The organism is Erwinia rhapontici (assembly GCF_012271765.1).
GTDB lineage: Bacteria > Pseudomonadota > Gammaproteobacteria > Enterobacterales > Enterobacteriaceae > Erwinia > Erwinia rhapontici.
The window spans coordinates 1-57,671 of the sequence record NZ_VRKO01000002.1 but is presented as its reverse complement, the minus strand read 5'-3'; the positions used below and the strand labels follow the sequence as shown (position 1 = coordinate 57,671).

Below are 57,671 nucleotides of genomic sequence, written 5' to 3'. Positions count from 1 at the left end.
GTTGCCGCCGATCAGCTGTTCACCACCCTGATGGGCGATGCGGTAGAGCCACGCCGTGCCTTTATCGAAGAGAATGCGCTGCGCGCCGCGAACATTGATATCTGATGTTGCAGGGGGCGACCTGTTGTTCCGGTCGCCCCGTATCAATAAGCAGACCCCCATGGGTCTGTTTTTTTTCGCCTGTCATCCTCATGTCGAAAAAGTGAGTAAATTTCGACACGTCTTGTTTTCATGTTAGGCGCATCGACCTGTCTGCCTTCGTTTTTACCTCACCCTCTTTTGGTTTCACTTCCGTTTGCTTCCGTTTTTCACCGAGCGCTATGACCGCTATCACTTTTAAACTTTACGTGCTCCCTTAGGCTACTGAATAGCAAGAGGTGACTATGTATCTGGAACAACGGCGTAACAGCATTCTCGATTATCTCGACCAGCATGAAAGCCTGAGTGTCGCCTGGCTTGCTGCCGCCTTTGCCGTCTCCAAAGAGACCATTCGCAGCGATCTGGCAGCACTGGCAGGCCTTGGAATGATCCAGCGCTGTCATGGTGGCGCGATGGTGATCCGCCGCAACTTACAGGCCAAGCTGATTTCGGAAACCGGCGGCAACTTTGAGGTGCTGTTACAGCGGCTGGAGAGCCAGCGTCAGCGTTCAGCACCGCGCGACAGCACCCAGACACAGGGCCGGGTGTGCATACTCGGCTCGTTTAACGTCGATATCGTGGCAAAAGTAGCGCGCTTTCCGAAAGGCGGGGAATCCCTGCTGGCGCTGGGCAGTACGCTGGGGCCGGGCGGCAAAGGGGCGAATCAGGCGATGGCGGCCAGCCGTGCCGGAGCACGTGTTCACTTCGTCTCCAAAGTCGGTACCGATCAGTTCAGCCAGTTCGCTTTCGACCATCTGTCGGCGTCAGATATTCACTCTTTCAGGCTGTATCAGAGTGACGTAGAGCCAACGGGTAACGCGATTATCTATGTATCGCAGCAGGATGGCGAAAATATGATCGCCATTTATTCCGGGGCCAACAAGACGTTGACCGACGCCGAAGTGGCAGAAATGACGCATGAACTCGCGGGGTCTGATGTGCTGTTGGTGCAGCTGGAAAACAATTTTTCCGCCACGCTGAACGCCATGAAGCTGGCCACCACCCTGGGCGTGCGCGTCATTATGAATCCGGCACCTTTCTCAGCAGATGCGCTGGCGTGCCTGCACTATGTGGATGTATTGACGCCGAATGAAACCGAGGCTTCTTTGCTATCCGGCGTGGAGGTGAATGACCTCGACAGCGCGAAAGAAGCGGCCCTGGCGATTGTGCGTCAGGGAGCGAAGCGGGTGATTATCACCATGAGTTCGCGTGGGGCGCTGATCCTTGAAAACGGTCAGTTTCAGCATATTGCCGCATTTCCGGCACTCAGCGTCGACACCACCGGTGCCGGTGATGCGTTTAACGGTGCGTTCGCCGCGGCGCTGGCAAAAGGACAGACTATTGCGCAGGCGGCCACTTATGCCGCGGCGTTTGCTTCACTGGCGGTAGAGCGCGAAGGGGCATCGAATATGCCCGATCACCCTCAGGTGGTTGCGCGTCTGGCGCAGCATTAAATCCGACTGACTTTCATGCAGCACTGCTGCTTCAGGAGAACCAAATGAAGAAGATTGAAGGTATTGTTCCCGTCATGCTGACGCCGTTTACCGCTGATAACCAGATTGACTACCCTGGCCTTGAGCGGCTGATTAACTGGTATCTGACACAGGGCGTGGATGCGCTGTTTGCTGTCTGCCAGTCCAGCGAAATGCAGTTCCTCAGCCTGGACGAGCGCGTAGCGCTGGCAAAATTTGTGGTGGAAAAAGTCCAGGGTCGCGTACCGGTCATTGCCTCCGGTCATATCAGCGATGCGCTGGATGCGCAGATTACCGAACTGAGCGCGATGGCCAACACCGGCATTGATGCGCTGGTGCTGGTCACCAACCATCTGGACCCGAAAAATGAAGGCAGTGAGGTGTTCTTCTCCACGCTGAACGCCCTGCTGGAAGCCCTGCCAGTGACCATGCCTCTGGGTCTGTATGAGTGCCCGGCGCCGTATCGCCGCCTGCTGACCGATGAAGAGTTCAGCTTCTGCGCCAACAGCGGCCGTTTTGTGGTGCTGAAGGATGTGAGCTGCGACCTGCCTACCGTACAGCGCCGCGTGAAACTGGCTGAAGGCACACCGTTCAATATCATCAATGCCAATGCCGCCATTGCCTGGCCCGCCATCCAGTCCGGCTCCAAAGGGTTCAGCGGTGTGTTCACTAACTTCCATCCTGAGCTGTATCACTGGCTCTACCACCATGGCGCAGAGCAGCCGGAGAAAGCGCAGGAACTGTCGTTATTCCTGTCACTGTCTGCGGTAACCGAAACCCTCGGCTACCCGAAAAACGCCAAAATTTATCACCAGCAGCTCGGCACGTTCGACAGTGAGTTCTGCCGGGTGAATAAAGATAACGTGCTGGAAAAATTCTGGGGCCTCGGCGTATTGCTGGATCAAATCCAGCAGGGCACTGCGCTGTGGCAAAAGAAAATCGCGGGCTAACCTTCGCGCCGGGCGGCCCTGTCAGGGGCCGCCCGCTGTACCCCACAACCCGCTAAACAAATAACAAAAACTCGTTCGATGCGAGTGAAAACGGGACTAAAACCATGATTTTTTGCGATCGCAACGACTGGGCGAGGGAACGTCATACCCTGCATCCGGTCATTAACCAGGCTCTGGAATGGATTGCAGCAACGGATTTTTCCGCGCTGGAACCCGGTAAGTTCGACATCCTTCCTGAGAACAAAATGTTTTGTCTGTACCAGACGATGGACACCGTCCCGGCCAGCGAGATGCGTGCCGAGTCGCATTTCAAATACGTCGATATTCAGTATCTGCTCTCCGGTGAAGAGACGATCGGCGTGGCGCGTGCGCACCCCTCTCACGAGGTGGTCGAAGACCGCGCAGAGCAGCACGATATTGTGTTTTATCACCAGACCCATAATGAATCGATGATTGCGCTGGAAGCCGACACCTTTGTGGTGTTGTTTCCCCATGATGTTCATCGCCCCTGTTGCCAGACCCACGGTGTTTCCCGCCTCCGCAAAGCGGTGATCAAAATCCACCTGAGCCTGTTTACTGACGAGAGAACCTCATGAAAAATGCCTCTGTTACTGCCTCTGGCACGCAGCCATTGACCACCAACCCGCCGCAGATATCCCGTCTGCGCTGGGGCATCATTCTGATCCTGCTGCTGGCCGCCGTGGTGAACTACCTTGACCGCGCCAACCTCAGCATTGCCAATACCACGATCGCTGCCGAGTTCGGCTTCTCGCAGACGGAAATGGGGCTGTTACTGTCCGCCTTCCTCTGGCCTTACGCGCTGGCTAACCTGCCTGCGGGATGGCTGGTGGATAAGTTTGGCCCGAAACGCATGTTCTCCTGGGCGCTGGGTCTGTGGTCTGGCTTTACCTTCCTCGCCGCTTTTGTGAACAGTTATTCGGTGTTTTATGGCCTGCGTATGCTGCTGGGTATTTCTGAATCGCCGTTCTTTACCTCCGGTATTAAAATCACCCATCGCTGGTTTGGCGATAAAGAACGTGGCCTGCCGACCTCGATCATCAACACCGGTTCGCAGATTGCCAACGCCATTGCTCCGCCGATCCTCACCGTCCTGTTATTGAGCTTCGGCTGGCGCGGCATGTTTATGGCGATTGGTTTGATGGGTATTCCGTTGATGCTGGCGTGGTGGAAATTCTACCGTGACCCGGATGCACGTGAAGATGCACTGATTCATGCCGGCCACCGTAGCGTGACTGCCGAGGGCGAGAAGCAGGTAAAAACCAGCTGGGGCGCACTGTTTAAGCACCGTACTACCTGGTTTATGGTGATCGGTAACTTCTCGATTATGTTCACCATCTGGGTCTACCTGACCTGGCTGCCAAGCTATCTGGAGAAATCCCTGGGTTTCAGCCTGAAACAGACTGGCTGGATTGCCTCGATACCTTTCTTTGCCGGGATTCTGGGTGTGCTGGTGGGGGGAATGCTCTCTGATAAACTGGTGCGCAGCGGAATGAAAGCGATCCATGCACGTAAGATCCCGATTGTGGCGGGTGCGGCGCTGGCAGCCTGCTTTGTTGCGCCGATCCCGTTTGTGGAGAGCACACCGCTGGCGATTACCTTGCTGTCGCTGGGCTATTTCTGCTCTCAGATGCCCCAGGGCGCCATCTGGACACTGGCCACGGATATTGCACCGAAAGATCAGGTCGCGTCGTTGGGGGCTATTCAGAACTTCGGCGGTTTCCTGGGAGCGGCAATGGCACCGATTGTTACCGGGGTGATTCTGGATATGACGGGTAAATTCACCAATGTGTTCCTGCTGGGCGCCGGGTTGCTGATGATGGGTGCGATCAGCTATGGCTTCTTTGTGAATAAACCGCTGGCCACGCGCCACTGATGGCGACGTGCCGTTCATTCCGTGATCAGACTGGTCATCGTGAGCTGAATCGCGCTAGCATGGTGACAAATTGTTAGCTAACGAGGATGGTATGGCGATTAAACTGATTGCGATTGATATGGACGGCACGCTGCTGAACCCGCAGCACGAAGTGACGCCGCGAGTGAAGCAGGCGATTCAGGCGGCACGCGATAAAGGCGTGGCGGTGGTACTGGCAACGGGTCGCCCGTTTATCGGTATCCAGCGCTACCTGGCGGAGCTGGGTCTGCAACAGGAAGGGCAGTACTGCATCAGCAATAATGGCGCACTGGTGCAGAAGGCCGATACCGGTGAATGCGTTGCAGAAGTGGCGGTCAGCTTTGACGATTATCTTTATTACGAACAGCTGGCACGCGAACTGGGTGTACATTTCCAGGCGCTGACGCAGACCCATCTGTACACCGCGAACAAAGATATCAGCCGTTTCACCATTCATGAAGCCAGCCTGACTGGCATTCCGCTGCGTTATCGCCCGGTGGAGGAGATGGATACCTCCATGACCTTCCCAAAAGTGATGATGATTGATGAGCCGGAACTGCTGGATGCGGCGATTGCCCGCCTGCCTGCCGAAGCCAGAGCGCGTAATACCATCCTGAAAAGCTCACCTTACTTCCTGGAGATTCTGAATAAACAGGTTAATAAAGGTGCCGGGGTGAAAGCGCTGGCCGACCGTCTTGGTTTACAGCGTGAAGAAGTGATGGCGCTGGGCGATCAGGAAAATGACCTGGCGATGCTGGAGTTTGCCGGAACAGGCGTTGCGATGGGTAACGGGATCGACGCCGTCAAAGCCATTGCGCAGTTTGTCACCACATCTAACCTTGAAGATGGCGTTGCCGTCGCCATTGAGAAGTTTGTGCTGTAATTCATTGCCTGCTGAAAGACGGCGGATACCCTAAGTCCGCCGAATGCATTACCCTTAACAAAACCGTGTTAAGGGCTTCCTTCCATGAAAGAAACACAGCTTACCTTTTCCCCGCGTCATCATCAGTTGACCAATATTAACGTCTGGACGGCAGACAGCCAGTGGCTGGTATATGACGTACGCCCCTCTGGCGCTTCATTTACCGGGCTGACCATTGAACGGGTCAACGTTGTCAGCGGTGAAACGGAAGTGCTCTATCAGGTCGGTGATGGTGCACATGTGGGTGTGGTCACGGCCAGCCCTGATCTGCCTGCGCGCTATGTGTGCATTCATGGACCGGAACACCCGGACAGCCAGTGGCACTATGATTTCCACCATCGTCGCGGTGTGATTATTCAGCAGGGCGTGGCGGAAAACCTTGATGCCTGCGATATCACCCCGCCTTTTACCGCCGGTGCACTGCGTGGTGGTTCTCATGTGCATGTGTTCAGCCCGGACGGTTCACGCCTGAGCTTTACCTATAACGACCATGTGATGCACGAGTGGGATGTGGCGCAGGATCTGCGTAACGTGGGGGTGGCGGTGCCGCTGCATGCGGTGTGTCCACCGATCGATCACCCGCGTGAATATGATGGCAGCCACTACTGCGTGCTGGTCAGCCGGACCACGGTGACACCTCAGCCGGGCAGCGATGAGATCACCCGCGCCTATGAAGAGGGCTGGATTGGCCATCAGGGCTATCTGCGCGGCGACGGCGTTCGTCAGCGCTGGGCGCTGGCATTTATTGGTGACACCGTTGCGGAGACAGGTGAAAAAGTGCCGGAAGTCTTTATCGTCGATCTGCCGGAAAGCAATGCCGCGTTCGCGATAGCGGGCGATGAGCCGCTGGAAGGGACGTCCACCCAACTGCCTGCCCCGCCGAAGGGGGTACAGCAGCGTCGTCTGACATTTACCCACGGTCGCCGCTTCCCGGGTCTTGCTACTGCGCCGCGTCACTGGCTACGCAGTTCACCAGATGGCAGTGCCATTGCGTTTCTGATGAAAGATGATGCCGGGATAGTACAACTCTGGACGGTCTCACCGCTGGGCGGCGAACCGCGTCAGGTGACACACAGTGAGCATGATATTCAGTCAGCATTTAGCTGGCACCCGGACGGGCAACAGCTGGTCTTTGTCTGCGATAACAGCATCACCCTTTGTGAGGTGGCCAGCGGAACACTGCGGCGCATTACCCGACGCAGTGATATTGCGCCTGTGGCGGATGCCGTGGTGTTCTCCCCCGATGGGCGATCTGTGGCATATCTGCGTGACGGCAGTGATTACCGTCAGATCTTTACGGTACAGACGTGTTAGCGGCGTAAGGCGCCATCGTCTGCGACATGACTTCGTTGGTATGATTTGCCTCCTCGCTGCGGCGTACGCGTTCACGCGGCGAGTCGCTATTACCGGAGCGGTAATAGTCCAGCGGCAGGAGTAACGTATCCAGCACGGCAGAGAAAGGCAGATCGAGCGCCGCCAGTGGCTTCATCACCCAACCACTGTCTTTGTCGGTCAGTACGTCTGCACTGGCCCGCGTCCCAGGGTAGTAGCCATCACTGGGACCACTGTGCATCATCACGCTTGAGCAACCGCTGGTACTGACCAGCGACATACAGGCGACAAATCCGGCAATATGACTCTTCTTCAATGTTTTCATCTTGATTATCCCTTCAGTCTTTGCAACCTGGCTGAGACTCATTACCGGCGCGTGGGTTGACCCTGACCACTCTGCGGTGGCTGACACGATGGCCCGGCGAACTCATCCCTGAGTGTATGTCATTCGCTGCTTTCAGGTAAAAAAATCGTAATTTCTCCCCTTGAAAGCATCGATTTCATCACCATTTTATTTTTACGGTCAGTAAAACCTGTGCCGACAGGGCAGTGTTTTCTGAACCGACGACCCGTCCATTATGGAGGGCCGACACCCCTTACTCGCTGAATATCAGGAGCTGTAACATGCGTAATTTTGACCTTGCCCCACTTTATCGCTCATCCATTGGTTTTGACCGTTTGATCAACCTGCTGGAAACCAGCCAAAACCAGGGCACCAACAATGGTGGCTACCCGCCATACAACGTCGAGCTGGTGGGCGAAAACAACTACCGTATTACGATTGCCGTCGCCGGCTTTGCTGAGAGTGAACTGGAGATTACCTCCCACGATAATCTTCTCAGCGTACGCGGATCGCACCCGGACGAGCAGCAGGAGCGCACCTACCTGTATCAGGGTATTGCCGAACGCAACTTTGAGCGCAAATTCCAGCTGGCCGAACACGTACATGTGCGCAATGCCAAACTGGAAAACGGCCTGCTGTATATCGACCTGGAGCGCGTGGTACCCGAAGCCCATAAACCGCGCCGCATCGAAATTCTGAAATAATACGCTGTTGTTAACGGGCCACTCGCGTCAGCGGGTGGCCTTTATTTTATCCTTCGCGATGTGCCCGCTCGACTTCCTCGGCCAGAATCGTAATGCCTTGCTCAATTTTATCGCTATCCGGCACATAGTTCATGCGCATGCACTGATGCGTATGTGGCCACTCCTGCTCCAGCCCCGGGAAGAAGAGATGCCCCGGCACCATCAACACACCGCGCCTTTTCAACCGCTCATACAGCACTTCCGTGGTGATCGGCAGATCTTTAAACCACAGCCAGAGGAAAATTGCCCCTTCGGGTTTATGGATCAGGCAGCGTTCAGGTGACAAATAGCGGCGAATAACGGCAATAGTCTGGATCACACGTTCCTGGTAGAACGGCTTGATCACCTCTTCCGACAGTCGCAGCAGATCGCCGCGCTGGATCATCTCATTGGCGATCGCCGGTCCGACGCTGCCGGGTGCCAGGCTGATAATGCCATTCATATTACTGACCGCCGAGATCACTTTTTCATCGGCAATAATAATGCCGCAACGTGCGCCAGGCAGGCCAAGTTTGGACAGGCTCATGCACAGAATAATATTGGGGTTCCACAGCGGGCGGGCTTCGCTGAAGATAATGCCGGGGAACGGCACGCCATAGGCGTTATCAATCAGCAGCGGAATGTCATGCTGCTGTGCCAGCGCATCCAGCTTAAGTAATTCGTCATCGGTGATCACGTTTCCGGTCGGATTCGTCGGACGCGATACGCAGATCAGCCCGGTATCTTCACCGATATGCAGATGTTCAAAGTCCACATGGTATTTGAACTGGCCTTCCGGCAGCATTTCAATATTCGGCCGCGTTGAGACAAACAGATCTTCATCCAGCCCGGCATCGGCATAGCCGAGGTATTCAGGAGCCAGCGGGAACAGCACGCGTTTTTTTCTGCCGTCAGCGCGGCGGCCAGCGTACAGGTTAAACAGATAGAAGAAAGCGCTCTGGCTGCCGTTGGTCAGGGCGATATTTTCCGGGGCAATATCCCAGCCGAGCTGTTCGCGTAGCAGGGTTGAGAGCGAATCCAGTAACGTGGTTTTACCGCGTGGCCCGTCATAATTACACAGGGCTTCTGCCAGCTTGCCTTCATCATGCATCTGTTGCAGTAACTGCTGGAAGTAGTCGTTCATCGCCGGGATTTGCGCAGGATTTCCGCCACCCAGCATCACCGTGCCGGGGGTCCGCAAACCTTCACCCATATCTTCCATCAGGCGCGTAATACCTGAATGGCGCGTAAATTTTTCACCAAATGCCGAAAAGCTCATACCCTGTTAATCACTTGTTATCTACAACGGGTGACCACCTTAACGCCAGCATCTGTGGGATGCAATATTGCGGGGACAGGCGATCGCACTTGTTCACTGCGGGCAGGCCTTTAATGGGATGAGCGACAGGCAGAGGCTGTTTTAGCTGAATCGTTTAAATTTCCTGGTACGCATGAAGGATGTTCATCACAGTTACTCATGTATATCGATCAGTTGGCGCACTTTTTAGTGACCTGGTGCACGTTTGGACGAGTTAAAACACCCAATAAATCAGTCGGTGATACCTGTCACGTTTTTATCCTACGCTGATTTGTAGTCTGTGGTTCCATAAAGCTTAATCAATTCAGCTAAAGGACAATAACCATGAAAAAAACACTTCTGGCAGGGGTAGTGATGGCGGTGATCAGCGGTCAGGCAGCAGCGCAAAGCTGGTTGCTGACAGATGCTGAAAGCAGTACGGAGAAGGGAAACTGGCAGATTAACAGTCAGCAGCTGAAGCTGGCGGGTGAAAGCTTCAGCATTGAGCAAAAAGTTCTGCATGGCGGCAAGCAGGAAGGCTCCAAAGTGCTGACCATCACCAGTAAAAACGGCCTGACCATCAGCCTCAGCCCGACGCGCGGCATGGATCTGTTAAAAGTCACGGGCCACGGCGTTCGTCTGGGCTGGGATTCCCCGGTGAAGGAAGTGGTTAACCCGGCTAACATCAACCTGGAAAGCCGGAACGGGCTGGGCTGGCTGGAAGGTTTTAACGAAATGATGGTGCGCTGCGGCTTTGAATGGACCGGCCACCCGGTGACCAAAGACGGCGTGATCTACACCCTTCACGGTAAAGCAGGCAATACACCAGCCTCTAAGGTTGAAGTGATCGTTGATGATAAAGCACCGCATGAAATCCGCATTCGTGGTCTGCTGAAAGAGACGACCTTCAAAAAAGCGAATCTCGAAACCTGGACGGAGCTGCGTTATATACCGGGGTCAGATGCCTTTACCGTGCATGATGTGCTGACGAATCAGGCCGATTATCCGCACGACTACCAGATTATCTATCACAGCAACTTCGGCACGCCGATCCTTGAAAAAGATGCGCGGTTTATTGCACCACTGAAATCCGTGTCGCCGTTTAATGACTACGCCAAAAAAGGGCTGGATGGCTGGAATGTTTACGGTGCACCGACCAAAGACTTTGATGAGATGGTATTCAACCTGACGCCGAAAGCCGACAGCAACGGGAAAACCGTGGCGGCGGTGATCAACAGTAAAGGCGATAAAGGTGCCTCGATTGAGTTTGATACCCATCAGCTTCCGCTGCTGACCATGTGGAAGAATACCGATACCCTGAAACAGGGCTATGTCACCGGGATTGAGCCGGGCACCAACTATGCTTATCCGGTCACCATTGAGAAAGAGCAGGGACGGGTGAAACAGCTACAGCCGGGGCAGAGCACCGCGTTCACCCTGACCTACACGCTGCTGAAAGATGCCAGCGCAGTGCAGAAGGTGGAACAGCGCGTGAAGCAGATCCAGGGGGATGAAACTGTCGCCATCAGCGAAACGCCTATCGCGAAAGAATAATTCCAACGCTAACCGCAGGGGCGGGCATGCCTGCCCCGTACAAATGTGTGCAGGGGAACGCTAACCGCAGGGTCAGGCATGCCTGCCTGCCCCGTACAAATGTGGGCAGGGGAACGGTAACCGCAGGGGCGGGCATGCCTGCCCCGTACAAATGTGGGCAGGGGAACGGTAACCGTAGGGGCGGGGCATGCCCCGCCCGCTGTCATGCCGATCAAAAAAATGCTCGGGTCCTACGCAACCCGAGATTAACGCGGGTTCACGCAGTTCTTCTCGACCTTACCGCTTAACGCGGCAATCAGATTATCCACGGCGTCTTTTGCCATACCGTAACGCGTTTCATGCGTGGCAGAGCCAATGTGCGGCAGCGCCACCACGTTGCGCAGTTGCAGCAGCTCAGAGCTAACCGGTAACGGTTCCTGCTCAAATACATCCAGCCCTGCGCCATGAATCGTCCCGTCTTTCAGGGCCGCAATCAGCGCCTGCTCATCAACCACCGGGCCACGTCCGGCGTTAATCAGCACGGCACTTTTCTTCATCTTCGCCAGTTGCTCACGGCCAATCAGATGGTGGGTCTGCGCTGTCAGCGGCAGACTGATGCAGAGGAAATCAGACTCCGCCAGCAGCGTATCGAGGTCACAATAGTGCGCATCAAAACGCTGTTCAGCTTCAGGATGCTGTTTGCGTGCGTTATAGAGGATGGGCATACCGAAGCCAAGATGTGCACGCTGCGCCAGCGCCAGGCCGATGCGGCCCATGCCGAGGATGCCCAGCTTCTTATGATGCACATCTACACCGTACCAGTCAGGGGCGATGCTTTTTTGCCATTCACCCGCTTTGACGCGCTCAGCCATTTCCACCACGCGACGTGCTGAACTGAGGACCAGCGCCATCATGGTATCGGCAACGGTTTCGGTGAGCACGGTTGGCGTGTGCATCAGCAGGACGCCGTTATCATTCAGCGCCGCCACGTCAAAGTTGTCATAACCCACGGACACCGTTGAGGCTACACGCAGCTTCGGCATGTGCTGTAAAAAATCGGCATCCACTTTACCGCCCGATCCCAGAATACCCTCTGCTTCACTGAACGCGGAGGCATGAGCAGCGAGGGTTTCCGGGCTTAAGTCGTTCACTTCAGTCACACAGCAATGTTCATCCAGCCGTGCGCGCAGATCGTCCGGTAACGACTTATAAAGCACTACATTCGGTTTCATTCGATTCTCTCTGTTCAGGTAGTCGATAGATTAAGCCTGTTTTGCACCATGAGGCAGCGGCATCTGTTTATTCTGTGCGGGTTTCACGATCAACGTCAGCCAGACGGAAACCAGTAAGGCGCTGCCCATAAAAATATACGAGGCCGACGGACTGCCGGTGGCACCATTGAGGTAGCCCACCACCCAGGAACCAAGGAAGGAGCCCAGGGCACCCATCGCATTGATCAACGCCATTGCCCCGCCGGACACGTTGCGCGGCAGCATTTCAGGAATAATGGCAAAGAACGGCCCGTAAGGGGCATACATCGCGGCCCCGGCGATCACCAGCAGAGCATAGGATAGCCAGAAATGACCGGGTCCCACCAAATATGAGCCTAAAAAGGCCATTGCACCAATCAGCAGTAACGGCCAGACAAACAATTTGCGGTTTTGTAACTTATCCGAAGCCCAGGAGACGACAATCATGGCGATGGTCGCGGCCAGGTAAGGCACTGAGGACAGCCAGCCGGCTTCCACCATGCCCATCTGCGTGCCGTTACGCAGAATGGAAGGCAGCCACAGAACAAAACCATAAACGCCAATACTCCAGCAAAAATACTGTGCGCACAGGATAATGACGTTTCGTGACTTAAAGGCTTCAGCGTAGTTACGAACCGCTTTCAGGCCCTCCTGCTCTTTCTGCAACTGCGCCTGCAACGCGGCTTTCTCTGCATCACTCAGCCATTTGGCCTGTGCCGGTTTATCCTGCACCAGGAACCACCATGCCACCGCCCAGATTACCGCCGGGAAGCCTTCGATAATAAACATCTCACGCCAGCCGAAGGCGTTAATCAGATAACCCGAAACCACGGACATCCACAGCACCGTGACCGGATTACCGAGGATCAGGAAGGTATTCGCGCGTGAACGCTCTGATTTGGTAAACCAGTTACTAATGTAGATCAGCATCGCAGGCATCACCGCCGCTTCCACCACGCCCAGCGTAAAGCGGATCGCAGCCAGCATCGGAATGTTGCTGACCATCCCGGTCAGCGTGGCGCAGATGCCCCATAAAATCAGGCACCAGAACACCAGTTTTTTTACGCTGCGTCGTTCGGCATAGATCGCCCCGGGGATCTGGAAGAAGAAATAGCCCAGAAAGAACAGCGCGCCCAGCAGCGAGGAGACGCCTTTGGTGATGCCGAGGTCTTCATTAATTCCTGCGGCGGAGGCAAAGCTAAAGTTTGCACGATCCAGGTACGCCAGGCTGTAGGTGATAAACACGATGGGCATGATGTACCACCAGCGTTTCGGCGCGATTGTCTGATTTTTCATAAGTCTTCCTCGGTGGCCGCATTCTGTTGTAGGGGACGATGCGGTTTGTTTTTCCGGGTTGTGACGGTGTTAGAAATCACCCAGCGCGGCGCGCGTCGGTAATCCTTCACTGTCACCGATGGCCTGAATGGCCAGCGAACCAATTTTGTTACCGCGCCGTATCGCTGCGGGTAACGATTTTCCTTCCAGTAAGGCGCTGATCACGCCAACGGCGAACCCATCGCCGGCACCGACGGTATCGACAACGTTATCCGTTCTGATCGCCGCTATCTGGCCGCTCTCGCCATCGGCGGTTTTGTACCAGGCCCCGTCGCTGCCGGTTTTAATCACGACCGCTTTCACGCCCATCGCCAGGTAGAAGTCGGCAATGGCTTCCGGCTGCGTGTGGCCGGTCAGGATCTGGCCCTCTTTAATACCCGGAAGCACCCAGTCGGCAAACTGCGCCAGACCATTGAGCTGTTTCACCATCTCCTGTTCACTGGACCACAGCACCGGACGCAGGTTGGGGTCGAAAGAAATTGTTTTACCGGATGCTTTCATCTCACGGGCCACCTGCTGTAACAGCGCCAGCGAGCTGTCAGAGAGGGCTGCTGCTACGCCGCTGAGATGTAGATGACGGGCAGAGGTGAAGTAGCCAGGGTTGAGGGTAAAGTCAGCCACGGAGAGGTGGCTGGCGGCAGAGCCTTTGCGGAAGTACTCCACCAGTGGGTCTGAACCGTCGTCGACTTTCGATTTCAACTGAAAACCAGTGGGATAACGCGCATCGGTGGTCACCAGACGGCGATCGACACCTTCGTGGTCCAGCTGCTGGCAGGTAAAGCGGCCAAAGGCATCGTCGCCGATGCGGCTGACCCAGCCCACGTTCAGGCCAAGACGGGCGAGGCCGATCGCGACATTGAGTTCCGCCCCGGCAATACGTTTGCTGAAATGGCTGGCGCTGGCGAGATCGCCGCACTCATCGGCCACAAACATCGCCATGGCTTCGCCAAGGGTGACCACATCCAGCGGATGGTTCGCATCAATACTCATGATTTATTCCTCACGCAGCAGGTCAACATAGTGGCGAGTGACCGCCACCAGGTCCGGCCCTTCCAGCGGAAACTCAATGGCGCGCGGCACGTCTGATGGCAACAGTGCCAGTGTTTTGCGCCACAGATCATCAGCGTCATCCAGTGCAACGGCGCGCCAGCTTTCGCCCTCAGGCACAGCGGCTTTGACATGAATGTAGCTGACGTAGCGGTTTAAGCGATTGGCGGCCTCCAGGGGCTTATCACCCACCCACAGCCAGTTGCCCATATCAAAGGTCATGCCGTTACAGGTACGGCTTTCGCCGCAGGCGTGGAAGAAGCGGTCAAGGGCGGCCAGTTTTCCGCAGTCGGTCTGATCGTTTTCTACCACCAGATGCACTTTTTTTCCGGCGAGTTTGCTGCGCAGCTCATGACATTCGAAATCGGGCTGATAGTTGCCCAGCGCATATTTTAGTAGCTGGGCATTAAGCTGCTCTGCTTCAGAAAAGTGCTGGTCGAGCCGTGGATTCAGTGAACCATCGGCCATAAACAATGCTTCCGGCACGGAATAGAACGTGACCAGCCTGGCGGCGCGGATGGCCTCTGCCAGTGCGGGAAGCACCGTCAGCTCCTGCGTCGTCAACAGTTCGCGGCGGATCTCTACGCCGTCGGCGCCTGCGGCGGCAATAATCGGCAGCAGCGCCTGCTGACCACCCAGCGCGGCGACCTGCTTTTGTCCATAGGCGGCGGTGACAACGATGACTTCTCTTTTCATGGGGTTCTCCGGGAAATATCCACCTGTTCTGCTAAAAACGTTAGATGGAACCGGTTCCAAAAGAAAGGATCAGTGCAGTAATTTATGATCGCGCTCACGATGTGAGCGTTTGAGAGTAGGGAAAAATCTTAAAAAAGGGCGTCAGAGGGGGGCGCAGACAAAGGGCGAGGTGGGGTCGATGAGGGATCCTGCCGGGTGGCCAAGGCGGCAGGATCATCGTTGTTTTAGCGCGTCAGCCTTTGCGTTGATCCACGTACAATCAGTTCGCCGCTGAACACCTGTTCATGGCGGGGAGCATCGTCACCGCCAACGCGTTTCAGCACCTGTTCCAGGGCTGCATACCCTATCTGCCAGGTGGGCTGTTTCAGGGTCGTGATGCCGACACCGGCCAGTTCGGCCCACTCCAGTTCGTCAAAGCCCAGCAGGCCGATCTGCTCGCCCCAGTTGAGCTCCAGATGGCGCAGTGCGCGGGCAACCTGAAGTGTCAGCGCCCCATTGACGACCATAACCGCACAGGGGGCCGCATGATGGCGCTGATAAAACGCATGGAGTACCGTTTCCAGACGCTCACCGTCGCCGAGGGCAACTTCAGCCTGTTCAGCCACGAGATCAGGATGCTGTGCCATACGCTCGCGGAAGCTGTGCACACGCTCCAGTCGGGTGTTCACCAGGCCCAGTGGTTCGCTGATAAACAGCACGGCCTGGTATCCCTTATCCAGCAGATGTTCCGTGGCCATCAGGGCCGCCGTGCGGTTATCCAGGCCGACGACATCGCAGTCAAAATCCGGGATTTTACGGTCGATCAACACCATCGGCAGCAGCGATTGCTGGAGCTGATTTAGCGCCTCTTCGTGCATGCCGACCGCATTCACCACAATCCCTTCCACCTGATAGCTGTTAAGCAGGTTGAGGTAGTGTCTTTCGAGATCCACTTCGTTATTGGTGTTACACATCAGCAGGGTAAAGCCGTTGGCGCGGCATGCTGCTTCAATGCCGCTCAACACATTCACCGAATAGGGATTGGTAATATCCGCGATAATCAGGCCAATAAGCCGGGTCCGTCCGCGTTTAAGGCCACGAGCCATCTGGCTGGGGCGATAATTGAGCGTGGCGATGGCCTGTTCAATACGTGTTTTGAGGTCGATGGAGAGTGCGCTGAGTTCACCGTTAAGATAGCGCGAAACACTGGTTTTCCCGGTGTTCGCGGCTTTAGCGACATCGCTGATGGTGGCTTTCGCGGCCTTACGATTCATGATGTTCCCTGATGGTGATGATTGCGCGAGCCTACCACAACTGCCGCCCGACGGCAGCATCAGGGCAGTTTCAGCGCCGGTTGCCACAACACTTGTAACGTGTTGACGTCTTCTCCCTCAATCAGCTTCAGTACCATCTCTGCCACCTGTTGACCGACATCGGGGCGCGTGGCCTGAACAATACTGGTGACCGGATCGGCGATCACTGAATCCGCGGGCAGACCATCGTAGACCACCAGCTCAACGCGCTGCGGGCCCGTGAGGAAACCTGCTTCCCGCAGGGCAATGGCTGCGCCGTCACCCAGCATATTGCAGTCGGTGATGATCACCTGAGGGCGCTGCGGCTGTGCCAGCAACTGACGGGTCAGGCGATAGCCTTCCCGGCGGGTCGGCTCGATCCGCCAGCAGGCATCCTGAGCCAGGCCGCGTAGCGCCAGCGCATCAAGAAATCCCTGGCGGCGCTGGTCAACAAAGGTTTGATCGTGATGACTGCCCAGCAAAGCGAAGCGTTGCAGTCCGGCATCGGCATAATGCGCAACGGCCAGGGCTGGCCCAGCGTAGTTATCGAAATCAAACCAGGCATAAGGGGAGGCCAGCTCGCTGCGGCCCAGCGCCAGGAACGGGAAGCCCAGCTGTTGCAGTTTAATCAGGCGACTGTCGTGTCGCGCAGTGTGTGCAACAATCAGCGCATCCACGCAGTGTGTGCGCAGCATTCGTTGCATACCGCGATGGTCGTCATGGGTATCGTCGGCAATGATCAGCAGATCAACATCGGACTGCGCAAGCGATTGCGCGATGGCGCCCATCATTTCGACGAAGCTAATATCGTTAAACGGCAGGGGAGTGACGGGAAAAAGCAGACCTACGGCATTGGTGCGTCCGGTTTTCAGGCGGCGTGCGACAGCATTCGGGCGATATCCGCGCCGTCTGGCTTCTTGTTGAATTCGCTGACGCGTCTCTTCTGCCACGTCGTCATAGCCATTAAGAGCCCGACTGACGGTGGTAACGGAGAGGCCGAGTGCGCTGGCGATGGCTTTGAGTGACATGTGTGCGGCGGCGTGTGGGTGATCAATTTCTGCGCAGGGTAGCACACATTGTTAAAGCTCACTACGATATAGCGCAATTATTCTCAAAAACAGGAATAACTACCCGGCAGGGCGTGCCGGGTAGTGAGACGCTTACAGCGGGCTGAGGGTAATCTCAACGCGACGGTTTTGCGCTTTGCCTTCTGCGGTGCTGTTCGAGGCGATAGGGTTATCAGGCCCCATTCCCTGAGTGCGCACGCGGTTGCCCGCAACGCCCTGAGTGATCAGTGCACTTCCTACGCCATCAGCACGCTGCTGGGAGAGCGTCATGTTCAGCTGACGGCTGCCGCTGCTGTCGGTGTAGCCGATGACGTTAACTGCGGTTTTTGGATACTCTTTTAGCACCATCGCTACGCCGGTCAGCGTATTGGCACCCGCGGGTTTCAGCGTGCTGCTGCTGCTGTCAAAGGTGACGTTGTTTGGCATGTTCAGCACGATATTGTCGCCATTACGCGTCACACTCACGCCGGTGCCTTTCATTTTATCGCGCAGTTTGGCTTCCTGAACATCCATGTAATAACCTGCACCACCGCCCAGAGCCGCTCCGGCAGCAGCACCGATCAAGGCGCCTTTACCCCGGTCTTTCTTCGACGAGGAGAGCATGCCAACGCCTGCACCCAACGCGGCACCGATGCCCGCGCCAATACCGGATTTACCCGCTTCACGTTCGCCAGTGTAAGGGTTGGTAGTACAGCCCGCCACGCTCAGGGTGCCGCACAGCACCAGGGCAAGTGTAATGACGCTTTTCTTCTTCATCAGGGGATCCCTCTCATTCGCAGCAAGTGGACAAAATTGCCCGTAAACGCGATCATTATGCCGATGAAATGAGAGGGAAATACGTAGGCTTATTCCCAAATTTGTAAGTGAAAGCTACTTATTGTTATCGGGATGGCAAAAGCAGGTCGTGGTGTGTTCACTGGTCAGCCCGCAGGCCTGCATAAAGGAGTAACAGGTGGTGGAACCGACAAATTTGAAGCCACGCTTTTTCAGTGCTTTTGACATAGCGTCCGAGATGGCGCTGGTGGTGGGGGCAGAGCGATAGTCAGTAAAACGGCTGACCTGAGTTTGATGATCAACGAAACTCCAGATAAACGTTTTAAAGTCTTCTCCGGCGGCTTCCATTGCCAACAGCGCACGTGCGTTAGCCATTATCGCCGTGATCTTCCCCCGGTGGCGGATAATGCCACTGTCCTGCATGAGCCGCTCAATATCGTCATCGTTCATCGCCGCCACCTTCCGGACATCAAAATGATGAAACAGGCGACGATAGTTTTCGCGTTTTTTCAGTACGGTCAGCCAGGATAATCCCGCCACCTGACCTTCCAGGCAGATCATTTCAAATAACGCCTGCGTTTCGGTGTGAGGCACGCCCCATTCCGTATCGTGATAGGCGATATATAACGGATCTGCAGAAACCCAGCCACAACGTTGCATTGTACTCTTCCCTTTACTGGTTATTTATCCAGCATTCTAGCGGAACATCTGGCTGTCGCGCAATAAATGTTCATTGCCTTTGCGCTGAGTGAAGCCACAGTGGTCGAAAAACTCGAGGATCTGCACCGCCAGTTTCCGGCCTGTGCCCAGCTGATCGCGGAAGTCTCCGGCGCGGGTGCCCAGGCCTGTTTCAGCACGCTGAAAGATAAGACCAGCAAAGCGGGTCAGCTGCGTATGACTGTAGTACCGATCGTTAACGATAGCGGTAATGGCACCGCTCTGCGCCGCTTTACGCAGCGTCTGGCGCATCAGCTCCTCATCGCAGCCCAGCTGCGCCGCCAGGTCGCGCACCCACCATGCCTCGCTGCCGAACAGGGATTCTGCCTGTTGCCAGATCGCAGCCTCCCGGTCATCAAAACGGATACGGAAATCGGGCAGATGCAGCCAGCCACGATTGTTAATCATCTGCTTCGCAGCGATCAACTGGTCCGTCAGTGCAAGCACCAGCTCCGCGGGTTGACCAGGGAATGCCAGACGTCGCAGGCGATCGCGGCCAATACCCGGACGGTCGCCGTGTTGCTGATGATAATTTTTTAGCACGCTGAGCAGCTCTGACTGCCACTCTCGCTGGGTTTGCCTCAGCAGCAGATAATCGGCGGCCTGCATAAACGTCGCGCTATTGAGTGAGGCAGTGATGGCCTCTCCGTTACGCTGAAAAAACCAGTGGAGTGCATCCATGCGCCAGGGATGGGGCTGTAACAGCCGTTCCAGCCGTTGTTCAAGACTGGTGGCTTTTTCCAGCTGATGCAGCCAGTCGAGGAACGCGGGCTGGCGTTTTCCTCGCTTCGGCGGGGCCAGCAGCACGATTCTCGCCCCGGCCAGCGTCTGGCGCGCACTGATATCCCGCAGGATTAACCGGTCATCACCGGCCAGCCACAGCGGGTTGTCAAACAGCAACTCGGCAAAACGATCGTCCAGAAGCGAGATGCGGCCAGTGGTATGGCTGGCTGCATGATGAATATGCAGTGACTGACCCTGATGCAGCGGTTGATGGGATTGAAGGCTGACGATCGCCCGCCCGCAGGGCCGTTCGGGAGCGGTGGTCAGCAGCCAGTCGCCGCGACTGACTTCCGCTTTTTCCACCCCACCGCTGAGATTCAGCGCGATGCGTTGCCCTGCGTGGGCCTGTTCCACGGGTTGATTCTGGGCATGCAGATTGCGCACCCGCACCCGTTTATTCATGCCGGTCAGCCACAGGGAATCACCGATGCGCACGTCACCGGACAACGCAGTGCCCGTTACCACCACGCCTGCCCCTTTAACGTTAAACACCCGGTCAATCGCCAGACGGAAGGCCTGATCCTGCCACAGAGGGCGTTCGGGCAGCTGGCGCAGATGGTGGCTCAGTTCAGCAATGCCCTCCCCGTTGACTGTGCTGGTGGTAAACAGGGCGACGCTTTCCCAGCCAAGTTGCCGGGTTAGCTGGCGGATCTGCTGATCGACGGCCTTACGCTGTGCGGGTTCCACGCTGTCGCTTTTGGTCACGGCGACGGTCAGCGCAGGCTGGCCACTCAGTTGCAGGATCGCCAGATGTTCACGGGTTTGCGGCATGATGCCATCATCGGCGGCGACGACCAGCAGAGCGTGATCGATACCGCCGATACCACTCAACATATTACTGAGGAATTTTTCATGGCCGGGAACGTCAATAAAGCCGATTGTCTGCCCGTCGGGCTGAGGCCAGTATGCGTAGCCTAGATCGATGCTCATGCCGCGGGATTTTTCTTCCGGCAGGCGATCGGCATTCACACCTGTAATGGCTTGAAGCAGTGATGTTTTTCCATGATCAACATGGCCAGCCGTGGCAATAATCATGACGTCATCATCCTGATAAAGAGCGCGTCATCTTCCAGTGTTCGAAGATCGAACCACAGACGACCGCTGTGAATACGCCCGATGATGGGGACGTCACCGGTGCGGAGCCTGTCTGCCAGTGCCTGCAGTGTGCTGCCGCTGCCGTTCGTCGGAGTGAGCGTCAGCGCCACGGACGGCAGCCGTTCAACCGGCAGCGAACCGCTGCCAATTTGTGACAGGCAGTCAGCTATTTCTACGAGGAACAGCCCCGTCAGTGCGGTCTGAAGTACAGGTAAAAGCCGCTGCGCCTGATGGGCGATCTCGGACTGTGTGCGGGTCAGCAGCCGCAGCGTTGGCAGCTGCTGTGCCAGTTTCTCCGTGTGCAGATAGAGCTGTAATGTGGCTTCCAGCGCTGCCAGGGTCATTTTGTCTACCCGCAGTGCGCGCTTCAGCGGGTGCTGTTGCAGACGGGCAATCAGCGCTTTTTTGCCGATGATAATGCCTGCCTGTGGGCCGCCGAGCAGCTTATCGCCGGAGAAACTGATCAGACTGACGCCTGCGGCAATCATCTGCTGCGGCATCGGTTCCGGCGGCAGCCCATACTGTGTCAGGTCAATCAGCGAACCACTGCCGAGATCGCTGATGACCGGCAGATTGTATTCGTTGCCCAGCGCCACCAGTTCGACCTCACTGACCGCTTTGGTAAAGCCCTGCACCTGATAGTTGCTGGTATGCACCTTCATCAGCAGCGCGGTATCGCTGTTCACCGCTTCGCGATAATCCTTCAGATGGGTGCGGTTGGTGGTGCCGACTTCGCGCAGCCGGCAACCTGCCTGAGTCATCACATCGGGAATGCGGAACGCGCCGCCAATTTCGACCAGTTCACCGCGTGATACCACCACGTCCTGACCCGGTGCCAGGGCTGCCAGCATCAGCAGTACGGCTGCGGCATTGTTATTCACAATGCAGGCGTCTTCTGCCCCTGTTAGCTGGCAGAGCAGGTCGGCCAGCGCGCGATCGCGGTGGCCGCGTCCGGCATCATCCAGCGCGTACTCCAGCGTTACCGCCGAGCGCATTACGCGGGTCACCGCGTCAACGGCCGGCTCGGACAGCAACGCTCGCCCGAGATTGGTATGCAACAGCGTACCGCTGAGATTCAGCACCGATTGCAGCCCGCTGCTGCCTGTTTGCTCCAGCCGCTGGCTGGCGTGTTGTGCCCAGTTGTGGCACCAGTCAGGAAGCTGCTGGTGTTGCTGAATATGCTGGCGGGCCTGCTGCTGTAACTCACGCAGCAGGGTGACCAGCTGGCGGTGTCCCCAGCGATCGCTGAGCACCTGAAATTCAGCCTGACGTAACAGGCTGTCAATAGAGGGAAGCTGGCTGAACAATATTTTCATCGGCAGGCTCAGGTTGCTGGCGGCTCCGTACGGGCAAAGCTGTCGCGCTGAAACAGGGTAGTGGCAAGCTTGACCAGCGAAGGTCGGTTCACATTCCATCCCGGTGCCACGCGGCGGAAATTCAGATAACCGAGCGTACAGGCGGTAGCGATATCGGCCAGCGAGATCTGTGAACCGTTCAGCCATTTACCTTCCACTGCGGCCGCTTCCAGCGCATCCAGCCCGCGCTGAATTTTATCGCGCTGGCGCAGCATTTCGCTGGTGGATTGCTGGTCCGGATCTTTCTGCTGTTCGCGCACGATCAACAGCGCGGCATCACAGACGCCATCGGCGAGCGCTTCCAGCTGGCGGACCGCAAGCTGGGCGCGCGGATCGACGGGCAAAAAGGCCGGGTCGAGATGCAGCAGTTCCAGGTAAGCGGCGATAATCGACGAGTTGTACCACACGTCATCATCATCACTGACCAGCGCCGGGACTTTCCCCAGCGGAGTATAGTCTTTGACATGGCTGCCTTCGTGCCACGGAGACTCATTGACGAACTCAAAGGTGATGCCCTTTTCCAGCAGCATCACGGAGATTTTGCGCACATACGGACTGGTGTAATTGCCGATCAGCTTCATTGCCTACTCTCCGGGGAATAAAAAGGGGTTCAGACTGCTGCGGGCAAAGCCCTCCTGCTCCATACGTGCATCGAGGATCAGCGACGCCAGATCGTCTGCGACCGGCTCAACCGCCGGGTCTTTATCCTGATACAGCATCTTCAGGTAGGTGCCGCAGTCGCCGCAGCTTTCGGCTTTAATCGCTGACGTTTCACTGTCCAGCGACCAGTAATGCAGATCGCCCGTTTGTTCGCAGTTAATGCATTTGGCGCGCATGACATACCACTCGCTTTCACACAGATTGCAGTGCAGGTAACGCAGGCCGTCCTGGGGGCTGCCCATATGAATCACGCTGGAAACCGGCACGCTGGCGCAGACCGGGCAAAACTGACGTTGTTCACCCGCTTCTGCCCGTGCTTTTCCTGGGATCAGTGCCGCCATCTGTGCCCAGTACAATGACAGCGCAGCCCAGATAAACGGGGATTTATCGCTGCTGACCTGGGCGAACTCGTTGGCGAACAGCGCACTGGCCATGGCTTCCAGTTCGGAGACGGAGGCCTTCTCCAGGTTTTCCAGCACGGAGAGTGCCTGGCCGGTCATCTCCGGCTTCAGCTCGGCGATCAACGAATGCAACAGTCGTTGCCAGTGCGCGTCGCGCGGCAGGGTGCTGATATCCAGCGGCGGTTTACCCAGACGTGCGCTCTCTTCCAGGCGCCCTCGTAGATCCATCTGTAGCGGATGGTCATACAGAACGATCTCCTGTGCGGTGGCGATCACCGCCGCAAAGCGCAGGTAGTCACCTAGCGGATTTTTCTCCGCCAGCTGGCGCAAACGCGCAGCTCGGCGGCTGTAGAGTTGCTTTAGCCGGGGGAAAAGGAGCGGCGGAATGGTCTCCGCCGTCATCAGATCGCTTTTCTCCAGCGAGTCCTGCGGGATAATGCGAATGGTCATCAGGGGCCTTTTTCCTGTTGTTTTTGCCGGTGTTGCTGCTCTTGCTCGCTACGATACCAGCGCGGGTGGTGTTTTTTGGCCCAGCGGGTGGTGACCCAGCCTTCGACCATCGCGGTTATCGTGCCTTTTACCCACAGGGCGGCATAGACATGCACCATAATCACCGCAATCAGCACCACCGCCGCAACAGAATGCACCACCAGTGCGGCACGGATCAGCGGAATACTGAAAGCAGGGGCAAAGTAAGGCCGCCAGATAACAATGCCGCTGGCAAGCAGCAGTATTAAGCTGACGATAGCAGCCCAGAATACGCACTTCTGTCCGAAATTATAGCGCCCGGTATCGCCCACTTCCTTGTTTTGCACAATTTTATGGATGTTTTTCATCCAAATCATGTCCTGCCTGTCGAACAGGTTGTGCCGCCAGTAACGGAAAAACATCCGCAGGAAGGTGATAAACATCACGGTGCCCACAAAGGGATGCAGGATGCGCGCCAGTTGCGGCGTGCCGAAGATGTTCATCAGCCAGTTAAAGGAGGGAAAGAAAAAACCTAATCCGCTCACTGCCGCGAGAAGAAAACAGAATGCCATCAACCAGTGATTAAGCCGTTCTGGTGCGCTGTAGCGCTGAATACGCTGACGTGGTTTCATGGATTTTCCTCCTCATCCTCTTCTTCGGCCCGGTTTGGTCCCACCCCGACATAGTGAAACACGGCTGCCGCAAACGTGGCGGCAAAGCCCAGTGCGGCCAGCGGTTTCCACACGCCTTTCCAGAAGGTGACCGCCGGGCTGATAGCCGGAGCCTGCGGTAACCCGTGATAGAGCGTGGGCCTATCCGCATGATGCAGCACATACATCACATGGGTGCCGCCGACGCCCGCCGGATCGTACAGACCGGCGTTGGCAAAACCGCGCGTGTTGAGTTCGCTAACGCGTTCTGCCGCCAGTGTTTTCATCGCCTCTTTACTGCCGAAGTGAATGGCGCCAGTGGGACAGGTTTTCACGCAGGCCGGTTCCTGGCCCACGTTGACCCGGTCGACGCACAGCGTACATTTATACGCCCGATTATCCTGCGGGTTGATGCGCGGCACGTTGAACGGGCAGCCAGCAATGCAGTAACCGCAACCGATGCACTGCTCAGACTGGAAGTCGACGATGCCGTTAGAGTACTGAATGATTGCCCCTTCCGACGGACAGGCTTTCAGGCAGCCCGGGTCCGCGCAGTGCATGCATCCATCTTTACGGATCAGCCACTCCAGCCGACCGTTCTCCTCCACTTCGGAAAAACGCATCACCGTCCAGGATTGGGCGCTCAGATCGGCGGGGTTGTCATACACCCCGACGTTACTGCCGACCTCATCGCGCAGGTCGTTCCATTCGGAACAGGCCACCTGGCAGGCTTTGCAGCCAATGCAGGTGGTGACGTCAATCAGCTTGGCCACCTCCTGCTGGTGGTCACGCGCCTGCGGGGGAGGCGTCAGGTCGTTCGTTGCCGAACGGCGAATGATATCCTGTGATTGATAAGCCATCGTTTACACCTTCTCCACATTGACCAGGAACGCCTTGAACTCTGGCGTTTGCGTATTGGCATCACCGACAAACGGCGTCAGGGTATTGGCGAGGAAGCCTTTCTTTGCCACGCCCAAAAAGCCCCAGTGAATCGGAATACCGATGGTATCGACCTGTTTACCGTCAATGGTCAGGGTGCGCAGGCGTTTGGTGACCACCGCTTTGGCTTTGAGGTAGCCGCGCTGCGAACTGACTTTGACCCGATCTCCGTGCCGTATGCCCAGCTTGCCTGCCAGCGTTTCGCCGATTTCGATAAATTGCTCCGGCTGCGCTATGGCGTTAAGCCGCGCATGTTTCGTCCAGTAATGGAAATGCTCGGTGAGACGGTAGGTGGTGCCGACATACGGGAACTGCATGGCCTTGCCCATATTGTTGAGATCGCCCGGGAACACGCGGGCCGCCGGGTTGGAGACGACCGCCGGATGCAGCGGGTTGGTGCCAATCGGTGTTTCAAACGGCTCGTAGTGCTCCGGGAACGGCCCTTCCGCCATTTTATCCAGCGCAAACAGTCGTCCCATTCCCTCCGGCTGCATGATAAATGGCCCGGTATCGCTGCCCGGTGGTGCAGTGCTGTAATCGGCAATGTCCTGCCCGACCCATTTAGCGGCGTCCCAGTGCAGCAGCTGGCGTTTCGGGTCCCAGGGTTTGCCCTGCGGATCGGCAGATGCACGGTTGTAAAGGATGCGGCGATTAAGCGGCCATGCCCAGCTCCAGGCAGGGGTATTGCCCAACCCGGAAGGGTCACTGTTATCGCGGCGTGCCATCTGGTTACCTTCCGGCGTCCAGCTTCCGGCGAAGATCCAACAGCCGCTGGCGGTACTTCCGTCGCTGCGTAGCTGGGCAAAGCTACTAAGCTGCTGACCTTTTTTCACCAGCACATTGCCTTTGTCGTCCAGCAGGTCGTTCAGTGCACGGCCATTGCTTTCCTGCGCCACTTCCTCCGACGCCGGGGAATCAGGGGTCTGATAGTCCCAGCTCATGTTGAGGACGGCCTCAGGCAGCGCGCCCCCTTCTTCTGCGTAAAGCTGGCGCAGGCGTAGATAGATTCCCGCGAGGATCTCACCGTCGTTGCGCGCTTCTCCCGGCCCGTCTGCCCCTTTCCAGTGCCACTGTAACCAGCGCGCCGAGTTCACAATCGACCCGTTCTCTTCGGCAAAGCAGGTGGACGGCAGGCGGAACACTTCCGTGCCAATCTCCGCGGGATCGGTGTGGTTAAACTCGCCGTGATTTTCCCAGAAGCTGGCGGTTTCGGTGGTGAGCGGATCGATGGTCACGAGGAACTTCAGTTTTGCCAGTGACGATGCCACCTTCTGTTTATGCGGGAAGGACGCCAGCGGGTTAAAGCCCTGACAGATATAGCCGTTAACCTCGCCGCGATGCATCATCTCGAAATACTGCAACACGTCGTAGCCCTTATCCCACTTGGGCAGCCAGTCAAACCCCCACTGATTTTCTTGCTGGGCCTTATCGCCGTAGAACGCTTTCATCATGCTGATAAAGAACTTCGGATAGTTGCTCCAGTAGTTGACCTGGCCGGGCAGCAGCGCTTTTGGCGTGTTGGCGGCAAGGTAATGATCCAGATCGGGCTGTTTGTCTGAAGGCAGCGTCATATAGCCGGGCAGGCTCTGGGAAAGCAGGCCGAGATCGGTCAGTCCCTGAATATTGGAGTGGCCGCGTAGGGCGTTAATGCCGCCGCCTGCCATTCCCATGTTGCCCAGCAGCAGCTGGATCATCGCCATCGTGCGGATGTTTTGTGCACCGACGGAGTGCTGCGTCCAGCCCAGTGCATACAGGAACGTGGCGGTGCGGTCCGCCGCGCTGGTGGCGGCCAGTAGTTCACAAATGTGCAGGAAGTCTTTCTGCGGAGTACCGCATATGTTTTCCACTACTTTCGGTGTATAGCGGCTGACGTGGGTTTTCAGCAGGTTCCAGACGCAGCGCGGATGGGTCAGCGTTGTATCACGCTGCGCAAAGCCCTGCTCATCCAGCGCATAGTGCCAGCTGGTTTTGTCATAGCTGCGGGTTTCCGGGTCATAGCCGCTGAACAGGCCGTCGTCGAAGCTGAAATCATCGCGCACGATGAGGCTGGCGTTGGTGTACGCCGCAACATATTGATGTTGGATGGTATCGTGTTCGATCAGATAGTGCAGCACCCCCGACAGGAAGGTAATGTCGGTGCCGGAACGAATAGGCGTATAGAAATCAGCCACCGATGCCGTACGCGTAAAGCGCGGATCGATAACGATCAGTTTGGCGTTGTTATGGATTTTGGCTTCCATCGCCCAGCGGAATCCTACCGGATGCGCTTCAGCGGCATTGCCACCCATAACAATAATCAGATTCGCATTGCGGATGTCGACCCAGTGATTGGTCATCGCACCGCGACCGAACGTTGGAGCAAGACTTGCTACCGTAGGTCCGTGTCACACGCGCGCCTGGTTGTCGACGGCAAGCATGCCGAGCGAACGGGTCATTTTCTGGGTTAAATAACCGGTTTCATTGCTGGAGGCCGAGGCGCACAGCATGCCAGTACTGAGCCAGCGGTTGACGGTGACGCCGTCTTTATTGCGGGTGATGAAATTGGCATCGCGGTCATCTTTCATCAGCCTGGCGATACGGCTAAAGGCATCATCCCAGCTGATACGCTGCCATTTATCGGAACCGGCAGCGCGATATTCCGGGTATTGCAGGCGGCTTTCACTCTGAATAAAGTCGAGTAATCCGGCACCTTTCGGGCACAACGCACCACGACTGACCGGATGGTCCGGGTCACCTTCTATATGGAAAATACGCTCTTTCACGTTTTTCGCACCGTCACCCATGCTGTACATCAGCAGGCCACAGCCCACCGAGCAGTAGGTACAGGTATTACGGGTTTCACGGGAACGCAACAATTTGTACTGGCGGCTTTCTGCCAGCGCGGCGGTCGGCGTAAAGCCGAGGACGGCGGCAGTCGTGCCTGCCATTCCTCCCGCACAAATTTTAAAAAATCGTCTTCTGCTGACTTTCATGGCGTCATTCCTGGTTCGACATTGGTCATTAATTTTGCTGCACCCGGGTGAGTGGTTCACAATAAGCGCAGGTGGTTTTTTAGCGTGTACAGTGTGAAATAATACCACAATATTGTTGTGGTTTATGAGCGGAGTGGATTTCAGTGAGCGAAGAACAGCACAAAAAAGAGGGATGTTTGCCACCAGACTCAGGCATACGTCAGATTTCGGTCTGGCAGCGCGATGCGCTACAGCAGGCGCAGCCGGACTGGCTGGCAGAAGAGGTGCCCGTTGCGCTGGTCTACAACGGCATCTCGCATGTGGTGATGATGGCGACGCCGAAAGATCTCGCGGCATTTGCCGTTGGTTTTTCCCTGTCAGAGGGCATTATTGCCTCCCCGGCCGATATTTTTGGTATTGACGTCGTGCCGGTTTGTCAGGGGATTGAAGTGCAGGTTGAACTGTCCAGCCGCCGCTTTGCTGCCTTAAAAGAGCAGCGACGGGCGATGGCCGGGCGCACCGGTTGTGGTGTCTGCGGCGTGGAGCAACTGGCCGAGATCGGCAAGCCAGTACAGCCGCTGCCGTTTACGCAAAATTTTGATTTTCAATACCTTGATCATGCACTGCGTCAGCTAAAGGATTTTCAACCGGTCGGCCAGCTGACGGGTTGTACCCACGCTGCGGCTTGGGTGACACCCACGGGAGAACTGAGCCTCGGCTGTGAAGATGTCGGCCGTCATGTGGCACTGGATAAACTGCTGGGGATGCGCAGTAAAGTGCCTCCGGCTGCGGGCGCGGTGCTGGTGTCCAGCCGCGCCAGCTATGAAATGGTGCAGAAATCCGCGATGTGCGGCGTGGAGATCCTGTTTGCCGTCTCAGCCGCGACGCAGCTGGCGGTGGAGGTGGCGCAGCGCTGTAATCTGACGCTGGTGGGCTTCAGTAAACCGGGGCGGGCAACGGTCTATACGCATCCGCAGCGGCTAATTTAAGCCAGAACCACCTGCGGCAGCACCTGCTGTAAGGCGGAGAACGCAGGCAGGGTGGCCGCGCTGCTGTCGGTGACCAGCGCGCTGACCTGCTCAATGCTGGCATAATTCATGCGGCTGTTCAGGCCAAGTTTGCTGTGATCGGCCAGCAAAATCAGCCGCCCGGCTTGCCGCGCCATGGCGCGTGCAATGGCCGCTTCGTGTGGCTGAAAACTACTGGCACCGTGTTTGGCGTCCAGCCCGACCGGCGAGAGCACCGCCACGTCAGCGCGGAAGCGATAGATCTCACCCACGGTCAGTTCCCCGCGCGTCTCCTGCGCCCCGGCCAGCATATTGCCACCCAGCAGGATCACCTGATTGTTCAGCGTTTCCTGTTCTTCTGCGGCACAGAGTTTGAGAGCTGCGTTCAGGCTGTTGGTGATAATGGTCAGCCCGGACATTGAGCGCAACTCTTCGGCCAGCATGGTCGTGGTGCTTCCGGCATCCAGAAACACGGTCTGACCGGGTTGCAACAGCTGTGCGGCCGCGCGTGCGATAGCGCGTTTCTCTTTCGCCATCACGGAACTGCGTACTGTCAGCGGTGGTTCCGGTGTGGCATTCAGCGCCACCAGGCCGCCGTGGACCCGTTTCGCCAGCCCCTGCGCTTCCAGTTCAATAATGTCCCGGCGGGCAGTTTCACGCGAAACCCCCAGCTCTTTAATGATCCGTTCGGTACTCACCTGGTTGAGGGTGTTCAGTAGCGCCCGGATGCGATGTAAGCGTGTTTCCTGCAGCATAGGTCTGATTTCCTGACGATAACTCACCGACATAGCCTAACCGACAATGCTGCGCTCTGCATGTGTATTTTATTGCATTTGTGTATTTTGTTGCATTTGACGTAAAAGTTGCCATGATAAAGGTCAGACACTGCTGACTGCCTGTCACCAGGCAAATCTCAATTTTGCAACGGGAGTGATTATGGCCACACGTTCAACCATCATGGATACCAACAGTTTCCGCGCCGAGCATGCCGACGGCCTGGATGCGGATGTGCGTAAGCTGACCGACAAGCGCAGCAAGGTGCTGGGTGAGTCTTACCGCCTGTTTTACCGTAAGCCGGTGCATCTGGTCCGCGGGAAAGGGCAGTATCTGTGGGATGCCGCCGGGGATAAATACCTGGATGTGTACAACAACGTCGCCAGCATCGGCCATTGTCACCCGGCGGTGATTGATGCGGTGTATCAGCAGATGAACCAGCTGAACACCCACACTCGTTATCTGCATGAAGCCATCCTGGACTACTCCGAGCAGCTGCTGGCGACGGCACCTGTGGAAATCGACCGCGCCATGTATATGTGCACTGGCTCCGAGGCCAATGACCTGGCGATTCGCGTGGCGCGTGCTTACAGCGGCGGCACCGGGATTATCGTCACTCAGGAGTCTTATCATGGAACCAGCGACCTCACTTCCGGTGTTTCTCCGGCGCTCGGCAGCGGTCAGCCGCTGGCCGCAACGACCCGTCTGGTGCTGCCGCCGGATCGCTACCGTGTGGATGCCCCGGACCTCGGTGCCTGGTTTGCCGGCGAAATTCAAAAACAGATCGATGATATGGCGGCGCACGGCATTAAATTTGCCGGTTTCCTCGCGGATTCCATCTTCTCTTCCGACGGCGTGCTGCCGGGGCCAAAAGGCTTCCTGAAGCAGGCGATAGACGTGGTGCACAAAAACGGCGGCATCTTTATTGCTGATGAAGTGCAGCCCGGTTTTGCCCGTACCGGTGAGGCATTCTGGGGCTTTGCCCGTCACGATGTGGTGCCCGATGTGATCACCACCGGCAAGCCGATGGGTAATGGGATCCCGGTGTCTGGCCTGTTGGCGAAAAGCGATGTGCTGGCCGCGTTCAGCGATGAGATACCTTATTTCAATACCTTTGGTGGCAACCCGGTGGCGATGGCCGCGGCGCAGGCAGTGCTGAAAGTGATCAAAGAAGAAGGATTGCAGGAGCACAGTCGCGTGGTGGGGGCGAAACTGCTGGCGGAACTCTCCACGTTGAAGGATAAGTATGAGTGCGTGGGAGATGTGCGCGGTGCGGGTCTGTTTATCGGCTTTGAGCTGGTGAAAGACAAAGCCAGCAAAACGCCGGATAAACAGTTGGCGTTGGATTTCACCGAGATGTTGCGTGAGAACCACGTGCTCACTTCAGTGGCAGGACCGTATGGGAACGTTCTGAAATTACGCCCGCCGTTGGCGTTCCAGGAAAGCGATATCGACTGGCTGGTAGGTGCGCTGGATAAATCACTGGCGGCACTGGGGCGTTAACCCCGGGTCGGGCATGCCCGACCCCTACGGGGGTTGCCGGGTGAACGGGTCGGGTCTGCCCGACCCCTACGGGGGTTGCCGGGTGAACGGGTCGGGTCTGCCTGACTCCTGCGGGGGTTGCCGGGTGAACGGGTCGGGTCTGCCTGACTCCTGCGGGGGTTGCCGGGTGAACGGGTCGGGCTCTACGGGGTAACCGGGATCGGCGTAGGGTTGTGGCACGCCGGACCCCGCTATGTTGCCCGTAGGGGCGAGGCATGCCTCGCCCTGGCTGACGAAACAATCGCTTAGATCATTTGGTTGTAACACGACAGGTAAAAGATATAACCACGCTGTCCCGCCTGCTGTCATCTATACCCTTATCAACATCGGGGCATTGATATCCCTTTTCCCGATCATTTATTTAACTATAATGATCCGACTGCTTACGCGGTGCTGAACAGCGAGCGCCGCCCATAATCTGAATGGAGACGATGAACATGAGTTATTCACTGCCATCCCTGCCTTATGCGTATGACGCACTGGAACCGCATTTTGACAAGCAGACCATGGAAATTCACCACACTAAGCATCACCAGGCTTATGTGAACAACGCGAATGCCGCGCTGGAAGGGACTGAGTTTGCTAATCTGCCCGTTGAAGAGCTGATTGCTAAACTGGATCAACTGCCTGCGGACAAAAAAGGCCCACTGCGTAACAACGCTGGCGGCCACGCTAACCACAGCTTCTTCTGGAAAGGTCTGAAAACCGGCACCTCTCTGGGCGGCGACCTGAAAGCAGCCATCGAGAAAGATTTCGGCAGCGTTGACGCGTTCAAAGCAGAATTCGAAAAAGCGGCAACCACCCGTTTCGGTTCTGGCTGGGCGTGGCTGGTCAAAAAAGGCGACAAGCTGGCCGTCGTTTCTACGGCTAACCAGGACAGTCCTCTGATGGGCGAAGCCATTTCTGGCGCATCCGGTACGCCGATCATCGGTCTGGATGTGTGGGAACACGCCTACTACCTGAAATATCAGAACAAACGTCCTGACTACATCAAGGCGTTCTGGGACGTGGTTAACTGGGACGTAGCAGCAGAGAACTTCAAAGCGGCTTAATCTCCTCAGTTATCGATGATCCTAACCGGCGACCTGTTCGCCGGTTTTTTTATCTCTGACTTCTGGCCGCGTCCACTTTGGTGCAGCATAACAACAATGCATCTGGTAAATATTCCCCGTTTTTCCACTGGTTATCAGCGCCATGCCAGCGCTTACCCCTGTAGTGTCTGGACATCTGGATGGCTAATAACATTTTGTGTTAGCTTATGCCCTTTCAATCGTTGCCTGCCGTGACAATCCATTAAAAAATGCGGCGCACCCCTTAATTTATTGAGCTTGAGAAAACACGCCCATGACCGCGATAAATCGCCTTGAAATGCGCCAGATCTCCATCGCTTTTGGCGGTTTTTCGGCGCTTAAATCCGTCGACATCACTCTGGAAGGGCACTCCATTCATGCGCTGACCGGAGCCAACGGTGCCGGAAAATCTACGCTGATGGCGGTGCTCTCGGGCGCATACGATCACTACAGTGGTGAGATTTTGCTGGATGGTCAGCCCGTCTCTATCCGTTCTCCACGTGATGCAAAACAGCTGGGTATCCACCTGGTCCAACAGGAAGTGGATGTGGCATTGGTCGCCGGCCTGAGTGTGGCGGAAAACATCATGCTCGACCGTCTGGCTGAAGGTGGCCAGCTTTATCGCTGGGGCGAGATGCGCCGTCAGGCGCGGGCACTGCTGGCGCGGTTAGATGTGCAGATTGACGTGAAGCGCCAGGTGGAACAGTGCACGCTGGCGGAAAAACAGCAGATCCTGCTGGCACGTGCGCTGTCACATCACTGCCGTTTTCTGGTGCTGGATGAGCCAACCGCCCCTCTCGACCAAAACGAAAGTGAAAAGCTGTTCGCCGTGGTTCGCCAGCTGCAAAGCCAGGGTATTGGCGTAGTGTTTATCTCCCACCGTATTCACGAACTGAATGCCATCTGCGATCGACTGACGGTTCTGCGTGACGGTGAACTGATTGAAAGCGGCCCGATGCAGGGATTAAGTGGTGAGCAAATTGTTGAGAAGATGCTGGGTCATCAGCTCAATGATATTTATCCGCCATCGCGTCCGCCGTTCAGTGAGGAAACCCTGCTGCACATTACCGGGTTGCATGATGAACACCTGTTAAAAGATATCAGCCTGACGCTGAAAAAAGGCGAGATCCTCGGTATTGCCGGGCTGGCTGGCGCAGGAAAAACGGAGCTTTGTAAGGCGCTGTTTGGTGCCAGTAAAAGCCGGGTTCAGCATGGCGAACTGCACGGTAAGCCGTGGAAACCCTCGTCCCCACATGCAGCGGTAGATAACCGCATGGCGCTGATCCCGGAAGAACGCCGCAAAGAGGGCATCTTTATTGAAGAATCGGTAGTGATGAACCTCAGTGTGACGGCGGATAATAGCTTTTCACGCTGGAGCCTGTTTGGTCACCGCCAGGCATGGCGCTGGGCAGAAGACGTCATCGGCAAACTGGGCATCCGCACCACCGGGCCAAAGCAGACGCTGCGTCGCTTGTCCGGGGGAAATCAGCAAAAGGTGGCCATTGGAAAATGGCTGCGCAATAACGCTGATGTACTGATTTTTGATGAACCGACCAAAGGCGTGGATATTAAGGCCAAAACCGACCTGTTCGAGCTGATCGACGGGCTGGCCCGCCAGGGAAAAGGGGTGATTTACGCCTCGGGCGAATTTTCGGAACTGGTTGGCCTGTGCGACCGCATCTGCGTACTGTGGGACGGGCGCATTGTGGCGGAAATGGCGGCAAATGACGCCGATGAAGAAACACTTTTACTTTATTCCACCGGAGGAACGCCTGCGTGAGCAGCAAAGAAATTTCCCTGAAGGCGGCACCGTCCGTCCGGCACCAGCTATTTGATTTTCTCTATAAGTGGGGAATGTTGCTGACAGTAGTGGCGCTGATCGCGGGCTTTGGTCTGGCCTCAGACAGCTTCCTGGAACCGACCAATATCATCAATATCCTGCGTTCAATTGCTATTGTTACGGTGATTGCCATTGGCGTATCGATTTCGCTGACTATCGGCGGTTTCGATCTGTCCGTGGGGTCGACCGCTTCGTTGGCGAACTCGCTGGTGATCTCCCTGTTTGTCTGGTACGGATTCGGCCCGACGCAGGCGATTGCCCTGACGCTACTGCTCTGTACCCTGGTCGGTCTGTTTAATGCTTTTATGATCGTGGTGCTGAAAATCCCTGACATGCTGGCCACGCTTGCCAGCCTGTTTGTGGTGCAGGGTGTGGCGATGACCTACAGTTTCGGTGGTTCGATTACCGAGAACATGGTGCTGCCAAGCGGCGATATGGCCGAAGGCACGATCCCGGCAGTGTTCTCATTGCTGGGCCAGGTGCCGATTATTGTGATTGTGATGCTGGCGGTGACGGTGGTGGCACAACTGCTGCTGTCGTTGACTAAACATGGTCGCCGTATGTACGCCATTGGCGGTAACCCGGAAGCCGCCAGGTTGTCGGGTATCCGTACCACGCGCTATCGCGTGCTGGCCTATGTTATTTCGGCATTGCTGGCGGGGCTTGGCGGTATTTTGCTGGCTTCGCGTATTGGTTCCTCGCAGGTGAACGCCGGTGGCGGGTATCTGATGGATGCGGTGGCAGCGGCCTGGATTGGTCTGTCGCTGGCGGGTGCTGGAAAACCCAACGCGCTGGGTACGCTGCTCGGCGCAGTGATCCTCGGTGTATTACAAAATGGTCTGGTGATGCTGTCCGTGCCTTATTACGCGATGGACATCATTAAAGGCCTGGTGCTGGCGGTTGCGCTGGCCATTACCTACGTACAGCGCCGTCAGGCGTAATCTTTTCAGACAGGGTAAAATAATAATGAAAAAAATCACGACATCGCTGCTGGCTCTGAGCCTGCTGACTGCATTGCCTGCCATCGCTGCAGATACCCCCGTTCCGGCGGCCATCGCCAACCACGAAGGGCCGGTGCGTATTGCGGTGATCCGCAACCTCGGATCTGACGATAACACCACCCAGTTTGTTGCCGGTGCCATTCAGGAAGGCCGTAAGCTGGGCTTTAAAGTCAGCACCTTCCTCAGCAACGGTGACGACGCGCGCTTCCAGGACTTTGTGAATCAGGCTATCAGCCAGAAATATGACGGGATTATCCTGTCTCACGGCAAAGATCCGTACTCTACCGCGCTGGTTAAACGCATCACCGATGCTGGAATCAAAGTCTCTGTGTTTGATACCCCAGTTAACCAGCCGATCGATGGCGTAACCGTGACTGCGCAGGACGATGCCTCTCTGGCACAGCTCTCCCTCGATCAGCTGGTAAAAGATACCAACGGGAAAGCTAACATCGTCAAGCTTTGGGTCGCAGGTTTCCCGGCAATGGAACGTCGTCAGGTTGTTTATGAGAAAGTGCTGAAAGCCAACCCGGGCATTCATCAGCTGGAGTCCATTGGTGCGGTGTCTTCCGATGTGCAGGGGGATACGGCCAACAAGATTGGTGCCATCCTGGCGAAGTACCCTAAGGGTAAGATTGACGCGATTTGGGGCTCGTGGGATGCCTTTGCCCAGGGGGCGTATAAAGCCTTGCAGGAAAATGGTCGCACCGAGATCAAGCTGTACAGCATCGATGTGTCGAACCAGGATCTGCAACTGATGCATGAGAAGAACAGCCCATGGAAACAGACAGTGGCTGTCGACAGCAAGCTGATTGGTGCAACGAATATGCGCCTGGTGGCGAACAAGATTGGCGGTGAAACTACGCCGGCAACGTATCAGTTCACGGCATCAGCGATCTCTCAGCAACAGCTGGCTACCCAGACCGGAGCGGTCAATGTGGCTAACCTGAATAAAATCATCCCAGGCTGGGGCACATCAACCGATTTCGTGGCACCGTGGTTCGCTACCCTGGAAGCGAAATACGCGAAGAAGTAATTCTCTTCGTTGTTGAATAAAATTAACGGCTTATCTGCGTGAGTGGGTAAGCCTTTTTTATGCCTTCTTACTGTGCAATACAGACATACAGCGGGGTGTTGGTATCTGAGATCAGCAGTGCGTTATCACTGAACTGGGACAGTTTCACAATGGACAAGTGGCTTTGCAGGATGGCATGAAAGAAAACATCCTCCGGCGCGGTATCAATATCTCTGACATGGCTGCTCGCATAGTTCAGCTCCAGAATGTGGTTTTCCGGATGATAGAGGTAGTCCATCATCAGCGTTCTGCTGAGGGTAAAGTGGCCTTGTTCAGTGAGCAAGTGGCCCGAAAACTCCAAGGCTAGCCGCTTTTCACCCAACGTGGTCAGGCTGATACTCCCCTTCATCGCAACCGTGGAAGTGGGTCTGACAAGATCAAAATTCACGTTCCCTTTGCATGAAATACTCAGTTGGGGTTTATCTAGATCAGCCTTTTTCCAGGAGAAACTGATGAAGTAAATGACCATTAAAACAATGATAGCTCCGCTGGTTAAAATAATATTTCTCATGGTTTTTTTATAGTGGCTGAAAGGTAACTCTCACAGTATGTGAGCCTGTTTTTTCTGTTCTGATGACACTGAGCAAGAAAAATAGCGCTCTGTTCGTACTCTTTCTTTGGAAAGAAATTGTTAAACCTAAAGTAGATGGTGCTTTTGCTTTTTTTACAGTCGATCTTATTTTTATTGATCAATAACTCTAATATCTTTAGTTTTTCTACTCTGTTTTTGTTTTTATCCCCTGCCAAATCCAGGATCTGACATGTTCCTATTTTGATAAAATCCGCTTTTCCTGAATTGAATGAGTAACGAATTAAGATAAGAGAAATAAAAACAAGACTGATGACGATCGCTGAAACTAAACGCATTTTCTTAATTTTAGGTTTTAACGCACACTTGTTAGACTCAGACACAATAGAAGGTGAAATCTCATTCGGGTTTGTCATTTTTGTAATGGATTCATTATCAGAATGATGATCAGACCTGGTGAATGTCGTCTCTGCATCCAGGCGAAACCCTTTCTTGGGTATAGTAATAATGATGTTTTCAGTCATTCCAAGCTGTGAAAATGTCTTTCTCAGCAGGCTGATATGGTTGCTTAAATTACTCCCTGAAGGTCTAAGGCCATGTTCTTCCCATACTAAACGAAGTAACTCTTCACGTGTCATTGTTTTACCACAATGCGTAATGAGTTCAGTCAAAAGTCTTGAACCAGGCCTGGAAAGTTGTATGGTTGAATTATCATTATCGATAAGTTTAAGTAATCCATTTATTGAGTCAAAATGGATGATCTGATTAATAAAATAGTCCATTTTTTACTTTTTAAGTATATTCCATTATTTACTCTTTGATTATCTTAATCCTAAGCAGGGATGTCAATGTTTACCCCGTAAGCACAGGGTGGTGTTCTGCTAAGTGCCGACATTTACTTTTTATTATTAATACAATATTAAGATTAATTGTTACAGGTGATTGATTTAATGGTTTTACCAAAAAGAGGCTAAACTAGTTTTTTATTCTTTAAATTTGCGTTTTTGTGGTTTTTAATTTTGGCTATATTTAATAATTGATATTAAGTTTTGTTTAATGTGGTTGCGTATTATCATGGCTTCGTTGTGAATTTACAGGGTCTAGTTTTATCACATATTTACTCGGCAGGAGCCGGTTATATCATAAGGAGCAAAAACATGAGTGAATCAATGGCTAAAACCATTCAAAGACGAGCATCAGTTGATAAGGTAATAACTGCACTGCATGATTTCTTTGAAGAGAAAGATTCTACCAGTTCGTCCGTTGTCTTTGCCAGCACAAGAGATGTTGCTGATCGGTCTGAATTGAGCATTTATAATGCCAGGCATATTTTAATAAAACTCGAGAGAGAAGGTGTAATCACCTCAACCAGGAAAGAAAATAGCAAGAGCTTGTACTGGAATAAAACAGATTCTTTCAAGGTGTGATTTTTTTTATGGTGCATCCACTCTCTCAGTGGATGCACTTTTTTTAATCCCATTATCGTGCAAGATGTCAATTTCTCCCCACGCCAACGTATGATTGAACTCCTGCATGTCATGGATACATATCAGCAATTCTTAGGTCATAAATTATCGTGGCATTTGGCGGGATTTTAGGTGGATAACCTTTATCCTTATATGCCAGTTCTGGCGGTACGACGATGGTAATTGAACCATGATTTTTTAATTTCTGTAATGCTTCACGGAAGATCGGTGGGAAGTCAGCTATCGGCTGAGTTAGCATAGTATTGCTAGAATCCATATCGGTGACGACAACGCCATTTGTCAGGCTTTCCTTCACGACGACATCAAGAGTGGCATTCTTTGGTATTGGTGCATCACCTGCATAACTGATGTTATACCAAAATCCGGACGGTGATTTTTTCGTTTTTTTCATTTTAGTGAAATTATTTAAATACTTCTTAGTGGTTTCATCTAAATGAGTGACTAACTTTTCCTGATCGTTTTTCTCCCGGTTGCTGACTTCCAATAAAGTATCTCGTAGTACATCAGTAGACAATTTTGCCTGCCCCTTAAAGGCATCAACGATTCCGGCCAGCACAAGATTTTTCTCTGTTGCCGTACCCCAGTTGTTATTGTCTTGCTGCATTTGCAAAATCTCATCGCCAAGAGACATGCCAATAGCGTAGCCTTCACGAGCACTTTTTTTCTTCAGCTGTTCTGGCGTGATACCCGGCAGTTGACTGGTGGTTTTCACCTCTACTTTCTGGCTTTTTACTGAAGCCAGTTCGGCCAATGCTGCCTCTAACCTGGCCTGAAGTTCCGGGAGTTTCTTATCGTTGTCCTGATGACCTTCTTTTGGCGACGTTCCTTCGGGTGCCGTACCGGTAGCGGCGACAACAGGATCTGGTTGCTGTAACTGCACCAGGTCCATCTTCGATTGTAGTGATTTCGCTATGAGCTGGCTCTCGGTTAACTGTGCTTGTAGCTTATCTTTATCGCCTTGCAGCGCCGTTTTCAATTGCTGTGCCTCGGAAAGCTGCTGCTGCAACGCCTGCTGTTGCTTCACGCTGTCGGCAAGCTGGCCTTCGGCGGGGCTGCCCTGGGCAATCTGGTCCAGAAGCTGCTGTTTTTCTTTATCAAACGCCTGTTTATCCGCGGTATTTTCAGCCGCTAATTGCTGCTCTTTGGCGGCGATGCCGTCGCGCTCAGCGGTGATCTTCTCAATATCCTGGCGGCTGGAAGAGAGGTGCGCCTCCAGCTCGGTTATCTTGGCGTTGTGCTGTTCAATTTGCTGCTGCAGTGCCTGCTGCTCTTTTATGCTGGCGGCAAGCTGGGCTTCGGCCGGGCTGCCCTGGGCGATCTGGTCCAGAAGCTGCTGTTTTTCTTTATCAAACGCCTGTTTATCCGCGGTATTTTCAGCTGCTAATTGCTGCTCTTTAGCGGCGATGCCGTCGCGCTCAGCGGTGATCTTCTCAATATCCTGGCGGCTGGAAGAGAGGTGTGCTTCCAGCTCGGTTATCTTGGCGTTGTACTGTTCAATCTGCTGTTTTAATCCCTCTTCATGCGCGCTGACGATGCGATCCTTACCATCGTTAATCGCTTTAAGCTGGCTGCGCAGGGCGGCTTCAGCAAGCTGAACCTCTTTAAGCTGATCTTTTGCTTGCGCTAATTTTGTCACCAGCGAGTTTTGCGTTGGATGGAGGCTGAAAACCTGGCGTAAATCCTTCACCAGATCCAGCATCGCTTCCTTATCGGCAGGGATTAAATGAGGGGGTTCATTGGCTGTATCAGGGGCGGGTGCTGTTTTTTTAAGGGCAACAATCTGCTTTTCAAGCGCGTTTATTGCTCCATTTTTTTGAGCGATTTGCCGGGTTTTATCCTCAATATCTCGTCGTAAGGCGGCCATTTGGCCGCGATCTACGGAAGGTGCTGTCGACGTCGGCTTTTGCTTAGGTTTGACCGTTTTTCCTGGTTCCCTGGCCAAAGATGGAGGCTCAGGTACTCTGGGCGGTGGCTGCTGTTGCTCCTGCAGATAGGAGGTAGCAAAGTTCAAAACGGCCGGCGCTTCGTGTTCTGCTGCGTACAATTTACTTATACCCAGGCATGCCACCACCAGGGCAGCGGCACCTGACAAAGCAAAGGGAATAGTATATTTACCGATCATGGACGTGCTTCACCTTTGCTGGTTAGGCTATCCATCAGTGTTTGTGCAATGTGAGCACAAAGCTGATTTGCGCGATAGTGATAAAGTGAGTCCACAGTTTCCTGAGTATTCTCATCAACGCTTTTTCGCAGGCCAGTGTATTGAGCTGCGCTGTTCATCAGGTTGTCGAATGCATTTTGCATTCTAATGTATTCTGATGGGCTGACGACTTTCAGCGCCTGAAGCTGAGCCTGGCACTTTTTCAGATTCTCATTTTGTTTAATGTATTTTGCAGTGTGTGCGGATTGCGCTGATGCAGCACGCATTTTCTGCGATGTTGTCTGGCAGCCAGAAAGAGAGAAAATAAACAATACGGCGAACATATTGATAATAAATTTCAATGAAGTATTACGAATTGCCATCATAAAAATAACTCTAATTGAATAACTTTACGGATGATGATTCATCACGATAGGGTATCGGGATATCGCATTTTTGCGCTGCATCACATCCTGCCAGGATTAATGAAATTGGTCGCCAGTACGAATGGATTCACACCAGCCTTCCTGAATTAACCAGTAGTTCAGTTCAGCAGGGCGAATCATATTGAGTTTGCACATAATATTCCGTTTATGTGCGCTGACGGTTTTCTCGCTGATATGGAGGAAGCGTGCCACGCCACCATTACTGATGCCGCGTGCCAGATAGCGGAGAATCTCGGTTTCACGTCTTGTCAGATTCGTCTCCGTACGGCTAACCACTGAACACGGTTGAACAAAGGCACTACGCACGCTATTGAGCTGCTCCAGTTGTTCATTGATCACCGATAACATGCTCTCAACGGACTGGTTGCGATAGAGGGGGGTGTAATGGCTAATGTTGTGCGCTATCCCCTCGGGCTGCTCGTCAGCACTATCGCTATTTTTGATAATGAATATACAAAGCGGTCGTATCGACATCCGGCGATTTAAATAATGGATATTGGCGATGGAAAGTGATTCTTCCGCCAGGAAGATCATTTTCGCCCTGCTGTTAAAAGCACAATCGGTAAAATCAGTGTGAATGTTACGGAGGGAAAAGTTTTCAGCAAGACAATTCGTTAACCCTCTAATATAAAAGCGATTTGGGTCACGGATGACAATGGTGATGTGATTCTTTCGCATGATTAATACCTGAAGTTGTCCCTAACCGGAGACGTCTTATCAACGTCTTGCAAACGTCTCTCCGTGCATTCTTAATAGTACGCTTGCGGTATATTATATTGAATAAATTATCTGAGCGGTATCAAACTTCATTGAAAATTCCTATTGCGATATTTAATTCTGTTATATGTTTTAATTCGAGCCTATGAATCGCAAGAGTAATTTAATGGGTTTTTTTCGACATTTAATATCGGGGTGATATTTTTTTCGGGGATGGGAAAATCATTGGGATAATATCGGAGCGTAAAAAAACAGGGTGCCAGGACCCTGTTTTTTCATCAATGGGATAGGGTTTTAAAAGGCAGTTTTCGCGAAGCCCGTCATCTCTTTCAGACCCATTTCACGGCCCAGTGCGGTCGTCGGATGTACCACCACAATGCCACGAACGCTTTTCTTCAGTGCGCCCATGTTCGCCTGCTCTTTCTTGGTGATGGGGCGGCTAAACGGTAGCTTCTGTAACGCCTGGGCTTCTTTGCTCAGGTTTTCGGCACGCACACCGCGCAGACGCTCGATTTCTGCTTCTAATTTGTCTTTTTCTTTCAATAATTCACCGAGTTTCTCGCTGTCGCCAGACGCCAGCAGAACGGGTTCTTTATGATTGAGCGCATCCAGCTTGTCGCTGAGATCTTTGATTTCTGACTGTACTTGTTCTTTCATAACGATTGACCATTAAATTGATTCATTGCTGCAAAGGATACACGAAAGCGGAGCAAAGAGGGAAAAGGGCGGATTACTTTTTGAAAGCTTGCTTGAGACTGATTTGTGAAATCAGCGTGGTCAGTGACAGGACCATCGTGGAGCGCACTACCTGCTGATAGCGTTGCTGCTGCATAGCACGCAGATCCACATCATCGCCGGCGAAATCAGGACATGGCGGCAGGCCACTAACGCAGTGAAGCTCGCCAAATGGCCCGAGAATTTCGTCATCAGTGAAACGATATTCGCTACCGTCATAATTCAACTCTTCGCGCAATGCCATAAGCAGTTCGCAGTCTTCGTACTCGCTACGGTTAATCATGCCAAGGCCGTAGATCAGCTTCAGGCGTACCGACAGTTCACCCAGCGGGCCATCGCCCAGTAGTAGCGGTTCCACAGCGTATTTGACGGCATAATCATCCTTACGGAACACCTGTATCACCAGTATGTTCACCGCTTCTGCCAGCAGTTCAACAGTGGCGATAAGAAAGCTTCTTACTGATCGTCCGGCATTAAGGCGTTCGAGCACCCGGTTTTCAAAAGCCTGAGGTTGTTCCATGAGTGCCTGCATATCATTCATATGGCCTAATAACATCTGCGCGGGCACAGCAGCAGTGCTGTGCCCTGATTGTTCGTCCGTGAGGAGCGCTTGCGCCGACATTATGCCATAGCGTTCCAGGCCTTCACTACCGCCTTGACCACATCGCTGTCGATATCCAGACCGGAAATTTGTGCCAGCGTCGTCGCGACATCCTGGCTTGCCAGCAGGGCAGCCAGTTCCTGCGCCTGTGGATCTTGCTCGCTGCGGTAATGCAGTGCGGCGGCAATCCCGGTGACCAGGTTGTCATGCGGTAGCTGGTACTCCAGTGTGCCCAGTGTTGGTTTGATCAGGCGATCGCCTGCGCTCAATTTACGCAGCGGCTGGCGGCCCACACGCTCAACGTCATCTTTCAGATACGGGTTTTCAAAACGGCCAAGGATTTTCTGGATGTAGGCCGCGTGTTTTACCGCGTCAAAATCATAACGTTTAATCAGCACTGCGCCGCTCTCTTCCATTGCGCCCTGCACGACAGCACGCACTTTTTCATCGAGAATGGCTTCGCGAATGGTTTGATGACCTGCCAGCTGCCCAAGATAGGCGGTAATGGCGTGGCCGGTATTGAGGGTGAACAGCTTGCGCTCGACGAATGCCATCAGATTATCGGTCAACTCCATGCCGGGGATGGCAGGCAGGTCGCCTTTGAACTGCGTCTGGTCGACGATCCACTCGCTGAAGGTTTCTACCGTCACTTCCAGCGGATCGCTGCTGCCGGCTTCAGAAGGCGGGACAATGCGGTCAACGGCAGAGTCGACGAAGCCTACATGTGCTTCGACCCAGGCGTGATACTGCTCAGGCAGTGCTTTCAGCACGTGGCCTTTCAACTGTGTGGTGCCGCGCACCATATTCTCGCAGGCAATAATGTTCAGCGGACGGGTATTAGCGCTATCACTGCGTTTGGCCAACCCTTTGGCAATGCTACCGGCAATGCGCTCAAGGATCTGTGGACCAACCGCCGTGGTAACGATATCAACCTCTGCTACCAGCGCAATAATATCATCGCTGGTACTGTTAACGGCGTTCACACCTTTAACAATCTCAACCTGCGCCTGCTCACCCACCACATGCACCGGGTACTCGCCGCGCGCGTTCAGGGCATCCAGCACCACCTGATTAACGTCTGCGAAAGTGAGCTGAATGCCAGCATCAGCCAGCAGTTTACCGATAAAGCCACGGCCGATATTTCCGGCGCCAAAATGTAATGCTTTCATAATTATTCCCGTATCAAAGATGTAAAGGTTGGACATGCCCAAACCAAAAAAGGGCCGGGCATGCCCAGCCCTACACAGAGGTGTGATGATGAAACCCGCTTACGCGTTGGTTTTACCGGACAGGAGGTCGAGAACTTCCTGCACACTGGTCGTGGTCGCCAGACGGGCGATCACGCTGTCATCATCCAGCGCATTAGTCAGGCTGGTAATAACCTGAATGTGCTCGTTATTACGTGCCGCGATACCAATCACCAGACGCGCGATATCATCCGGCTCTTCGCCGAAGTGAACCCCTGCCGGGTACTGACAGAAGACCACGCCAGTTTTCAGCACACGGTCTTTTGCTTCCACGGTGCCGTGCGGCACGGCGATGGATTCACCGAGGTAAGTCGGTGTCAGCTTTTCACGTTCCAGCATTGCGGCAACGTATTCCGGCTCAACGTAGCCGCCTTTCACCAGTTGCTCACCGGCAAAGCGAATGGCCTGCTCTTTATTGTCCGCATGATTGCCCAGGAACACGTTGCTGGCGCTCAGTTTGAACAGGTGATCCTGGCCTTCGTCAAAGCTGTCGCTCAGCGTGGTACTCACTTTCTCACGGTGACCCGCGCTGCGCCCGGCTTCCACCAGACGTGCTGTCAGGTCGTTATACAGGCCGCTGTCGAGGAAGTTGGTCAGCGAGATGTGCTGGGCATGAGGCGCCTGGCGCATCGCTCGTTCGGTCAGATCGCGGTGAGTAATCACCAGGTCGACATCGCCCGGCAGACTGTTAATCGCGGTGTTGGTCACGGAGATGTTGGTCAGCCCTGCATCGTTCACTTTCTTACGCAGCACACCGGCACCCATGGCGCTGGAACCCATACCCGCATCGCAGGCAACGATGATTTTACGGACGTGGCTCAGATCGCTATGCAGGCCATCAGCACCGCCAGCAGGGGCAGTTGACTGGCCTTTAGACTGGGCTTTCATTTCCTGTACGCGACGTGATGCGGCTTCGATGTCGTCATCTTCTTTCACTTTGCTGGTTTTCAGCAGAATGGCAGAAACCACGAAGGAGACAGCAAAGGCGGCAAAGATCGCGGCGATGTTCGCGAAGTAAGCCCCTTTTGGCGTCATTGCCAGCACCGCCAGGATGGAACCCGGTGAAGCCGGAGACACCAGGCCGCCGTTCAGCAGAGTCAGGGTGAATACACCGGTCATACCCCCGAGGATCACCGCCAGAATCAGGCGTGGGTTCATCAGCACATACGGGAAGTAGATTTCGTGGATACCACCGAGGAAGTGGATAATGGCAGCGCCACCGGCAGACTGCTTGGCATTACCACGGCCAAAGAACATATAGGCCATCAGTACGCCCATACCTGGGCCCGGGTTCGCTTCGATCAGGAAGAAGATCGACTTACCGGCTTCGCTGGCCTGCTGGATACCCAGTGGCGAGAAGATACCGTGGTTAATGGCGTTATTCAGGAACAGGATTTTTGCCGGTTCCACGAAGATCGAGGTCAGTGGCAGCAGGTTGTTCTGCACCATCAGATTCACGCCTGCGGCGAGAATATGGGACAGACCTTCTACCAGTGGACCAATTGCCAGGAATGCGAGGATAGCCAACAGCATGCCGATGATACCGGCAGAGAAGTTGTTCACCAGCATTTCAAAGCCGCTTTTGATTTTACCGTCAACCTGGCGGTCGAAGGTTTTAATCGCCCAGCCGCCCAGAGGACCTGCAATCATTGAACCGAGGAACATTGGCATGTCCGCACCCACAATCACGCCCATGGTGGTAATAGCACCTACCACACCGCCGCGATCGCCGCCGACCAGACGACCCCCTGTAAAGCCGATCAGCAGTGGCAACAGGTAGGTAATCATTGGGCCAACCAGTTTCGCCAGTGTTTCGTTTGGCAGCCATCCGGTAGGAATAAACAGTGCGGTGATAATACCCCAGGCGATAAACGCCCCGATGTTTGGCATTACCATGTTGCTCAGAAAGCGACCAAAGTTCTGAACCTTGATCTTGATATCTGATGAGGACATAAAAAACACCCCTTATTGGTACGCGCCGCCAAATAAGAGAGCGCGTTGAATTTTTGTTTTAGACCCGACAGTGGGAAGCCGTCAGTATCACTGTATGCAGGCGGACTCTATCACGCGAATATGACGCTGCGTAGCTGTCGGGATAAGTGTGATGTAGATCACTATGTTAGGTGGGGTGCATGGGTTGTTTTAGTGATAACGATCACATTTAAGGAGTGTATGAAAAGGACTGTGGCGAATATTTAAACAATAACAACCGCGTGATGTGATGTGTATCACAAATGTATGTTGTTTGTTTGTTTTTGATTTGTGATGTTGATCACAAATTATTTGAGGGCTGAATGCGTGCGATCACACTTCTTCTGCCCGTCGAAACATGAGATGAGTCTTATGTAAGAAAGTGACAGGTGAGAGGGGAAGGAACATCAGAGCTGACGATTGTCAGCTCTGATGCAGAATTTACTGGAAATTGCCCTTCAGCGCGGCCTGCGCCTGGGTCAACGCCTGGGCATTGGTGCTCAGATTGCTCATCAGCGTATTGTACTGCGTGGCCTGAGGCTGGGTCGGGAACTGGATCGCAGAACCGTTAAAACTGACGTTTGCGCCCTGCTGTTGCAGGAAGTCACCGGTCTGTACCGCATCCTGGCTCAGGGTTTGTAACGCGGGCAGCAGCGGTGCCAGTGTTGCAGCAGGTTGAGTGACCACTTTATTAAACACATTGTCGTACACGGTTTTTAAATCTTCCGGCTGTTTCAGTGCCGCCTTGCTGCTGTCGGCCTGCATTTTCGCGGACTGAATCTGCTGGGTCAGTACCCCAAGAGAACCGCTCACCTGGCGCAGGGCATCACGGCGTGTCAGGTAATCCTGCGGAGTGTGGATGGCTGACAGCTCATCAACCACCGGTTTCAGCCCGGAATCCACGGCACGATTTACCTGCTGAGAAAAACCATAAAGAATCGCGTAATCGCTGACGAAGGGACCAAATTTCTGCTTCTGATCTTCACTCAGGCTGGGCAGATGTTCGCCGCTGCGCATAACGGTGTTTTGCAGGAAATCGATAAACGCTTTACGTTGATCGGCTTCGTTATCGCCACAGCCAGTAAGTTGTAACACCATAAATAGCGCCATAACGGGCACCAGCAGACGCGTCAAGATGCGTGATGATCCTGTCATCATAAGAAATTAACTCCTGTTAACAAATACTTATCGGTTTTATTCAAACTACAAATGTTGGGTAAAGAATAGTCGAAATCACTTTTGATGGATAGCGATGTCTGTGTAACTTATTTTTGCGCTGTATTTGTGAGGCGGGCTGCAACGCAGGATGGAAAAATAAACAAAAAATATGATCCCGATCTCGCAAAATGATCTCATACTTATGATCCTGGCGTTTCCCTGTGCTGCCCCAAAAAGCGTCCCAGTGGCTGATGTATGCCAGCATTGAGAACCTGGATTTAAGGTTCTTTCCCTCTGGTTGTTCACGTTTAGTGAGTTTTCGAGGAGTGCTTATGGAGACTAAAGATCCCATGTCCGAACTGCTTTCCAGTCTGGAGCAGATTGTTATGACCCGCCCTATGATGCATGTCATTCCGGCCCTGAAGAGTGATGTGGCGCAGCCCGAGCCAAAGCGAGTTCGGGAAATTACCGGCATGCAGATTGATGAATTTGCTCAGGCGTTAGGTGTCAGTGTTTCTTCAGTGAAAAACTGGGAAGCCAAAAAAACCAAACCCTCAGGCAGTGCGCAAAAATTAATGCAGTTGATACACTCGAATCCGTGTCTCAGCAGACAGCTGCTGGACTGACCGAAAAAACCCGCCATCAGGCGGGTTCTTGTTTTTAGGGTAATGACTATTTTCCGGCTTTCATATCAATCACAAAGCGGTACTTCACATCCCCTTTCAGCATCCGTTCAAATGCCTGCTCAACCTCATCGAGACGAATCACTTCCACATCGGACACGATATTGTGCTGACCACAGAAATCCAGCATCTCCTGCGTCTCTTTGATGCTGCCGATAGAGGTCCCGGAAATGCTCAGGCGTTTGAAAACGATAGGCGTAACGTCCGGCGACGTGTGCGGTGAGTCAGGAATACCGACCAGCACCAGATGACCATTGGTTTTCAGCGCGCTGAGGTACGGGTCAAGATCGTGCGGGGCGGCAACGCAGTCCAGGATCATATCCAGGCTGTTTTTCACCCCGGCCATTTGCTCCGCATCTTTCGAAACCACAACCTGGCTGGCGCCGAGGCGCAGTGCATCGGCCCCTTTGGCAGGGGAGGTGGTAAACAGAACCACTTCCGCGCCCAGCGCAGCAGCCAGTTTCACCGCCATATGGCCGAGGCCACCCAGGCCAATGACGCCGACGCGCTGGCCTGCCTGAATGTTCCAGTGCTTGAGCGGTGACCAGGTGGTGACGCCCGCGCACAGCAGGGGGGCCACGGCGCTGAGTTCCAGATTTTCCGGCACGGCCACCACAAACTTGCTGTCGACCACGATGCTGTCGGAGTAACCCCCAAAGGTTTTGCCGCCGATCACTTTCTCGTCGCTGTTGTAGGTCGCGGTGAAGCCTTCTTCGCAGTACTGCTCTTCACCCTCGTGGCACTGGGCGCAGTGGCCGCAGGAGTCGACCATCACGCCAACGCCGACCAGATCCCCGGCTTTAAACGCGCTGACCGCGCTGCCGGTGCTGACCACGCGGCCAACGATTTCGTGGCCTGGCACCAGCGGGAACTGGCTGACGCCCCATTCGTTACGCGCCATATGCAGGTCGGAATGGCAGACACCACAGTAGTGGATATCGATGTGGATATCGTTAGCCTGGAGTTCTCGGCGGGTAAATTCGAAGGGTTCCAGCGGGGTGTTTGCTGCTTTGGCAGCGAATCCATAGGATTGCATGATGTCTCAACCTGGTTGGCGAAAACCGCACAGGGTAAGGAAATGGGGGGAGGAGGGCAAGGCGGAATTGTAAAGCGGGATGTCGACGAGCGAAAAATACGGCGGGTGCAAACTATCGGCACGGGGCGACCGGAAAAAATGGTCGCCCCTACGGTTCGGAGCAACCTGGATCCCGTAGGGGCGGACACCTGTTTCGGTCCGCCCGTAACAGCATCACATTACTGTAGCAGAGAGATATCCGCTACCTGCAGGAACAGCTCGCGCAGTTTCGCCAGCAGCGTCAGACGGTTAATACGCACTTCTTTCTCTTCGGCATTGACCATCACCTTGTCAAAGAAGTTGTCCACCGCTTCACGCAGCTGTGCCAGCTCAATGAGAGCGTCCTGGTAGCGTCCTTCCGCGAAGAACGGCTGCAGTTTGCTGCTCAACGCCGACACGTAGGTCGCCAGCTTGATCTCTTCATTCTCTTTCAGCAGTGACGCCTGCACGCTGTCGTTCAGCGGTTCAGTCGCTTTAGCGAGAATGTTGGAGACGCGCTTGTTGGCACCTGCCAGGCTGGCTGCCTGCTCCAGCGTACGGAAGTGCGATACCGCCTTCATACGCGCATCGAAATCTGCAGGACGCGTTGGACGACGTGCCAGTACCGCCTGAATGGTATCGACGCTGTGGCCTTCTTCCTGGTACCAGGTACGGAAGCGACCCAGCATAAAGTCGATCACTTCATCCACTGCTTTAGCGTTAGACAGCTTGCTGCCATACAGGCGCACGGCTTCTTCTGTCAGGGTTTGCAGATCGAGCGGCAGGTTCTTCTCAACGATGATACGCAGCACGCCCAGCGCAGCACGACGCAGAGCAAACGGGTCTTTATCGCCTTTCGGATGCTGACCAATACCGAAGATACCCGCCAGGGTATCCATCTTGTCAGCGATAGCCAGCGCACAGGCAACCGGGTTGGACGGCAGCTGATCGCCGGCAAAGCGCGGCTGATACTGCTCGTTCAGCGCCACGGCCACGTCTTCGGCTTCGCCATCATGACGCGCGTAGTGCATCCCCATCACACCCTGGGTGTCGGTGAACTCAAACACCATATTGGTCATCAGGTCGCACTTGGACAGCAGGCCTGCACGGGTCGCGTGATTAACATCCGCACCGATCTGCGCAGCAATCCAGCCTGCCAGCGCCTGAATGCGGTCGGTTTTATCACGCAGCGATCCCAGCTCTTTCTGGAACAGCACGGTTTCCAGACGCGGCAGGTTATCTTCCAGGCGACGTTTACGGTCGCTGTTAAAGAAGAACTCGGCGTCAGCGAGACGTGGACGCACCACTTTCTCGTTACCGGAGATAATCTGCTGCGGATCTTTCGATTCGATATTGGTCACGAAGATAAAGTTCGGCAGCAGCTTGCCCGCGTTGTCGTACACCGGGAAGTACTTCTGATCGCCCTTCATGGTGTAGACCAGCGCTTCTGCCGGTACCGCGAGGAACTTCTCTTCAAACTTCGCCGTCAACACCACCGGCCACTCGACCAGGGAAGTGACTTCTTCCAGCAGACTGTCGCTCAGATCGGCAATGCCGCCAATTTTTGCCGCAGCGGCTTCAGCATCGGCTTTGATGGTGGCTTTACGCACGGCGTAATCCGCCTGCACCTTGCCGCGCTCCAGCAGGATCTGCGGATACTGGTCAGCGTTATCAATGGTGAACTCAGGCTCGCCCATAAAGCGGTGACCGCGAATGATACGTGCAGAGTCGATACCCAGAATTTTTGCCGGGATCAGCTCATCACCCAACAGCAGCGTGACGGTATGCACCGGGCGCACGAACTGCACCTCGGACGCGCCCCAGCGCATCAGTTTCGGGATCGGCAGCTTCGCCAGGGAGGTGGCGATCATCGCGGGCAGCAGGGCCTGGGCACTTTCGCCAGTGACCTGAGCGCGATACAGCAGCCATTCACCTTTATCGGTGCTCAGACGCTCGGCCTGATCAACGGTGATGCCGCAGCCACGTGCCCAGCCTTCAGCGGCTTTGCTCGGGACGCCATTGGCATCAAAAGCGGCCTGAATGGCCGGGCCACGTTTTTCCACTTCGCGATCGGGCTGCGCAGCGGCCAGATTCGCCACTTTCAGTGCCAGACGGCGCGGCGCGGCAAACCAGCTGACTTCGCCGTGGGCCAGGCCAGCGGCATCCAGTTCAGCGGTAAAATTGGCGGCAAAGGATTCTGCCAGGCTGCGCAGTGCTTTTGGTGGCAGCTCTTCGGTGCCGATCTCCACCAGGAAGGTTTTTTCAGTCATGGCTGCCTCTTATTTCTTGTTATTGCACATCGGGAAGCCCAGTGCCTCGCGGGAGGCATAGTAAGCTTCAGCCACGGCTTTCGTCAGGGTGCGGATGCGCAGAATATAGCGCTGACGCTCGGTGACGGAGATCGCTTTACGCGCATCCAGCAGGTTAAAGCTGTGTGCGGCTTTCAGAATACGTTCGTAGGCAGGCAGCGGCAGGGGTTTTTCCAACGCCAGCAGGCTCTGCGCTTCCTTCTCGTACTGCTCGAAGCAGGTAAACAGGAAGTCGACGTCAGCGTATTCGAAGTTATAGGTGGACTGCTCCACTTCGTTCTGGTGGAACACATCGCCGTAGGTGGTTTTCCCCAACGGACCGTCGCTCCAGACCAGATCGTAAACGCTGTCCACGCCCTGGATGTACATCGCCAGGCGCTCAAGACCGTAGGTGATCTCACCGGTAACCGGTTTACATTCCAGGCCGCCAACCTGCTGGAAGTAGGTGAACTGCGTCACTTCCATACCGTTCAGCCACACTTCCCAGCCCAGACCCCAGGCACCCAGCGTTGGGTTTTCCCAGTTATCTTCCACAAAGCGGATGTCGTGGATGGTTGGGTCCATGCCCAGCTCTTTCAGGGAGCCGAGGTACAGCTCCTGAATATTGTCGGGTGAAGGTTTGATGATCACCTGGAACTGGTAATAGTGCTGAAGTCGGTTCGGGTTCTCACCGTAGCGGCCATCGGTCGGGCGACGTGAAGGCTGCACATAGGCAACGGCCGTCGGCTCCGGACCCAGCGCACGCAGGCAGGTCATTGGGTGAGAAGTACCAGCGCCCACTTCCATATCCAGAGGTTGGATGATGGTGCAGCCCTGGCGTGCCCAGTAATCCTGTAAGGTCAGGATCAGCCCCTGAAAGGTCTTGGTATCAAACTTTTGCATTTGGATTCGCACGCGATACGAGTGGTGATAAAAAGTGGGCGTCAGTATACCCTTTGACCGTACCTATTACCAAAATGCCGTGAGGGGGGATTCAGGAATTTTTGTCGCCTCCACCACATAATCCCTTCATCCTGGTCCTATTTTTCCCCTCTCCGGTTGTTGAAGCGCAGCGACCTGGCTACCCTCTTTCTCGCATTAATGCAGATTTTGCCGGGAACAGAGGATGAAATGTCGCAAAAGATTGGATGGATAGAGAATTTACGCGCAGTTGCCTGCCTGATGGTGATTATGATCCACACCACCACCTGGTATGTGACCACCGGGATGTCGGTGGGTGAGCACAGCTGGGATCTCTCCAACCTGCTTAATTCGGCTTCACGCGTCTGCGTGCCGATCTTCTTTATGATTTCTGGTTATCTGTTCTTTGGCGAACGCAGCGCCCAGGGGCGGCATTTCCTGCGCATCGTGCTGTGCCTGCTGTTCTACAGCACGGTGGCGTTGATCTACATCACGCTGCTGACACCGATAAATGAAGCGATGTCTGTGAAGCATCTGCTGCAAAAGCCGGTGTTCTATCACCTGTGGTTCTTCTTCGCGATTATCGTTATTTATCTGCTGTCACCGTTGATCCAGGTGAAGCCGGTGCGGGCGGGTTATCTGGCCGTGGTGACGTTGGTGATAGCGCTGCTGGCTAACCCCAACACCGTCGACAGCTCTATTGCCCGCTTCCACTGGCTGCCGATCAATCTGTATATCAACGGTGATACAATTTATTACCTGCTGTACGCCCTGTTTGGCCGGGCGATTGGGATGATGGAAACGCAAAAACGCGGCGTCTCCTGGCTGGCGGGTGGGGTGTTTGTGGCCTGTGTGCTGATGATTGCCTTTGGCACCAAACGGCAGTTCGCGATCAATGGGGCTTTTGCCGATACCTGGTATCTTTACTGCGGCCCTGCGGTATTTTTCGCCGCCGTCAGCCTGTTGGTGCTGTTTAAAAACACCCTTAACGACCACGTTAACCCGTTCTTTGCCCTGATTTCCCGCTGTTCACTGCCGATTTACGGCTTCCATGCGCTGTTTATTCACTTTATGCGCACCCACGACCTGGATAACACCGACCATCCGCTGATCGATATCCCGCTGATATTCGGCATTACCCTGGCAGGCAGCCTGCTGCTGGCACTCGGCTTGCAGAAGCTGGATAAACGCCACCTGGTTAGCTGACTTTTTTCCCCTGCTCCGGGGCGTTTTTCAGCGGACGAAGACGGCGGATGCGTGGATTAAGGATCACTCCGGGCATGCGTACCAGCCTGCGGCGGTTAGGGTTAGGCAGCGGGCGCTCGTGCCACAGTTTGAGCAGAATCACCGTCAGCGCCAGCAGGGAGGTAATGCCGTTGGCGACCATCACTGGCACATCGTTCATCCGGTGGCCGTACCACGTCCAGCAGGAAACGCCAAAGAACAGCGCTGCCCACATCCCCAGTGACAGGCCGCTGGTATCCTTATTTTTCACGATATGCAGCACCTGCAGGCAGAACGAGCCGGTCGTCACCCAGGCCGCCAGCGTCCCCAGCCAGACCGGCCACGGCGACAAAAAGTAAATCGACAGCAGTGCCAGCGCCACGGTAGCGGCAACAATTAACAGGTTCTTCATAATGATGTGCCTCGTATTTTGTTAAGCCGGAATCGCCTCTTATGGTAGCTAAATCGGTTTAGCTTTTAGGGCGAAAAAGGGCGAATGTTACGAGTAACACTAGCACAAACGTTGAGCGAATTGAAATCGGGTGGGTTGCTCACTGGTGAGAGTGAGCAGAACGGCCTTTTTTTGAGGACGATTATTTCAGGGTTTTATCACCCTCCTTTTTCACGCCTGCCAGCGCTGTAGCGCACGGCGCAGCTGGCGCGAGGAAGAGAACCCGGCCGACAGTGCTGCGCGTTCATTGCCTTCGCCCTGTTGCAGACGCTGTTGGGCAATCGTCAGCCGCAGCTGTTCGTGATAGTCACGTACGCTGATGCCCAGATGCTGGCGGAACAGACGCGTCAGATGACGCGCACTGACGTGCACTTTGGCGGCAATATCCTCCAACGGCCACTCCTGCTCCGGTTGCAGGGTCAGCAAATCCTGCGCACGGTGGATCGCTGGATGGATGTGGTTGCGATAGCGCAGCCAGGGCGACAACTGCGGATCTTCCCCCGAACGCCGGAAATAGACCACCATTTCACGTGCCACATCCATCGCCGTCTGCGCGCCGCACAGGCGGTTAATCAGATGCAGTGACAGATCGATCCCGGCGGTAATCCCTGCGCTGGTCCAGATCCCGCGATCTTCAACGAAAATGCGGTTTTCTTTCACGATCGCACCGGGTTCAGCCACTTTCAGTCGCTCGATCACCTCATGATGAGTCGTACACTGCACGCCGTTCATCAGCCCGGCTTTTGCCGCCAGCAGGGACCCGGAACAGACGCAGACTAAGGTCACCTCGCGGGCATGAATGGCGGGCTGAATGCGCATCAGCCAGTTGCGGGCTGCCACCGCCTGCGGCGTGTCGAACCACACTTTTGAGTCACTGACGCCGGGGATCACCAGCAGGCTCCCGGCGGGCAATGCCTCCGGCAGCGGTTCAATGCGGCTGATAACCATCTCTGTGGAGGTGAGAACGCTCTCATCCGGGCCGATATAGCGCAATGAAAACGCATTCCCCGCCAGCTTCAGTGTTTCCGCCGGACCGGTGAGGTCCAGCGTCATCACACCGGGCAGGGTTAAAAACCACACCGGGGTTGTCATGTTATGCAAGCTCCTTGAGGAGGCCCTCAACGGTACGGATATCGGCAAAACGATTGATCAGCACGCTTTCGGTACGGTGACGTAAATCGGCAATGCTCAGGGTAATCCCATCATGGGTGATTGGGAAGGTCAGCGTCGCTTCCGTCACATAGGTCACGTGGTAGCCGAAGTCCGACGCCACGCGGGCGGTGGTTTCACAGCACTGCTCAGAGCGCAGGCCGGTGATAATCACGTGCTTCACCGCGTTCTGCTCCAGCCACTGCTGCAGGCCCGATTCCGTCAGGGCGTTGTGCACTTTCTTACGGAAGCTGGCGACCGGTTCGTGATCCAGGAACGGCAGACGCACCACCAGACCGGATTCCGGCGCAAAGGCACCTTCACTTTCCACATGGAATACATCCACCACCGGAATGCCCTTCGCCTGGCAGCCCGCGACCAGCGTGCTTAACGCTTTTTCGAAAGCCGGGGTTTCCGGGGCTTCATTGTAGCCACGCTCATAGAAGGATTGCTGCGCATCAATCACTAACAGTACGGTATCGGTCATTTCTGGACTCCTGATGAATGGGATTAACGCTATGATGGACGGGATTAGGCAAGGAAAGAAGACCAAAAACGGACAGCTTGCTGTCGGTGGCGGACATCAGTGAAATAATGCTAAAAACCGGAGTTTATTTGTGGTCATTGGCGATGCTATACTCAGCGCCTCTGCAGTAAGGGAAGATCGTCGTCTCCGGTGAGGCGGCTGGACTTCAAATCCAGTTGGGGCCGCGAGCGGTCCCGGGCAGGTTCGACTCCTGTGATCTTCCGCCAAACATTGCCTCTCATACTCTCCTGAATTCAATAAATCCCCCTTCATTGCTGGTTATTTACATTGTTGGTGTCTTTGCAAGTCAACCAGTAAATATCATGCTACCGCACGTACCAAGACACTATCTCGCCGGGCTGAGTTCATGGCTTATCTCTAATGGATACTACTGACTTTCCAGAACATGGTGAAAGCTGAAAGCAGGATTTATCAGTAACAGTCGATTTTTTGAGTAAAGAGATCCCGCCCCGATCTCTGGCATACTAAACAACTCAAACGCGCTAAATCAGACCAAGCGGAGGCAACATGACAAAGGAACACATTATTAAGTCCCCGGCAGGCGAGTTTGTCATGTTTGCCAGCAGTGATGGGAGTGTGCGCGTCGAATGTCGATTTGAACAAGAGACGCTGTGGCTTTCGCAAGCAGCTATCGCCGATCTCTATCAGGTTACACCTCAAGCCATTACGCAGCATATCAAGGCCATTTACGAAGAAGGCGAACTTGAACAAAACGCAACCTGTAAGTCTTACTTACAAGTTCAAAAAGAAGGCGCTCGTCAGGTAAGCCGCAATACGCTTCACTATAGCCTGCCAGTTATTCTCGCTGTGGGTTATCGCGTCCGCTCCACCCGGGGCACTCAGTTCCGTCAGTGGGCGACCCAAACGCTCGAGGAATATCTGATAAAAAGTTGGATCAGTTCCTGCAATTCAATGACCGAGAAGTTTTGGAAGGCGCAGGAAAGGTCAGTAAGAAAATGGCAGATGAAAAAGCACAGGCTGAATATGTACAGTTTGCTGAGCAGCAGCGCCGCTTAAAAGAAGCAGATGGGGAGAGAGATATTGCCAGTTTACTACAGTGGAAAACAGATACCAGGAAGCAGCCATAAAATCCCCCAGCCCCTTATAAGAAAGATCGCGCGTCCGCGGTATTTTGAGGCCGTGACTCACTCCAATGATCTCTGTGCCGCCGTCGTCTTCCCGGCCTGCGCGGCATAAACCGCACTTCCGGTACTGTCTCCGGCCAGGCCACCGGCCAGCCCGGATGACAGGGTTGCCAGAGCGCTCAGCGTCTGTTTCTGCGTTTCGGTCAGATCAGCAACCGGGGTATCACCGTACAGCTGGTCCTTCAGTATCCCCGCCGTTATCTCGCCGAGCGCCGCGCCGGTCGCGCCCGCCGCCGCATTCTGCCCCTGGGCGGCCGCCAGCGCTGCGCCGACGATGGCGTGGGCCACTGCTTTCGCTTCGGGGTTATTGTCGATACCCATTCTGTGACCAATCGCCTCGGCCAGATACGGGGCTGAACCGTTAGCGATGGCCGCAGCGATATCACCGCCCGCCAGGCCCTGCACCACGGCGGTGGCGGCCTGGATACCCTGCTGGACGGCGCCGCCGGTGCCGAGGCCGGTGGCGTTAAACGCCTGGTCGTAGAAGTTCTGGTAAACCTGGCCGTTGATGGCGTTCTCATCCGGGGTCTGACCCGGATGGGCCTTCACCCAGTCTTTCTGCGCCTGGTCCCTGTCGGCATCGGTGATACTGCCCATCTTGTCTTTTGCATCTTTCGCCGCGCTGATGGCGCCCTGGGTACGCACGATATCCGACACCTGGGTGCTAATCTCACCAATCAGCTGCGCCTGCTGAATGCGCTTCTGCTCTTTCTCTTTGTCGAATATCTGGCTGATGCTGCCGTTGGCGTTCTCCGCGTCGCGGCTGAGGTTCGCCACGTCCTGGGCCTGTTT

General features: G+C 54.8%; 53 protein-coding genes, 1 tRNA gene and 1 pseudogene (1 of these 55 running past the window's edge). 20 read left to right on the top strand and 35 right to left on the bottom strand.

Annotated features, from left to right (window positions below; genetic code table 11):
- The 7 genes from gyrB to FVB43_RS00745 all read left to right on the top strand — a co-directional run.
- On the top strand, positions 1-105 hold the final stretch of the coding sequence (gyrB, locus tag FVB43_RS00775; protein ID WP_133844806.1) for a DNA topoisomerase (ATP-hydrolyzing) subunit B. The gene continues 2,304 nt to the left of window position 1, outside the view; 105 of the gene's 2,409 nt are visible here — the last part of the coding sequence; its start codon lies off the left edge, out of view; the stop codon is at positions 103-105.
- A gap of 278 nt (positions 106-383) precedes the next feature.
- Entirely contained in the window at positions 384-1,592 is a 1,209-nt protein-coding gene (gene rbsK, locus FVB43_RS00770) for a ribokinase (protein ID WP_133844804.1), read from the top strand.
- A gap of 44 nt (positions 1,593-1,636) precedes the next feature.
- Positions 1,637-2,560, top strand: a complete 924-nt coding sequence (locus tag FVB43_RS00765) for a dihydrodipicolinate synthase family protein (RefSeq protein WP_133844802.1) — start codon at positions 1,637-1,639, stop codon at positions 2,558-2,560.
- 104 nt (positions 2,561-2,664) lie between these two features.
- Complete coding sequence (locus FVB43_RS00760) at positions 2,665-3,156, top strand: NanQ anomerase/TabA/YiaL family protein (RefSeq protein ID WP_133844800.1); 492 nt, start codon at positions 2,665-2,667, stop codon at positions 3,154-3,156.
- Positions 3,153-4,454 carry an MFS transporter gene (locus FVB43_RS00755; RefSeq protein ID WP_133844798.1) on the top strand — a complete coding sequence of 434 codons (1,302 nt, stop codon included), beginning with the start codon at positions 3,153-3,155 and terminating at the stop codon, positions 4,452-4,454. The genes FVB43_RS00760 and FVB43_RS00755 overlap by 4 nt, the downstream gene beginning before the upstream one ends.
- Before the next feature lie 91 nt (positions 4,455-4,545).
- Positions 4,546-5,355: a sugar-phosphatase gene (gene yidA, locus FVB43_RS00750; protein ID WP_133844796.1), complete on the top strand. Its 810-nt coding sequence runs from the start codon at positions 4,546-4,548 to the stop codon at positions 5,353-5,355.
- 84 nt (positions 5,356-5,439) lie between these two features.
- Positions 5,440-6,708 (top strand): YidR family protein, encoded by a 1,269-nt coding sequence (locus tag FVB43_RS00745; RefSeq protein ID WP_133844794.1) that lies wholly within the window; start codon positions 5,440-5,442, stop codon positions 6,706-6,708.
- On the opposite strand, the gene FVB43_RS00740 is transcribed toward FVB43_RS00745, so the two are convergent.
- Positions 6,689-7,051 (bottom strand): YceK/YidQ family lipoprotein, encoded by a 363-nt coding sequence (locus FVB43_RS00740; protein WP_133844792.1) that lies wholly within the window; start codon positions 7,049-7,051, stop codon positions 6,689-6,691. The genes FVB43_RS00745 and FVB43_RS00740 overlap by 20 nt on opposite strands.
- A gap of 299 nt (positions 7,052-7,350) precedes the next feature.
- On the opposite strand from FVB43_RS00740, the gene ibpA reads away from it, so the two are divergent.
- Entirely contained in the window at positions 7,351-7,773 is a 423-nt protein-coding gene (ibpA, locus tag FVB43_RS00735) for a small heat shock chaperone IbpA (RefSeq protein ID WP_133844789.1), read from the top strand.
- Between the two features lie 46 nt (positions 7,774-7,819).
- Here the strand turns inward: ibpA and FVB43_RS00730 are convergent, their stop codons facing one another.
- On the bottom strand, positions 7,820-9,070 hold the full coding sequence (locus FVB43_RS00730) for a valine--pyruvate transaminase (protein ID WP_167863233.1): 1,251 nt from the start codon (positions 9,068-9,070) through the stop codon (positions 7,820-7,822).
- A gap of 363 nt (positions 9,071-9,433) precedes the next feature.
- On the opposite strand from FVB43_RS00730, the gene FVB43_RS00725 reads away from it, so the two are divergent.
- Positions 9,434-10,642 carry an aldose 1-epimerase family protein gene (locus FVB43_RS00725; RefSeq protein ID WP_167863232.1) on the top strand — a complete coding sequence of 403 codons (1,209 nt, stop codon included), beginning with the start codon at positions 9,434-9,436 and terminating at the stop codon, positions 10,640-10,642.
- Positions 10,643-10,887: 245 nt separating this feature from the next.
- On the opposite strand, the gene ghrB is transcribed toward FVB43_RS00725, so the two are convergent.
- The 15 genes from ghrB to fdnG form a co-directional block, all read right to left on the bottom strand.
- Positions 10,888-11,853: a glyoxylate/hydroxypyruvate reductase GhrB gene (gene ghrB, locus FVB43_RS00720; protein WP_167863231.1), complete on the bottom strand. Its 966-nt coding sequence runs from the start codon at positions 11,851-11,853 to the stop codon at positions 10,888-10,890.
- Positions 11,854-11,883: 30 nt separating this feature from the next.
- Positions 11,884-13,167, bottom strand: coding sequence for an MFS transporter (locus tag FVB43_RS00715; protein WP_133844781.1), 1,284 nt, complete (start codon positions 13,165-13,167; stop codon positions 11,884-11,886).
- Between the two features lie 69 nt (positions 13,168-13,236).
- A complete protein-coding gene (locus tag FVB43_RS00710; protein WP_133844779.1) occupies positions 13,237-14,196 on the bottom strand; it encodes a sugar kinase in 960 nt (319 codons plus the stop codon).
- 3 nt (positions 14,197-14,199) lie between these two features.
- Positions 14,200-14,949 (bottom strand): sugar phosphate isomerase/epimerase family protein, encoded by a 750-nt coding sequence (locus FVB43_RS00705; protein ID WP_167863230.1) that lies wholly within the window; start codon positions 14,947-14,949, stop codon positions 14,200-14,202.
- A gap of 224 nt (positions 14,950-15,173) precedes the next feature.
- The gene (locus tag FVB43_RS00700) at positions 15,174-16,202 is read right to left on the bottom strand and encodes a LacI family DNA-binding transcriptional regulator (RefSeq protein ID WP_159338269.1); all 1,029 of its coding nucleotides are present in this window, start codon (positions 16,200-16,202) and stop codon (positions 15,174-15,176) included.
- Between the two features lie 59 nt (positions 16,203-16,261).
- Entirely contained in the window at positions 16,262-17,248 is a 987-nt protein-coding gene (locus FVB43_RS00695; protein ID WP_159338268.1) for a LacI family DNA-binding transcriptional regulator, read from the bottom strand.
- Between the two features lie 132 nt (positions 17,249-17,380).
- Positions 17,381-18,043, bottom strand: coding sequence for an OmpA family lipoprotein (locus FVB43_RS00690; RefSeq protein WP_133844771.1), 663 nt, complete (start codon positions 18,041-18,043; stop codon positions 17,381-17,383).
- A gap of 114 nt (positions 18,044-18,157) precedes the next feature.
- The gene (locus tag FVB43_RS00685) at positions 18,158-18,721 is read right to left on the bottom strand and encodes a DNA-3-methyladenine glycosylase I (RefSeq protein WP_133844769.1); all 564 of its coding nucleotides are present in this window, start codon (positions 18,719-18,721) and stop codon (positions 18,158-18,160) included.
- A gap of 36 nt (positions 18,722-18,757) precedes the next feature.
- Entirely contained in the window at positions 18,758-20,596 is a 1,839-nt protein-coding gene (gene selB / locus FVB43_RS00680) for a selenocysteine-specific translation elongation factor (protein WP_167863229.1), read from the bottom strand.
- A complete protein-coding gene (gene selA / locus FVB43_RS00675; RefSeq protein WP_167863243.1) occupies positions 20,593-21,984 on the bottom strand; it encodes an L-seryl-tRNA(Sec) selenium transferase in 1,392 nt (463 codons plus the stop codon). Before selA ends, selB begins: the two co-directional genes overlap by 4 nt.
- Positions 21,981-22,592 (bottom strand): glutathione S-transferase, encoded by a 612-nt coding sequence (locus FVB43_RS00670; protein WP_133844765.1) that lies wholly within the window; start codon positions 22,590-22,592, stop codon positions 21,981-21,983. Before FVB43_RS00670 ends, selA begins: the two co-directional genes overlap by 4 nt.
- A gap of 3 nt (positions 22,593-22,595) precedes the next feature.
- A complete protein-coding gene (fdhE, locus tag FVB43_RS00665) occupies positions 22,596-23,522 on the bottom strand; it encodes a formate dehydrogenase accessory protein FdhE (RefSeq protein ID WP_167863228.1) in 927 nt (308 codons plus the stop codon).
- Complete coding sequence (fdoI, locus tag FVB43_RS00660) at positions 23,522-24,172, bottom strand: formate dehydrogenase cytochrome b556 subunit (protein ID WP_159338265.1); 651 nt, start codon at positions 24,170-24,172, stop codon at positions 23,522-23,524. The genes fdhE and fdoI overlap by 1 nt, the downstream gene beginning before the upstream one ends.
- On the bottom strand, positions 24,169-25,050 hold the full coding sequence (gene fdxH / locus FVB43_RS00655) for a formate dehydrogenase subunit beta (protein ID WP_167863227.1): 882 nt from the start codon (positions 25,048-25,050) through the stop codon (positions 24,169-24,171). The genes fdoI and fdxH overlap by 4 nt, the downstream gene beginning before the upstream one ends.
- Positions 25,051-25,053: 3 nt before the next feature.
- Positions 25,054-28,101, bottom strand: a complete 3,048-nt coding sequence (fdnG, locus tag FVB43_RS00650; protein ID WP_167863226.1) for a formate dehydrogenase-N subunit alpha — start codon at positions 28,099-28,101, stop codon at positions 25,054-25,056.
- Between the two features lie 143 nt (positions 28,102-28,244).
- Between fdnG and fdhD the strand changes: the two genes are divergently transcribed.
- A complete protein-coding gene (gene fdhD / locus FVB43_RS00645; RefSeq protein WP_133844753.1) occupies positions 28,245-29,069 on the top strand; it encodes a formate dehydrogenase accessory sulfurtransferase FdhD in 825 nt (274 codons plus the stop codon).
- Here fdhD and FVB43_RS00640 read toward each other — a convergent pair.
- Entirely contained in the window at positions 29,066-29,842 is a 777-nt protein-coding gene (locus tag FVB43_RS00640; RefSeq protein WP_133844750.1) for a DeoR/GlpR family DNA-binding transcription regulator, read from the bottom strand. The two genes, fdhD and FVB43_RS00640, sit on opposite strands and share 4 nt — an antisense overlap.
- A 181-nt stretch (positions 29,843-30,023) precedes the next feature.
- Between FVB43_RS00640 and FVB43_RS00635 the strand changes: the two genes are divergently transcribed.
- The 5 genes from FVB43_RS00635 (at position 30,024) to FVB43_RS00615 (ending at position 36,347) form a co-directional block, all read left to right on the top strand.
- Positions 30,024-31,364, top strand: coding sequence for an aspartate aminotransferase family protein (locus FVB43_RS00635; protein ID WP_167863225.1), 1,341 nt, complete (start codon positions 30,024-30,026; stop codon positions 31,362-31,364).
- Positions 31,365-31,840: 476 nt separating this feature from the next.
- Positions 31,841-32,455: a superoxide dismutase [Mn] gene (gene sodA, locus FVB43_RS00630; protein WP_133844746.1), complete on the top strand. Its 615-nt coding sequence runs from the start codon at positions 31,841-31,843 to the stop codon at positions 32,453-32,455.
- A 292-nt stretch (positions 32,456-32,747) separates the two neighbouring features.
- Positions 32,748-34,253 (top strand): sugar ABC transporter ATP-binding protein, encoded by a 1,506-nt coding sequence (locus FVB43_RS00625; protein ID WP_167863224.1) that lies wholly within the window; start codon positions 32,748-32,750, stop codon positions 34,251-34,253.
- The gene (locus FVB43_RS00620; protein WP_133844742.1) at positions 34,250-35,254 is read left to right on the top strand and encodes an ABC transporter permease; all 1,005 of its coding nucleotides are present in this window, start codon (positions 34,250-34,252) and stop codon (positions 35,252-35,254) included. Before FVB43_RS00625 ends, FVB43_RS00620 begins: the two co-directional genes overlap by 4 nt.
- A gap of 25 nt (positions 35,255-35,279) precedes the next feature.
- Entirely contained in the window at positions 35,280-36,347 is a 1,068-nt protein-coding gene (locus tag FVB43_RS00615) for a sugar ABC transporter substrate-binding protein (protein WP_167863223.1), read from the top strand.
- A gap of 67 nt (positions 36,348-36,414) precedes the next feature.
- Here FVB43_RS00615 and FVB43_RS00610 read toward each other — a convergent pair whose 3' ends face one another.
- Positions 36,415-36,897 carry a hypothetical protein gene (locus FVB43_RS00610; RefSeq protein ID WP_133844738.1) on the bottom strand — a complete coding sequence of 161 codons (483 nt, stop codon included), beginning with the start codon at positions 36,895-36,897 and terminating at the stop codon, positions 36,415-36,417.
- On the bottom strand, positions 36,894-37,697 hold the full coding sequence (locus FVB43_RS00605) for a winged helix-turn-helix domain-containing protein (RefSeq protein ID WP_167863222.1): 804 nt from the start codon (positions 37,695-37,697) through the stop codon (positions 36,894-36,896). Before FVB43_RS00605 ends, FVB43_RS00610 begins: the two co-directional genes overlap by 4 nt.
- 375 nt (positions 37,698-38,072) lie before the next feature.
- On the opposite strand from FVB43_RS00605, the gene FVB43_RS00600 reads away from it, so the two are divergent.
- Entirely contained in the window at positions 38,073-38,342 is a 270-nt protein-coding gene (locus FVB43_RS00600; RefSeq protein ID WP_133844734.1) for a FaeA/PapI family transcriptional regulator, read from the top strand.
- A gap of 109 nt (positions 38,343-38,451) precedes the next feature.
- On the opposite strand, the gene FVB43_RS00595 is transcribed toward FVB43_RS00600, so the two are convergent.
- From FVB43_RS00595 to FVB43_RS00560, 8 genes are all read right to left on the bottom strand, one after another.
- Positions 38,452-40,524, bottom strand: coding sequence for an FKBP-type peptidyl-prolyl cis-trans isomerase N-terminal domain-containing protein (locus FVB43_RS00595; protein ID WP_167863221.1), 2,073 nt, complete (start codon positions 40,522-40,524; stop codon positions 38,452-38,454).
- Positions 40,521-40,928 carry a hypothetical protein gene (locus FVB43_RS00590; RefSeq protein ID WP_133844730.1) on the bottom strand — a complete coding sequence of 136 codons (408 nt, stop codon included), beginning with the start codon at positions 40,926-40,928 and terminating at the stop codon, positions 40,521-40,523. The genes FVB43_RS00595 and FVB43_RS00590 overlap by 4 nt, the downstream gene beginning before the upstream one ends.
- 96 nt (positions 40,929-41,024) lie before the next feature.
- On the bottom strand, positions 41,025-41,666 hold the full coding sequence (locus FVB43_RS00585) for a helix-turn-helix transcriptional regulator (protein ID WP_133844728.1): 642 nt from the start codon (positions 41,664-41,666) through the stop codon (positions 41,025-41,027).
- Between the two features lie 333 nt (positions 41,667-41,999).
- Entirely contained in the window at positions 42,000-42,362 is a 363-nt protein-coding gene (locus FVB43_RS00580; protein ID WP_133844727.1) for a YibL family ribosome-associated protein, read from the bottom strand.
- Between the two features lie 73 nt (positions 42,363-42,435).
- On the bottom strand, positions 42,436-42,996 hold the full coding sequence (mtlR, locus tag FVB43_RS00575; RefSeq protein WP_133844934.1) for a mannitol operon repressor MtlR: 561 nt from the start codon (positions 42,994-42,996) through the stop codon (positions 42,436-42,438).
- 65 nt (positions 42,997-43,061) lie between these two features.
- On the bottom strand, positions 43,062-44,210 hold the full coding sequence (gene mtlD, locus FVB43_RS00570) for a mannitol-1-phosphate 5-dehydrogenase (protein WP_133844725.1): 1,149 nt from the start codon (positions 44,208-44,210) through the stop codon (positions 43,062-43,064).
- Between the two features lie 99 nt (positions 44,211-44,309).
- Complete coding sequence (locus FVB43_RS00565) at positions 44,310-46,241, bottom strand: PTS mannitol transporter subunit IICBA (protein WP_133844723.1); 1,932 nt, start codon at positions 46,239-46,241, stop codon at positions 44,310-44,312.
- A gap of 459 nt (positions 46,242-46,700) precedes the next feature.
- The gene (locus FVB43_RS00560; protein WP_133844721.1) at positions 46,701-47,417 is read right to left on the bottom strand and encodes a DUF3053 domain-containing protein; all 717 of its coding nucleotides are present in this window, start codon (positions 47,415-47,417) and stop codon (positions 46,701-46,703) included.
- 332 nt (positions 47,418-47,749) lie between these two features.
- Between FVB43_RS00560 and FVB43_RS00555 the strand changes: the two genes are divergently transcribed.
- Complete coding sequence (locus FVB43_RS00555) at positions 47,750-48,043, top strand: HTH-type transcriptional regulator (RefSeq protein ID WP_167863220.1); 294 nt, start codon at positions 47,750-47,752, stop codon at positions 48,041-48,043.
- Between the two features lie 46 nt (positions 48,044-48,089).
- Here the strand turns inward: FVB43_RS00555 and FVB43_RS00550 are convergent, their stop codons facing one another.
- The 3 genes from FVB43_RS00550 to glyQ all read right to left on the bottom strand — a co-directional run bounded on the left by FVB43_RS00550 (position 48,090) and on the right by glyQ (position 52,345).
- A complete protein-coding gene (locus tag FVB43_RS00550; RefSeq protein ID WP_159338257.1) occupies positions 48,090-49,136 on the bottom strand; it encodes an NAD(P)-dependent alcohol dehydrogenase in 1,047 nt (348 codons plus the stop codon).
- Between the two features lie 218 nt (positions 49,137-49,354).
- A complete protein-coding gene (gene glyS, locus FVB43_RS00545) occupies positions 49,355-51,424 on the bottom strand; it encodes a glycine--tRNA ligase subunit beta (protein ID WP_133844715.1) in 2,070 nt (689 codons plus the stop codon).
- 9 nt (positions 51,425-51,433) lie between these two features.
- Positions 51,434-52,345: a glycine--tRNA ligase subunit alpha gene (gene glyQ / locus FVB43_RS00540; RefSeq protein WP_012443081.1), complete on the bottom strand. Its 912-nt coding sequence runs from the start codon at positions 52,343-52,345 to the stop codon at positions 51,434-51,436.
- Positions 52,346-52,573: 228 nt separating this feature from the next.
- Between glyQ and FVB43_RS00535 the strand changes: the two genes are divergently transcribed.
- Positions 52,574-53,569 carry an acyltransferase gene (locus FVB43_RS00535; protein WP_133844713.1) on the top strand — a complete coding sequence of 332 codons (996 nt, stop codon included), beginning with the start codon at positions 52,574-52,576 and terminating at the stop codon, positions 53,567-53,569.
- Here the strand turns inward: FVB43_RS00535 and FVB43_RS00530 are convergent.
- The 3 genes from FVB43_RS00530 to FVB43_RS00520 all read right to left on the bottom strand — a co-directional run bounded on the left by FVB43_RS00530 (position 53,562) and on the right by FVB43_RS00520 (position 55,674).
- The gene (locus FVB43_RS00530; protein WP_133844711.1) at positions 53,562-53,999 is read right to left on the bottom strand and encodes a SemiSWEET family sugar transporter; all 438 of its coding nucleotides are present in this window, start codon (positions 53,997-53,999) and stop codon (positions 53,562-53,564) included. The two genes, FVB43_RS00535 and FVB43_RS00530, sit on opposite strands and share 8 nt — an antisense overlap.
- A 210-nt stretch (positions 54,000-54,209) precedes the next feature.
- On the bottom strand, positions 54,210-55,130 hold the full coding sequence (locus FVB43_RS00525) for a GlxA family transcriptional regulator (protein WP_167863219.1): 921 nt from the start codon (positions 55,128-55,130) through the stop codon (positions 54,210-54,212).
- 1 nt (position 55,131) lies between these two features.
- Complete coding sequence (locus tag FVB43_RS00520; protein ID WP_133844707.1) at positions 55,132-55,674, bottom strand: isochorismatase family protein; 543 nt, start codon at positions 55,672-55,674, stop codon at positions 55,132-55,134.
- Between the two features lie 171 nt (positions 55,675-55,845).
- Here FVB43_RS00520 and FVB43_RS00515 point away from each other — a divergent pair.
- Positions 55,846-55,940 (top strand) — tRNA-Sec (locus FVB43_RS00515).
- A gap of 301 nt (positions 55,941-56,241) precedes the next feature.
- Positions 56,242-56,822: pseudogene (locus FVB43_RS00510) on the top strand (virulence RhuM family protein).
- Between the two features lie 57 nt (positions 56,823-56,879).
- Here FVB43_RS00510 and FVB43_RS00505 read toward each other — a convergent pair.
- On the bottom strand, positions 56,880-57,671 hold a 792-nt coding region (locus FVB43_RS00505; RefSeq protein ID WP_167863218.1), incomplete at its 5' end, for a VENN motif pre-toxin domain-containing protein.

What these genes read in the sequence shown, in the direction of transcription:
- glyS (WP_133844715.1), bottom strand. Translation starts at nt 51,424, where the DNA reads ATGACTGAAAAAACCTTCCTGGTGGAGATCGGCACCGAAGAGCTGCCA.
- FVB43_RS00605 (WP_167863222.1), bottom strand. Translation starts at nt 37,697, where the DNA reads ATGGACTATTTTATTAATCAGATCATCCATTTTGACTCAATAAATGGA.
- FVB43_RS00745 (WP_133844794.1), top strand. Translation starts at nt 5,440, where the DNA reads ATGAAAGAAACACAGCTTACCTTTTCCCCGCGTCATCATCAGTTGACC.
- FVB43_RS00610 (WP_133844738.1), bottom strand. Translation starts at nt 36,897, where the DNA reads ATGAGAAATATTATTTTAACCAGCGGAGCTATCATTGTTTTAATGGTC.
- FVB43_RS00765 (WP_133844802.1), top strand. Translation starts at nt 1,637, where the DNA reads ATGAAGAAGATTGAAGGTATTGTTCCCGTCATGCTGACGCCGTTTACC.
- ghrB (WP_167863231.1), bottom strand. Translation starts at nt 11,853, where the DNA reads ATGAAACCGAATGTAGTGCTTTATAAGTCGTTACCGGACGATCTGCGC.
- FVB43_RS00580 (WP_133844727.1), bottom strand. Translation starts at nt 42,362, where the DNA reads ATGAAAGAACAAGTACAGTCAGAAATCAAAGATCTCAGCGACAAGCTG.
- glyQ (WP_012443081.1), bottom strand. Translation starts at nt 52,345, where the DNA reads ATGCAAAAGTTTGATACCAAGACCTTTCAGGGGCTGATCCTGACCTTA.
- fdxH (WP_167863227.1), bottom strand. Translation starts at nt 25,050, where the DNA reads ATGGCTTATCAATCACAGGATATCATTCGCCGTTCGGCAACGAACGAC.
- FVB43_RS00585 (WP_133844728.1), bottom strand. Translation starts at nt 41,666, where the DNA reads ATGCGAAAGAATCACATCACCATTGTCATCCGTGACCCAAATCGCTTT.
- FVB43_RS00640 (WP_133844750.1), bottom strand. Translation starts at nt 29,842, where the DNA reads ATGCTGCAGGAAACACGCTTACATCGCATCCGGGCGCTACTGAACACC.
- FVB43_RS00715 (WP_133844781.1), bottom strand. Translation starts at nt 13,167, where the DNA reads ATGAAAAATCAGACAATCGCGCCGAAACGCTGGTGGTACATCATGCCC.
- fdhE (WP_167863228.1), bottom strand. Translation starts at nt 23,522, where the DNA reads ATGACCATTCGCATTATCCCGCAGGACTCGCTGGAGAAAAGCGATCTG.
- FVB43_RS00560 (WP_133844721.1), bottom strand. Translation starts at nt 47,417, where the DNA reads ATGATGACAGGATCATCACGCATCTTGACGCGTCTGCTGGTGCCCGTT.
- FVB43_RS00725 (WP_167863232.1), top strand. Translation starts at nt 9,434, where the DNA reads ATGAAAAAAACACTTCTGGCAGGGGTAGTGATGGCGGTGATCAGCGGT.
- FVB43_RS00685 (WP_133844769.1), bottom strand. Translation starts at nt 18,721, where the DNA reads ATGCAACGTTGTGGCTGGGTTTCTGCAGATCCGTTATATATCGCCTAT.
- FVB43_RS00695 (WP_159338268.1), bottom strand. Translation starts at nt 17,248, where the DNA reads ATGTCACTCAAAGCCATCGCCAGCGCACTCGGCCTCTCCGTTACCACC.
- yidA (WP_133844796.1), top strand. Translation starts at nt 4,546, where the DNA reads ATGGCGATTAAACTGATTGCGATTGATATGGACGGCACGCTGCTGAAC.
- FVB43_RS00555 (WP_167863220.1), top strand. Translation starts at nt 47,750, where the DNA reads ATGGAGACTAAAGATCCCATGTCCGAACTGCTTTCCAGTCTGGAGCAG.
- FVB43_RS00530 (WP_133844711.1), bottom strand. Translation starts at nt 53,999, where the DNA reads ATGAAGAACCTGTTAATTGTTGCCGCTACCGTGGCGCTGGCACTGCTG.
- FVB43_RS00600 (WP_133844734.1), top strand. Translation starts at nt 38,073, where the DNA reads ATGAGTGAATCAATGGCTAAAACCATTCAAAGACGAGCATCAGTTGAT.
- selB (WP_167863229.1), bottom strand. Translation starts at nt 20,596, where the DNA reads ATGATTATTGCCACGGCTGGCCATGTTGATCATGGAAAAACATCACTG.
- FVB43_RS00740 (WP_133844792.1), bottom strand. Translation starts at nt 7,051, where the DNA reads ATGAAAACATTGAAGAAGAGTCATATTGCCGGATTTGTCGCCTGTATG.
- mtlR (WP_133844934.1), bottom strand. Translation starts at nt 42,996, where the DNA reads ATGTTATTAGGCCATATGAATGATATGCAGGCACTCATGGAACAACCT.
- FVB43_RS00595 (WP_167863221.1), bottom strand. Translation starts at nt 40,524, where the DNA reads ATGATCGGTAAATATACTATTCCCTTTGCTTTGTCAGGTGCCGCTGCC.
- FVB43_RS00535 (WP_133844713.1), top strand. Translation starts at nt 52,574, where the DNA reads ATGTCGCAAAAGATTGGATGGATAGAGAATTTACGCGCAGTTGCCTGC.
- rbsK (WP_133844804.1), top strand. Translation starts at nt 384, where the DNA reads ATGTATCTGGAACAACGGCGTAACAGCATTCTCGATTATCTCGACCAG.
- FVB43_RS00755 (WP_133844798.1), top strand. Translation starts at nt 3,153, where the DNA reads ATGAAAAATGCCTCTGTTACTGCCTCTGGCACGCAGCCATTGACCACC.
- FVB43_RS00590 (WP_133844730.1), bottom strand. Translation starts at nt 40,928, where the DNA reads ATGATGGCAATTCGTAATACTTCATTGAAATTTATTATCAATATGTTC.
- mtlD (WP_133844725.1), bottom strand. Translation starts at nt 44,210, where the DNA reads ATGAAAGCATTACATTTTGGCGCCGGAAATATCGGCCGTGGCTTTATC.
- FVB43_RS00565 (WP_133844723.1), bottom strand. Translation starts at nt 46,241, where the DNA reads ATGTCCTCATCAGATATCAAGATCAAGGTTCAGAACTTTGGTCGCTTT.
- FVB43_RS00615 (WP_167863223.1), top strand. Translation starts at nt 35,280, where the DNA reads ATGAAAAAAATCACGACATCGCTGCTGGCTCTGAGCCTGCTGACTGCA.
- sodA (WP_133844746.1), top strand. Translation starts at nt 31,841, where the DNA reads ATGAGTTATTCACTGCCATCCCTGCCTTATGCGTATGACGCACTGGAA.
- FVB43_RS00710 (WP_133844779.1), bottom strand. Translation starts at nt 14,196, where the DNA reads ATGAGTATTGATGCGAACCATCCGCTGGATGTGGTCACCCTTGGCGAA.
- FVB43_RS00690 (WP_133844771.1), bottom strand. Translation starts at nt 18,043, where the DNA reads ATGAAGAAGAAAAGCGTCATTACACTTGCCCTGGTGCTGTGCGGCACC.
- FVB43_RS00730 (WP_167863233.1), bottom strand. Translation starts at nt 9,070, where the DNA reads ATGAGCTTTTCGGCATTTGGTGAAAAATTTACGCGCCATTCAGGTATT.
- FVB43_RS00670 (WP_133844765.1), bottom strand. Translation starts at nt 22,592, where the DNA reads ATGAAGCTGATCGGCAATTACACCAGTCCGTATGTGCGCAAAATCTCC.
- fdoI (WP_159338265.1), bottom strand. Translation starts at nt 24,172, where the DNA reads ATGAAACCACGTCAGCGTATTCAGCGCTACAGCGCACCAGAACGGCTT.
- FVB43_RS00525 (WP_167863219.1), bottom strand. Translation starts at nt 55,130, where the DNA reads ATGACAACCCCGGTGTGGTTTTTAACCCTGCCCGGTGTGATGACGCTG.
- FVB43_RS00635 (WP_167863225.1), top strand. Translation starts at nt 30,024, where the DNA reads ATGGCCACACGTTCAACCATCATGGATACCAACAGTTTCCGCGCCGAG.
- FVB43_RS00700 (WP_159338269.1), bottom strand. Translation starts at nt 16,202, where the DNA reads ATGAATCGTAAGGCCGCGAAAGCCACCATCAGCGATGTCGCTAAAGCC.
- FVB43_RS00625 (WP_167863224.1), top strand. Translation starts at nt 32,748, where the DNA reads ATGACCGCGATAAATCGCCTTGAAATGCGCCAGATCTCCATCGCTTTT.
- FVB43_RS00760 (WP_133844800.1), top strand. Translation starts at nt 2,665, where the DNA reads ATGATTTTTTGCGATCGCAACGACTGGGCGAGGGAACGTCATACCCTG.
- FVB43_RS00705 (WP_167863230.1), bottom strand. Translation starts at nt 14,949, where the DNA reads ATGAAAAGAGAAGTCATCGTTGTCACCGCCGCCTATGGACAAAAGCAG.
- FVB43_RS00550 (WP_159338257.1), bottom strand. Translation starts at nt 49,136, where the DNA reads ATGCAATCCTATGGATTCGCTGCCAAAGCAGCAAACACCCCGCTGGAA.
- FVB43_RS00520 (WP_133844707.1), bottom strand. Translation starts at nt 55,674, where the DNA reads ATGACCGATACCGTACTGTTAGTGATTGATGCGCAGCAATCCTTCTAT.
- ibpA (WP_133844789.1), top strand. Translation starts at nt 7,351, where the DNA reads ATGCGTAATTTTGACCTTGCCCCACTTTATCGCTCATCCATTGGTTTT.